Below are 57,671 nucleotides of genomic sequence, written 5' to 3' on the forward strand. Positions count from 1 at the left end.
AAGAATTGCCTCTTTGTTGATAGGTTTTGTCATGAAGGAATGTACAAAATCTAATTTCTTAACCTTTTTCACCTCTGCTGGATTGATTGTAGAGCTTACAACATTTAGCTTTGTATTCATAGCAGGCATATAAGGCTCAATAACTTCTAGAAATTCCCAACCATCCATTACAGGCATGTTTAGGTCTAATAGTATAACTTCTGGTACTTTAGGATTATCTTTTTTTAATTCTGATTGAAAATAATCAAATGCTAGCTTACCATTTTCAAAAATTAATAACTCTACTGGAATTTTATTTTTAGTAATAAGCATTTGGACAAGACTCACGTATAGCTTATCATCATCAATCACACAGGCGTTCTTAATCAAGTTGTTGTTCATTCTAGAATCTAATTGTAAAGCGACTTCCTTCTCCTAAAGTACTTTTTACAAAAATATCACCTTCTAATGACTCTACTTGGTTTTTTGCCAAAAATAAGCCTACTCCTCTCGCATCTTTATTTGTATGAAAAGTACGGTACATATTGAATATTTTATCGCCGTTTTTAATAAGGTCAATTCCGATACCATTATCTTCAAAAATCAAAAGCTCTTTATTCCCTTTGCGTTTAGAAGTAACATTAATTACGAGAGGTCTGGACGGCTCTCTATACCGAATGGAATTAGACAGTAAGTTGTTCAAAATACTACTTAAAAAGGATGGCACATAATTGATGCGTGGTAACCTAGCAAAATTATAGTTAATAGAACAATCTACTGAACTAACCAACTGTTCATTATCACTTATAACAGATTCAAAAACCTCTCTTATATCGACAATCTCTTTATTTCTATGCTGAGTATTTATAGTCACCACCTCATTAAGGTGCTCTAAAGTTTGATTTAAACTCGAAGAAATCTCTGTTAGGTAGCTTTTAAATACCGTGTTGCCTGAATCGTTTATTTCGTTTGAAAAAGCCTCTAGAGTAAGTTCAAGATTGCTACTGTGCGACCTTAAATTGTGAGAAATGATATGAGCAAAATGTATCAATCGATCATTTTGTGATTCAATTACTTGAGCTTTCTTTTCTAATTCTTTTCCTTGTTTGATAAAACGATCTATGCTTACGAACACACCTCTTATTCCTACTATCTCCTGACTCTCCTCATCCTTGACTAGCTTAGCAGAGATCCTTACCCAAAGTTTATTGCCATTATAATCTTGTAATTCTAAATCACTTTCAAAATTTGCACCGTTAATGAAGTTATAGAATCTATTAATGGTCTCACGAGGATGAACAAATAAGTTTAAAGATGATCTAGCTGTAAGCTTATAATTATCTGGAAGGTTGAGCACCTTTCTACCTATAGCATCCATGTAGCAAAGACCTGTTTGTACGTTATAGCTGTAGGAACCTGTTTGAGTTGTTCTAGCAGTTTCTTGTAAGAAAAAGTCTTTGTCCTGCAGTTGAAGCTGCAAGTTTTCTTTTGGGGTTATTTTCATCGTTTAGGGGAAAACGTTTACATATTAATAGTATTTATAGGGTAAATACTATTGTTTGTGAAAATAATAAATTACTTAGGACATTTAATAATAAAAACTGCAGAACTTTAACTTTTGATTAATTTAAAAAGAAACAACACCTTTTGTATGGATGAGAAAGTCTAATTTAACATCATGCTCATCATGTTCTATTATAAAAGATGTGGGTTCAAAAAAAGAAAGTCCAATTTTAATTACATCAGGTTTGCAATTACTTAAAAACCTATCGTAAAAGCCTTTTCCATAACCTAAACGATTGCCCAATCGATCTGCAGCAAGCAAAGGAACAAATACTACATCTATTTTAGATTCTTTGATCTCAATACTATGTTCATCTGGTTCTGGAATGCCGTACTCGTTTTCTTTAAGGATTGTTTGATCTGTAAGTAAATAATGAAACATGGAACCATCTTCAAAATTTGACTTAGAAACCACTATGTTTTTGTCTTTACCTTGCAATATGTGCAATACAAATTCTGTATTTACTTCATTCTTTTTCCTTATAGGTAAAAAGATATGATAGGTAGACTTATCCCAGATGTCTAATTTTAAAGAATGGTTTGCAATTTGATGACTAAAAGTCTCTATTTCTTCTTCAGTCAGAGTACTTCTCAGTTGTAAAAACTCTTTTCTAAGTACTGCCTTAGGCTTCATTTCTTGAGATATGGAAGATAGCGTCGCCTTGATATACCAGCGGACTATAATTGACATTAAGTACATAACCAGCGTGTGGAGATTTTACCTTGTATCGCAATTCACCATACGGATCTGTAATAGTAGCTATAAATTCGTTTTTTTCGACCTTTTTACCATAAGCAACTTTAGGGTGAAGTAAGCCAGAATATTTTGCTCTTACCCATTTAGAATCAGTAATGATTACAGACTCTTCAGTAATTTGAGGAACTTTTATTTGATCTGGTAACATCTTTAAATGATCTAAAACTCTAATAGCGCCATTTACGGCAGTAGCCACAACATTCTTATCACTTCTGTTAGACATTCCTCCTTCAAATAAAAGGTATGGTTTGCCTAGGTCTGAGCATGTCGCTCTAAAGGTTTTCTTGACATTTTTACCATGCATTAAGAAAGGAGCATTAAAGATTTTTGCAAGGTTCCACGATTCTATTTCTAACTGTGAGATTCTTATGTGAGGTGCATTGAATCGTTGTGCGCCACCAGTATGAAAATCTAAAACTAAATCTACATGCGGAAGTATTTCCTGAGAAATTTGATACGCAAACCTACTAGCCAGCGATCCAGATTTTACACCTGGAAATACTCTATTTAGATCTCTGCCATCAGGAAACTCTCTTGTCCCACTTAAAAAACCAAAAATATTTAAAACTGGAATAGCTATTATCGTTCCTATTTTAGGCTTATTTATTTTTTTAGATATGAGCTGTCTAACTACTTCAATACCATTTATTTCATCCCCATGAATTCCACCGGTAATTAAAACAACTGGACCAGCCTTTTTACTCCTAGAAATAATAACAGGCACCTCAACACTTGTAGACGTGTAGAGTTTAGCCATATTGAAATTGAGCTTATAGTTTTTGCCAGGCTCAATTATCGTATCAAATATTTTCAGCTTTCTAAGCATGAACTCCTTTTTCAATGTATTTGATAATTTCACCTGCGATATTTTTACCAGTTGCAGTTTCAATTCCTTCTAGACCTGGTGAACTGTTTACTTCTAGAACTAGCGGGCCTCGACTACTTTGCAATAAATCTACCCCACAAACTCCTAATCCTAAAGATTTTGCCGCACTCAGCGCAGTATCTTCCTCTCGTTTAGTAAGTACAATATTTTTTGCCGTACCACCACGATGCAGGTTAGATCTAAATTCTCCTTCCTGAGCTTGTCTCTTCATAGCTCCTACCACTTTATTACCTACGACAAAAGCTCTTAAGTCTGCACCACCGGCCTCTTTTATAAACTCTTGAATAATAACTCGCGTTTTCAGCTCATTATTTGCATCAATGATTACATCTGCCGCTTCAATAGTTTCTGCTAGATTAACACCTATACCTTGTGTTCCTTCAAGAACTTTTATTACTACTGGTGGCCCATCAACAAGTTTGCAAATGTCGTCAGTATGCTCTCCAAAATTTGTAAAAACGGTTTTAGGCATGTCTACACCGCTTCTAGATAGCAATTGCAAACTTTGCAATTTATCCCTACTTCTTACTAAGGCTGTAGAACTTACTGTTGTGAAACAACTCATCATTTCAAACTGTCGTACAATTGCAGTACCGTAAAAGGTAATACTGGAACCTATACGAGGGATAATAGCATCTGGAGTGACCAGTCGCTCACCGTGATAATAAACAGTAGGTTTTTGCTTTTCTAATTTTATATCACAATATAAAACATTAATTGCCTGAGCGGTATGCCCAGCTTTTTTTGCTTCCTCAAGAAGTCTTCGTGTACTGTATAAGCTAGTACTGCGCGATAATATATTAATTTTCATTTTGTGATTGTAAATAAGATACGTCTTGTAATTCTGGATCTACGATAAATTTAGAAGAAAGAAATTTGCGCCCTATAAGGACTGGATACTTCATTTTCTCGCGATTGTTTAAAGTTAAGGAGATTTTATATAGCTTGTTAAATAACCTTATATTTCCTTGAACTTCGTAGCGCATATCTACGCTTCCATTACTACTACGCACGCTTGTAATTTTGTATTCTTCAAAGCTTAGGCGTTTACCATGGTACTGTTCATGCTCTTCGTCTAGTAAAGTGGCAAATAAGACACCATCAGTTTCTTCAATATCTTTACAGTGTATACTACTCGTATAAGCACCTGTATCGATTTTAATATCTATGCCTTGAATTTCTAATTTAGGGAAATCTGCACGATCTGTGCGACCTATTAAAGTTTTATGACTTGTCAATTTTTAAATTTAAGATATGCAAAGATGCATCATTCTAGCACCTTGAACATGGTGTAAGTTATAAAATATAAAATGATTCTGGAATCTTGTACCGCTTTCGCGAAAGCGGAAACAAAAACATACTTCCTAACAATATTTCTTATAATTAAGAGTACAAATAAGTAAGCCGTTTCTTCTTTAAGGAAACGGCTCTTTTTTATCAGGTTAAGTTTCATACGACCGGATCGTATGGGAGAACAATTACTTCTTTTTAGAAGCAGAGTTCTTAGCTTTAGGCATTGCTGCTGCTGGCTTAGAAGAAGGCTTACCGAAATTTTTCGCGCCTTTTGCTGGTTTATTTGCCATGGTAAATGACTTTAAAATTATGTAGTAAATGTATTTTAGTTTTTGATCTCGCAATTACATTTTTAGTTAAATTTTCTTGGCATTTTAGTTAAAAATAACATGTGATTTTTCTACTTTTTTAATAATACTCTTTATAGAGTCTGTTTTGATAATTAAAGAATGCGTATATTTAAATCAACTAACAATCAAATGATTATGAAAAATATTCTCCATATTGCCACAGCCGAAATAGGTGTGAAAGAAAAGCCAGGAAAAGGTTCAAATCCACAAATTCTTAAATATGCAAAAGATGCAGGCTTTGATAATTATACTGAAGACGATACGGCCTGGTGTAGTTTATTTATGAATTGGGTAGCAAAAGAAGCATCTTTAGAAAGTACTGATAGTTTACTAGCGCGATCTTGGCTCAATGTAGGCAACACCAGCAACGATCCAGAACCTGGAGATGTAGTCGTATTTTGGCGCAACTCTCCTAACTCCTGGCAAGGCCATGTAGGGATTTATATGGGATTCTCCATAGATGGTGACCGTGTGTATGTTTTAGGAGGAAATCAAGGAAATCAGGTTTCCATAACGGCCTATTCTGCAAATCAAATCTTAGGGTTTAGACGTTTGCGTAAAAAAGAAACAACAACTTTTTCAAAAAAGAATATCAAACGTGGCGATTCAGGAAACGAAGTTGTTATGTTGCAGGATGCGCTTAAACAGATGGGATATGATTGTGGTACATCTGACGGTATTTTTGGACCTAAAACTGAATCTGCTTTAAAGCAATTTCAAAGCACCGATCGCAGTATGGAAATAAATGGTGTATTTGATAAAGCTACGAGAGAGCATTTAACCACACTTATAAATAGATAGTCCTATTATTAAATGGCATTAAATTATTAGAAGCGCTTGATCAAGGTCTTCTAATAGATCGTCTACGTCTTCTATTCCTACACTTAGTCGTATCAAAGCATCTACGATTCCCGCTTTTTCACGATCTTCTTTGGGGATACTTGCATGAGTCATAGTTGCAGGATGACCAGCTAGAGATTCTACACCACCTAGTGACTCCGCTAGAGTGAAGACTTTTAGGTTCTCAATCACCTGAATGGCACTTTCTATGGTACCAAGTTTAGTAGTAAATGAAACCATACCACCATAATCTCTCATTTGAGACTTTGCTATCAAATGATTGGGATGCTCTGTAAATCCAGGCCAGAATACATGATCTACTTTAGGATGCGTTTTTAAAAATTGAGCGACTGCTCTACCATTTTCACAATGACGCTGCATACGCACATGTAGGGTTTTGATACCTCGCAGCACTAGAAAACAATCTTGAGGTCCAGGAACAGCACCGCTTGCATTTTGTATAAAATACAATTTGTTAGCTAGAGATTTATCATTTACTACCAGACAGCCTTGTACAACATCACTGTGGCCGCCTAGATATTTTGTTGCACTGTGCATCACGATATCTGCTCCTAAGTCCAACGGATTCTGCAAATAAGGAGTGGCAAAAGTATTGTCTACAGCGAGAAGTAGGTTGTGATTTTGAGTGATCTTTGCTGCTGCTACAATGTCTATAATATTCATCATGGGGTTAGTAGGTGTTTCTATCCATACTAATTTTGTTTTCTCATTAATGTAATCGTTTATAGCAGCTACATTTTTCATTTCTACAAAATGAAACTTGATTCCGAAATTCTTAAAAATCTTATCAAACAACCTATAGCTACCACCATAAAGATCGCCTGTAGAAATCACCTCATCTCCAGGCTCCAGTAATTTTAAAATAGCATCAATTGCAGCAAGTCCAGAACTAAAGGAAATACCATAGTTACCGTTTTCAATACTCTCACATGCTTTCTCCAGAGCAGCTCTAGTAGGATTGCCACTACGAGCGTACTCAAAGTCTTGATGCGCTCCATGACTCGCCTGTTTAAAAGTAGTCGTTTGGTAAATAGGTGGCATGACTGCGTTGTAAGCGGGATCAATATTCTCTTGACCTCCATGAATGACCTTAGTATTAAATTTCATAGCTCCTTATTGAACTGGTAAAGCTAGTGAGCAAAGAATCACAAAACAAATCTGGTTTTACTAAGCCAATGAAAACTTCAAAATTATTCTCAAATAATACATCCTACAGCTATTTACACACACTTACCACCTAAACAATTCTCTAGCAAACTCAATAAACATTTTTAAGAAATAAATAACAATAAAATAAATAGTAAAATAATGAACAGCAACTATATTTACTATCGATAATTAAAAGTAATACTATGAGAAATTTATTAATGATTTTTGTAGCATCGTTATTTATAACGAGCTGCGCCGTTATAAGACCAGGAGAAGCTGGTGTTAAACAGAGGTTAGGTAAATTAGATAACGAAGTGGTTACACAAGGAACGATCGTTTTCAATCCTTTTACTACTAAAGTGATCAAAGAATCTATCCAAACTAACAACCTCAAATTAGCTTTGAGAATACCTAGTAAAGAAGGTCTAAGTGTAGATTCTGAAATATCGATTCTGTATCGACTTGAAGTAGAGAAGTTACCGACCGTTCTAGAAAACATAGGGCCTAATTATAAAGATGTGATGGCTGCGGTATTCAGGTCTGCCAGTTCAGATGTTTGTGCCCAGTTTTATGCCAAAGACATGCATTCTGGGAAACGAGCAGATATTGAAAAAGCCATTAAAGAAAAAATGGAAACAACGCTTACTCCGCAAGGTATTATCATAGAGGCTGTACTTATGAAAAGTATACAACTACCTCCAGGACTTTCACTTTCTATCGAACAAAAGCTACAAGCAGAGCAAGACGCTATGAGAATGGAGTTTATTCTTCAATCAGAACGACTTGAAGCAGATCGTAAGATTATAGAAGCAACAGGTTCTAGAGATGCACAAAAGATTTTAGCTCAAGGATTAACTCCTGAGATTTTAAAATTGCGCAGCATTGAAGCCTTTATTCAGTTGTCTAAATCTGCCAATAGCAAGGTGATTATCACTGATGGTAAAACACCATTTCTTATCAACGGTGAAAAAAATTAATATAGTTTAGTTTAGTTTGATTGGTCAAAGGGTTCATTTTTAATATGAGCCCTTTTTTTTGCTCCGTTTTTTCTCGACGAAGGTATAAATAAAGGTTTTCAAAGCTGTTTTTTCACCGCTTTCGCGAAAGCGATAAAAACAACCACAGTCTTGCGATCATTTCGTAATTTTGCCTGATGAAAAATACTTTTATTTACTTGGATAGCTGTAACACCTGTCAGCGCATAAAAGGAGAGCTGGAACTTCCTGATTCTTTTGATCTTCAAAATACTAAAGAAAGTCCTGTAACTGAAGAGCAACTAACATTTTTAAAAGATCAAGCTGGTTCTTATGAAGCTCTATTTAATAGACGTGCGCAGTTATATAGAGGACGCAATCTTCACGAAAAAGATTTAAAAGAAGAAGATTATAAAGAATTACTTCTTGATCATTATACATTTATAAAAAGACCTATTCTCGTTCATAATAATGTCGCTTACATAGGCAATTCTAAGAAAGTGGTTGCCGCTGCAAAAGAAGCTCTTACTTAGATGAGTAAAAGATCGATTGCGATAATTTGCGGCTTCTTTGTAGCGCTATTTTACGCCTATAATTTTACCGCCGCAAAAGAAGTAACACCAGAACATATAGGGCCATTTGGACTTACGTGGTATCGAGTTATAGTTACTTGTGCTATATTTTGGGTGATCTCACTTTTTGCAGGAAAAAAAGAAAAAGTTCCTCTCAGAGAATTTCCTTTAATCGCTCTTGCTGCATTTTGTGGTGTAGGATTTAATATGGTCACCTTTATGTGGGGTTTATCACTCACATCTCCCATAAGCGCATCGGTTCTCATGGTGAGCACACCTATAATCGTGCTGGTATTAAGTGCTATTTTCTTGAAAGAACGATTATTTGCAACGCGCATCATAGGAATTCTAGTGGGTTTTTCTGGAGCTGCATTACTCATTTTTCTATCAACAGGAAAAGGTGCAGAAGCTAGTAACCCTTTATTAGGTAATGCACTCATTTTTATAAATGCAGTATCTTATGCGTTCTACATTTTGCTTGCTAAAAAACTTACTGCCAAATACCATGTTTTTACCTTAATGAAGTGGCTGTACTTTTTTGGTGTGCTATTTATCACTCCTTTTGGAATCGTTCAAGGATTAGACTTTGAGTTTGCAAAAGCGAGCACAGAGACTTTATTGAATATAGGTTATGTCATACTGTTTGCTACATTCGGTACGTACATGCTCAATATTATTGCTATTAGGACTTTAAAACCAAGTGTGGTTGCCGTATTTGTTTACTTACAACCTTTACTCGCGACGCTTATCGCAGTAGGTTTAGGAAAAGATATGATTACCTGGCAAAAGGCCGTGGCAGGAATTTTAATTTTTACAGGCGTATTTTTAACTGGATTAAAACGAGATAAAAAGCAATTACCTTATAATAAAGACTAATCTGTAAGTTGTTTATGATTTTCATTTAGGTGCGCTGCCCATAATATAGAATGAACGAGATCATCAAAAACCTTAAACTTTACGGGAATAAAGAGTGATTCAAACTTTGCGTTACGACCTTTTATATGGCTATCTACCACAATTGCATAACCTTTTAACTTAAACGCAAAAGCAGTAAACTTTAACCAGTCCACAGGTTTCACATTATAACTATTCACTCTATTAGAAATGTAAACGATGTCACTTCCTTTTGTGTTGTAAAAACTTTCTACCTCTTGAATTATAGGCTTTGCAAGTTCCCAAGAGAAATCAACTCCTTCCTTGATTTCAGAAACGACAAATCCATCAAAAAAATAAAAGTTACCAAATGAATAGTTCAATTCTTTGAGCGTTTCATTGTAAAGAGAAGAGTTCTTTATTGTTAACATAGCATGCAAACGTAAAGAACTATAACAGTACAACCGAAAAAGACATTGAACTAACAGTTCATTTGGATCAAGTCACTATAAAATCAGATAAAACACTGATTATACATGAATTGTTTAAATTTAATTTAGTCGTCCTGGGGTACCTGACCGTGTGATCTCATGTCCTGCTTAGTCAATATTTTAAAGCCCTTGGACTGTGGGAAGTTCTTGATCTTCTCATGTAAATCTGGATGTAGCGCAGTGATTTTACGCTCTCTTAAATTCATCCATGCACCTGTCATCAAACCGCGAGCAACATTACGACCTTTGTAATCATAGAAGTTATGCCTGAAGCTAAACATGCTTCCATCTTCACTCATGCCAGTCACCTCGCAACTCACCGTAATTGGTTTTCCTTGATGAATTTCTTTAAAATAGTAAATGTTCTCATTAAAAATAACGGGACCAGTTTCATACTGAGCCATTTCTCTCTGTCCGAAGTCATTTTCAATTAAAAAAGCCATGCGCGTGTGACTCATAAAATTTTGATAGGCACTGTTTGCCATGTGTCTGTTGGCATCGAGATCACTCCACCTCACGTCAAATTCTTTCTTGTACATAATAACTATTCAATTTGTGCGCAAAGATATATGAGGCATATCGTTCAAAGAATTACTTGAGATATTTTTAATAAAAAAGTACTGGGTTAATTTTTATCTCGCTTTCGCGAAAGCGAGAAAGAAAACCATCTATTCCTGATTACTAGGTTTTAATTTTCTCATTGCCATCCATAGGTAATATGCCGTGATCACCGTAGAAAGAACATCTGCAATAGGGAAACTAAGCCATACTCCTAACTCTCCATAAAATCTAGGTAAAATAAGAACTAGTGGCAATAAGATAAACCCAGTACGTAGTAAAGTGAGCAATAGTGCAGGAATAGCTTTACCTATCGCTTGATAATAAGCAGAGCCTATTAATTGAATCGCAATAATAGGGACAGCGATAAAGACTAACTTTAAAGCAAAAGCCGTGTCTTCAATTACTTGCAGGTCGTCAGTAAAAACGTCTGCAATTTCTCTGGTAAAAAAGAAAAGACCTAAAAATATAACGACACCTAGACCGCAAGCATATTTGATTGAGGTAAATATCACTTCTCTTACACGGCTCCAGTTTTCTGCTCCATAATTGTAACCAGCAATAGGCAGAAATCCTTGTGTGATCCCTAAAACTGGGAAAAGAGCAAACATCATCATTCTACCTATGATACCAAAAACAGAAACACTGCTCTCGCCACCTAATTCAAAGAGTACATTATTCAATATCAAGTACAGTAAACTTGTAGTCGCTTGTCTTGCAAGAGTAACAAACCCTAACGCACCTATTTCACTAAGTATAATCCATTTAAAAATAAAGTGTCTCCAGCTACAAAGCAACTCACTTTTACCAGAAAGAAAAAACCACGCTACATAAGCTAAACACAGCCCATAACTTATAGTTGTCGCCCACGCAGCACCTTCCATTCCCATGTCCAGCCTATTGATCAAAATATAGTCCAGTAATAAATTCCCAACTGAAGGAATAAGCATGGCAACCATGGCGTGTGTAGGTGCTCCTTCAGCTCTTATCACATTGTTTCCCATCATACAAAGGGCAAGCATAGGTATTCCATAAAGGACGATACGATAATATATCTTGGCAGGTTCAAATATGTCTCCTTTTCCACCAAAGGCAGGAACTAGATCGTTTATAAATACAAGTCCTAAACCTACCATTACTGTTGTAATAAGAATGGTAAGCGATAGCATGTTTCCAAAAGTGGTTTTGGCCTTTTCATGATTATCTGCGCCCAGCGCTCTTGAGATAATACTAGATCCTCCTATACCTATTGCCATTCCTAAGGCAGCAATGAAAAAGGATACTGGTAAAACTACATTGATAGCCGCAATTGCTATAGACCCTATCCAATTACCTACAAAAATCGTGTCAATTAATATATTTAGTGACATCACAAGTATTCCTATAGAAGCCGGAACTGCTTGCTTGATCAGTAATTTAGAAATAGGCTCAATACCTAAGGCAATTGATTTATTTTTAGGAAGTGGAGCGGTTTTCATGAATGGTAAAGGTAGAGCAGATTATGAGACTATAATTTTAATGCGTTCATTTCTTTAAAATGAAAAAGGTCTTCACCCATGGAAGACCTTTTCTTAATATATTTAATAATTAGGCAGTTACTTCACTCATTGCCCATTCATCTATCCATCTAGAAAGTACTTTTACCCAATCTTCACGATCGTTTAAACATGGAATAACGTGAAATTCTTCTCCACCTACTTCGTGAAAAATTTCTTCACCTTCCATAGCGATTTCTTCTAATGTTTCTAGACAATCACTTACAAATGCTGGTGTTGCTATAGCCATTTTCTTAGTACCGCCTAGTCCCATTTTCTCTATGGTGCGATCTGTATATGGAGTCAACCATGGATCAAATCCTAATCGCGATTGAAAAGTAGTAGAATAGGTTCCTTCTTCCATTTCTAGATACTCACCTACTAATCTAGTTACTTCTTTACATTGATGGCTGTAACAAAACTCATGTGCTGGTGATGGTGTAGAACAGCATTTTCCATCCATCTTACAATGAGATTTTGTGATATCACTTTTTCTAATGTGCCTTTTAGGAACTCCATGGTATGAAAACAATAGATGTTCATAATCTTTACCTTCTAGAGATTCTCTAATTGATTCTGACAAGACGCGTATGTAATCAGGATGATTATAAAACGGTGGCATGTGAGTAAAGGACATGTGAGGATATTTTTCCTGACGTATCTCTTCAGCTAGTACTTGAATAGTCTCTGTAGTAGCCATTGCAAACTGTGGATACAAAGGAATTAATAAAACCTCATCAACACCTTTATCATGAAGTTCTTGCATTCCTTCTTCTATCGACATCGATCCATAACGCATCGCAAGAGCGATAGGTACGCTTGTAAAGGCATCAATCTTCTCCTGCAATCTTTCTGAAAGTACGATTAAAGGGCTTCCTTCATCCCACCAGATTTTACCGTAGGCTTCAGCACTTTTCTTTGGTCTTGTGTTTAATACAATTCCCTTAACTAAAATCGCTCTTAATATATAGGGCAAGTCTATCACTCGCTCATCCATTAAGAACTCATCTAGATACTTTTTTACATCTTTAGGATTGGGACTATCTGGAGATCCCAGATTCACCATTAATACGCCTTTTTTCATAGTTTGAGTTAACTATCACAAAAGTCGGTAATAAGATGAAGTTATTACTTAAATTGGATTTAAAATGTAAAATACAGCTATAAACGCGATTTATAATTTACTTGTATGTGTTATCATCCTACCTTAATTCCACCTGCTTTTATCATCCACATCCCATTCTTCATCGTCTTCCGTCTTTTTATCTTGATTAAAATTAAATTTACTCAAGTCTTTTTTTCTATAACGAGTCCAAATAAACAATGGCATGATCACAAAAAATATGAATAGTGTGGCAAGTCCAATTGCTTTGTGACCAGCAGCGGCATCGCCTTGATCAATAGTATAGAAACCATAAGCGATAGTAGCTAACGCTCCCAACAATAACAGTCCTAAAAATTTTAAAAAATCCATACCTTTAGTTTAACTAGCAAAAAACGTTCTACTGTTTTATGCTTTTTTATTCAAGACCACACTACTCGCTTGTGCGGTACACATTACGGTTAAATCTGCAATGTTTACATGTGGTGGTCGTGTAACAGCAAATAAAATAACATCTGCCACGTCTTGAGGCTGGAGCGCTTTGTATCCTTGATACACTTTCTCAGCTCTTTGCGTATCTCCTTTAAATCGTACCTCACTAAAACTAGTCTCGACTAATCCTGGATTTACTGCTCCTACACGTATACCATATGGGTTTAAATCCAGTCGCATCCCGGTAGTAATAGCATCTACAGCGTGTTTAGAACCACAATACACATTTCCATTAGGATAAACTTCCTTACCTGCGGTAGAACCTATATTGATCACATGGCCACTTTTACGTTCTCGCATTTGTGGAATAATCGCATGGCTCACATAAAGCAATCCTTTTACATTAATATCCATCATAGCATCCCAATCTTCAACGCTACCTTTATCGATAGGATCTAATCCATGAGCATTCCCAGCATTATTAATCAAAACATCAATTTCATGAAATGGAGCTTCTTTCAGACTACCTATTTTTTGTTTAACGAGATCTTGATCTCGCACATCAAAATCAAGAGTTTCCACTGGTACAACTTCCGATAGTTCTTGCTTTAGTTCTGCTAATTTTTCTGTGTTCCTACCACAAAGAACTAAGGCAAAATTATTTTGAGAAAGTAATCGCGCTGTTGCTAAACCTATTCCGCTGGTAGCGCCTGTAATCAATGCTGTTTTCATATCCATGCTTTCCACAAAAATAAGTAAAAGCGATTTGTAAAATGTTGGATTTATGTTACGCTTTCGCGAAAGCGGACTCGTTAACAATAGATAACATAAAAACGAGCATCTTTTAAGGATTTAAGGTGTCTTGGCTTTAAATTTGGTAGTTACAGAATCGCCATGAATTTTAACGGCATTTAAACAGTTCAATCCTTGTTGATTGGGCATTTTTGTAGAAGAACTATTTAAGAAAGTATAGGTATGGAGCAGCAAAGCACTCAAATAGATATTGCTAGTATTAATGAAAAGGTAGCGCAAGAAAGTCAGTTTGTAGATTTACTTGTAAATGAAATGAACAAAGTGATCGTAGGACAGCAATACATGGTAGAGCGTCTTCTCATTGGTTTATTAGGAAGAGGACACATATTGCTAGAAGGTGTTCCTGGACTAGCAAAAACACTTGCCATCACGACGCTTTCTAAAGCAGTAAGCGGCTCCTTTTCAAGAATCCAGTTTACACCAGATTTACTTCCTGCCGATGTTGTGGGAACACTTATCTACAACATGAAAGATGGGGAATTCAACATTAAGAAAGGACCTATTTTTGCCAACTTTGTCCTAGCAGATGAGATCAACCGTGCGCCTGCCAAAGTGCAAAGTGCGTTACTAGAAGCCATGCAAGAGAAGCAAGTAACTATAGGTGATGAAACCTTTAAATTACAAAAGCCATTCTTAGTAATGGCAACACAAAACCCTGTAGACCAAGAAGGAACTTACCCATTGCCAGAAGCGCAAATGGACCGTTTTATGTTAAAAACGGTAATCGATTACCCTACGATAGGTGACGAGCAGTTTATTATGCGAGCCAATCTTAAAAAAGAATTTGCTGCGGCAAACCCTGTAGTTTCTGTAGAGCAAATTTTACGTGCACAAGATGCGGTAGAAATTGTCTACATGGATGAGAAGATTGAGAAGTATATTCTAGATATCATTTTTGCAACTCGTTATCCAGAGAAATATAACCTAGCAGACTTAAAACCTTTGATTTCCTTCGGAGCATCGCCTCGTGGATCTATCAATCTTGCCAAAGCAGCAAAATGTTACGCATTTATCAAGCGACGTGGTTATGTAGTTCCTGAAGATGTGCGTGCCGTAGTACTAGATGTATTGCGTCACAGAATAGGTATTACCTATGAAGCCGAAGCAGAGAACTACACGACAGAAGATATCGTAAACAAAATCGTGAACACGATAGAGGTACCGTAAATATTTAACTTAATCAATAAATCAAATGTCAGTTCGAGCGATAGTCGAGAACGTTTTGATATCCAAATTTATCTTGATGCTTAAAAATGTGTTTCTTAGTGTAATGATGATGACCTGCTTTTTGTCCTTCGGACAGCAAAGCAACTTCAGCCTAGAAGCAAATTTCCCGTATACTTTTGGAGATAATTTTGTAGATGAAGGATATAATGGCGTGGCCGACTTAGGCCTTAAATACAGATTTGCAGAATATAACGCACTAGATTTAGGTGCTTCTCTCAATGTAGGTGCTTTTTTAAGAGATGACACTCGATTTGATAATAGCCCAGAAGCAAATGGTAATGCAGTGATTTTTCAGCCAAGGGTTTATGCTTCTTTCAAAGTAGCTGGATATCCACAGTGGCATCCCATGATAGGTTTGGGTTATTCCATATTTGCTTTTCATATAGAAGATCAAAATTTTGCTGGAGCAGATTTTCAAGAAAATAGCTCTGATGACGGAATCAACTTAAACCTCGCTATTGCCTATGATATTTATGACGAATTCTATGTACAACTGCAGTATGATTATGTAAGATTGAGCGCTAGAGACGTACGTAAAACGCCGTACAATCAAAATGTAAATATTTTAAAAGTAGGAATAGGCTATAGATTTTAATTGAAAAGAATATTAACAATCATATTGACGCATTAACAAATCAATAATTTAAACGTGAACACACAAGAACTCCTTAAAAAAGTACGTAAAATCGAGATCAAAACACGTCGTTTGAGCGATGCTGTTTTTGGTGGCGAGTATCATAGTGCTTTTAAAGGACGTGGAATGACGTTTAGTGAAGTGCGCCAGTATCAATTTGGTGATGATGTGCGTAACATAGACTGGAATGTTACCGCTCGCTATTCTGAGCCTTACATAAAAGTATTTGAAGAAGAGCGCGAGTTAACCTTAATGCTGGTGGCTGACATAAGTGGTTCTACTCTTTTTGGGACACAAGAACAACTCAAAAAAGAGATTATTACAGAGTTATGTGCCACGCTGGCATTCAGCGCCATGCAAAACAATGATAAAGTAGGATTGCTATTATTTTCTGATCAGGTAGAACTATTTATTCCGCCTAAAAAAGGGAAATTTCACATCCTTAGAATCATAAGAGAATTACTCGAGTTTAAACCACAAGGAAAAGGTACTGATGTCGCTGGAGCTTTGAAATTCCTTGCAGGTGTTTTAAAGAAAAAAGCCATCGTATTTGTGATGTCAGACTTTATGAGTACCGATTATAAAAAGACCTTGCAGATAGCTGGTCGCAAACACGATGTTACCGGTATAAGAGTCTACGATAAGCGTGAGACCGAAATGCCTAAAATGGGACTGGTTCAATTCTTAGATCAGGAAACTGGTAAATCACAGTTAATCAATACGAGTTCTAAATCTGTACGTACAAAATATGCTGCGTATCATAAAGAATGTGCTGCTTATTTTAAGGACGCTTTTACCAGATCAGATGCTGGTGCGATCGATCTAGAAACTCAAGAAAATTACACTAAAAAACTATTAGGATACTTTAAAGCAAGATGATAAAAAAACTCCTTTACATATCATTTCTATTATGCACTGTTTTATCTCATGCACAAGAGCCTACTGTTAAAGAAGTAGAAACTAAAGTAGATCGAGATCTTATAAAAATAGGTGAAGAGGTACAACTGGGCATAAGTGTCGAGGCTGAGTTAGGTGATCTCATCATTTTTCCAGAGCAACAAACTATGGGAGCGATGGAAGTCATCAATAGTTATCCAGTAGACAGCTTGAAAATAGCCGATAAAATACGACTATTCAAAAAATATGGCATCACACAATTTGACTCTGGTGATTACTGGGTGCCACGTCTGGAAATCCTTAAAAACGCAAGAAGATTACAGTCCGACTCCATTCTAGTAAGCGTGCGAGAAGTAGTTGTGGATACTACTAAACAAGGTATGTTCCCGATTAAAGATTCGGTAGAAATTGAAGATCGTTCAAGAGGTTCTTACGCTTGGATGTGGTGGTTATTGCTTTTAATTCCTGTGGCGATTGCTGTTGTTTTGCTTTCGCGAAAGCGGGAACAAAAAACCTATGAAGAAACTTTACAGCCATATGAATGGACGCAATACCGCTTGCAAAAATTAGACGACAGCGGTTATCTAGAGAACCGTAACTGGAAAGAATATTATACAGAGTTAACCTACATTATTAGAAGGTATATTGATTCTAAAGTTTATGGTCACACCTTAGAAAGCACGACAGGTCAATTGATCAAAGAATTGAAAATTACCATGACTGAAAAAGGCATGCATATTACCGATAAAACACAATCTAGACTAGAGGAAATACTTCAAAAAGCAGATTTAGTAAAATTTGCGAGCGCAAGTGGTGATGCGATAAGCGCCAAAGAAGACAGAAATAGAACTAGAGAAATTATTGATAATATTCATAGAGTACTGCCGCCACCTACCGAGGAGGAATTAATGCAAGATGCGAAATACCGCAGACAGCAAGAAATAAAAAAGCGTACTCAAAAAATTGCTTTGGGAATAGGCGCTGGAGTCGTTGCCCTATTTATAGGTATAGGAATATGGAGCTATGTTGCAGGGTTTGAAAATGTAAAAGATCAAGTTCTAGGTAATGAGTTAAGAGAGTTTACAGAGCAAACCTGGTTAACTAGTGAATATGGAATGCCACCTGTACAACTCAACTCGCCAGATATACTTGTGCGTCAGGACACGACCGTTTTAAGTGATCAATTCTCTGTAATTGCAGCAAGCGTGGATCAGTTCTCTTCGGGCGATCTCACTGATGATTTTTATATAGGAGTAATCACATTTACACTTAAAGAAGAACCTACTGACGAGCAAAAACAATTATCACCAGAAATGGTTCATAACAATATGATTAAGGTTTTTGAAGAAATGGGTGCTAGCGATATCCTTATGTTAGACAATGAAATAGAAATGAATGGTCTCAAGGGTGTTTCTCTAGAAGGAACTTATAATCTAGATGGAGAGATTTACGAATACGAAGTTCTAAAAATGCTTAATCGTATAGGAATTGACCAAATCATTATCAGTAATAAAAAAGATGATGAGGAAGATCCAGAACGTGAATTTGGAAGAATACTAAGAGAAAAAGTGAGGAGTTCGATTGTATTTCCATCCTTCGAAGATGGTAAAAAGAAACAAAAGTAATGATGGACTGGTTCACAAATATAGAGTTTGCTTCTCCAGAAATGTTTTGGTTGTTTCTGGGGTTACCACTGGTAATTGCTTTTTACGTTTGGACATTTAATAGACAAAATGCCGCTGTAAAAGTTTCTTCTAGCAAAGGATTTCAATCCAGTAATTCCATTTTTGGGAAATTAAGGCCTTTACTTTTTGTATTAAGGTTGCTTGCTTTATCATTGATTATTGTTGCTCTAGCAAGACCTCAAACTACTGATGTTACCACAAAAACTAAAACGACTAATGGAATAGACATCGTTCTTGCAGTAGATGTAAGTGCCAGTATGCTTGCCAGAGATCTTAAACCAGATCGTCTAGAAGCGACTAAAGAAGTTGCCGCAGATTTTATCAATGGAAGACCTAACGACCGTATAGGAGTCGTGGTTTATGCAGGAGAAAGTTATACCAAAACACCTATCACAACAGATAAAACTATTTCTTTAAAAGCGATTAAAGACATCAAGTTTGACGGTGTTCTTGAAAACGGAACAGCCATAGGAATGGGACTTGCAACAGCAGTAAACCGCTTGAAAGAAAGTGAAGCATTGAGTAAAGTCATTATTTTAATGACTGATGGAGTAAATAACAGCGGTTTTCTAGATCCTAAAATCGCTAGCGAGCTGGCAATAGAATTTGACATCAAAGTATATACTATAGGAATAGGAACTAATGGTAATGCGCCATCTCCTTTTAGAGCAAGAGCTGATGGGACCTTTGAAATGAGAATGGCTCCAGTAGAGATCGATGAAGAATTGATGAAACAAATCGCCGCAGACACTGGTGGAAAATATTTTAGAGCCACAAACAACCAGAAGTTAAAAGAAATCTATGCCGAAATTGATAAACTAGAAAAAACAGAAATTGAACAATTTGAATTCTATAATGTAGAAGAGAAATATCGTGATCTGGTGTTACTAGCGCTTATTCTCATAGGTTTAGAACTATTACTGAGATATACAGTGTTTAAAACGGTTGCCTGATGAACTCGAATTAGAACTCGAAAATGAAAATGAAAATGAAAGTTCCTTCCCTTGAGGGAAGGCTAGGTTGGGTGTTTGCGATGAAGAAACGATGAAATTTGGAGCTGTCAATCAATCTTGGAACACAAAATAGAAAGAAACAGCTGCCTCCATTTACAATTGGAGATAGCAGAAATTAAAATAAAACAACTAAGTACTACATGTACCTACTAGAAGAAAAAATATATTTCTGGCTTTTGTGCCTTATTCCAGTTTTGGTAGTTCTTTTTATAGGACTCTCCTACTGGCGTTACCGCGCACAAAAAAAGTATGCTAATAAAGAAATGCTGGATCATTTGATTCCTAATCGATCTTGGTTCAAGCCTATATTAAAGTTGGTAACCGTTTGCGTAGGCATTATTTTTCTAGTTCTAGCATTAGTAAATTTAAAAGCAGGTGAAAAGATTGAAACTGTAAATCGTGAAGGTGTAGATATTGTGTTTGCAGTAGACGTTTCAAAATCCATGCTGGCGGAAGATATTGCGCCTAACCGTCTAGAGAAATCACAACGATTAGTGACAGAAATTATTAATAATCTAGCAAGTGATCGTATAGGTTTAATTGCCTACGCGGGTAGCGCAGTACCACAACTTCCTATTACCACTGATTACGGTAGCGCAAGATTATTTCTTCAATCCTTGAATACCGACTTGGTTTCTAGCCAAGGAACTGCTATAAATGAAGCCATACAGTTAGCAGAAAGTTATTATAGTGAAGATACGGAAGCTGCAAAAATCTTAGTCATTATAAGTGATGGAGAAGACCATGAAGGAGAAAGTGTTGCCGTTGCAGAAGCCGCTGCAGAGAAAGGAATTCGTATTATTACCATAGGAGTAGGTACTGAAAAAGGTGCTACTATTCCTATCAAGCGAGATGGTATAATAAGAGAATTTAAAAAAGATCGAGATGGAAAAACCGTCATGACTAAGTTGAATCCAGAGACTTTAAAAGAAATTGCAGAGGCTGGTAATGGCGCATACATCGATGGCACAGTTACTGCAACTGTTATAGAACAGCTCAAAGAAGAGCTAGCAGGAATCGATAAAGTAGCCTTTGACTCTCAACAATATGCCGATTTTGAATCACAATTCCAGTGGTTTCTAGGTTTCGGACTATTCTTTTTATTCTTAGACCTATTTTACCTAGAAAGAAAAACAGGCTGGCTGCAAAAGTTAAATCTATTTAATGAGTAAGATGATGAAGAAAAGTTTTTTATTAGTACTGATGGTATTGGGAAGTTACGCTTTCGCGAAAGCGCAACAAGAACCAACTACAAATCAAGAATACGAGAACGCCATTGCAAAGGCTCAAGAATATGCTGAGGAAGGAAATTTTAATCTTGCTGAGGCAGCTTACAAAAAAGCAAAAGCTGTAAATCCTAAAAGTACAGATGCTTCCTATAATCTTGGAAACTTGTATTATGAGAACACAAAAAAGTACAACGCCTCAAATAATTACATCGCAGCAGCAGAAGCTGCAACAACTAAGCAAGAAAAACATAGAATCTATCACAACCAAGGCAACTTATTACTTGAAAATAAAGAATATAAAAAAGCAGTAGAAGCTTATAAAAATGCCTTGAGAAACGACCCTACTGACGAAGAAACTCGTTACAATCTAGCCCTAGCTAAAAAAGAAGAAGAAAAACAAGGCGGTGGCGGTGGTGGTGGCGGCGATGATAAAGACAAGAAAGACGACAGCAAGAGCGAGGACGAAGAGAATAAGGAAGGTGAACAAGATGAGAAGTCCGACGGCAAGGACAAAGGTAAAGACAACGAGAAAGAAGGTGATGATAAGAAAGGTGACGGAGAAGGCGATAAAGATAAAGACGGAAAGCCACAAGATGGAAAGGACGGCAAAGGCGATCCTAAAGAACAAGACCAAAAAGCACCTCAACAACGCGTAGAAGGTAAAATGACACCGCAACAAATCAGTCAGATTCTTGAAGCTATGAATAATGAAGAGCAAAAGATAAGAGACAAAGTAAATGCTAAAAAGGCAAAAGGTGCTGCCAAAAAATCTGAAAAAGACTGGTAATGAAACAACTTATTTACATTTTCTTTTTTCTAATAAGCAGTTTAGGAGTTGCTCAAGTGAGCTTCACTGCCACTTCGAACAAAAACAGAATTGACGTTAAAGACACTTTGCGATTGGAATTTAAAATTAATCAATATGGCCACGATTTTAAACCTCCAAATCTTGAAAAGTTTCAAATAATAAATGGTCCTAATAAATTATTTTCACAAAAATGGATAAATGGTGAAGAGAAAGTAGGTTTTACATATGAATACTACGTTAAGCCTATTTCAAAAGGAAGAATCGTAATTGAAAGTGCAACAATTAAGTATCTTGAAGAAATATATGAAACTAAAAGTATTAAAATTAGAGTTTCAGACGTAACAGATCTTTACCCTACTGATTTTGCTAGCAGGCTAGAAACTATTAAACTAGTCGCCGATGTTACTAGTACAAACGTTTACCTTAATGAACCTATTGTTTTAGAGTATAAAATGTACATACATGATAGTTTAAGTATTTATAAAGATAACATAATTAGTGAGCCGAAGTTTCCTGATTTTATTGTGGAGAAACTTACTTTTGACAAGAAAATTAAAGATGATACATGCAATGAAAAAAAATGTAGAAGTTTAATTATTGGTAGAGTTGTGATATATCCCAAAAAAGAAGGAGAATTAATAATCGAGCCATTAAAATTTGATCTTGGCATAAATTTTAAATTGACAAAAATTGATTCTTTAAAAATGTCGGAATATGGTTATGTTCAAAAAATTGTGTCATCTGATTCGATTACCATTGTTGTTAATTCAATTCCAGTAAATGGTAAACCAGATGGATTTTATAACGCTATAGGTAATTTTAATCTAGAGTCGGAGATAAGCAAATCAACAGTTGGCTTAAATGATGAATTTGTAGTTAACATTAAATTAAAAGGCACAGGAAATTTAAACCAAATATTATTGCCAGAGTTACCTATACCGAGTGGTTTAAAATTGATCCGTAAAGAAAGTAATAATGAAGTTATGAAAAATCACATTTTTGATAAGTATATCATTAGTTCCAGTATAAAAGGTGAGTTTGAAATACCTTCTATCAAATTTTCATATTTTGATCCAGTACAAAAGAAATATTTTAATCTAGCTACTGAAAAAAAAGTAATTTTAGTTGATTGATGCATTTTAATTAGAAAACAACTAGAACAAATCTAAACTTACAGGATGAAAGGTTTTATCTTTTTTTGCTTATTAATTATATCAAGTTGGAATGCAATCGCTCAAGTGGACTTTACCGCTACTGCGAGTCGTACTAGAATTGCGGTAAATGAAAGACTACGTATAGAGTTTAAAATGAATGTTGATGGCGATAATTTCACGCCTCCTAACTTTGTAGGTTTTCAAGTGGTTGCTGGACCTAGTCAGGCTGTTTCTCAAAATTGGGTTAATGGTCAGAGCAGCATGACTAAATCATACACCTATATTCTTAAACCTACTAAAACTGGTAAAGTTACTATTGCACAAGCGGTCATGACCTATGATGGTAATGAATACAAAACAATACCGCAAGTCATTAATGTAACTGGCGCCGTAGAACAACCTAAAGATGTAGATGATAACTCCATAAGAGTAGATGATAGTATTCATCTAGTGGCAGAAGTATCAAATTCTAATCCTTATTTAAATGAGGCAATAAGAGTTGTCTATAAAATATATGTGGCAAATCAAACAGGTGTTACTGGCTGGAACGAGCTGGATAGTCCTAAATATCGAGACTTCTGGTCTCAAAATATTGATAATAGAAATCAGCAAGTAAAAAACGGAACTTACAATGGTGAGCCTTACCGTTATCTGGTTTTGAGAGAAGCAATACTATATCCGCAGAAGACTGGTAAATTAGAAATTGAGCCGTTAACGCTGGATGTGCAAGTTCAAATTCCTACTAATAAAAGAGACTTTTTTGGTAGGCCTTACATGACTACTACGAGCAAAACGGTAAGCGCAGGAAAACGAGAAATAGTCGTAAAGAATTTACCAGCTGTAGGAAGACCAGCAAGTTTTACAGGAGCTGTAGGCGATTTTGATTTTAAAGTAGAAACTGATCGTGCACAATTAGATGCTGGTGAAAGCTTAACGGCCAGCATAACAGCATCAGGATCTGGGAATTTAAAACTTATGGAATTACCTAAACTTAAAGCACCTCAAAGCCTAGAAGTTTATAATCCAGAACGCAACAATAAGGTAAGCACAAACATCAACGGAATGAGAGGTAGTATTACAGATAGTTATACTATAGTGCCACAATTTGGCGGTAAGTATGTCATTCCTCCAGTAGAATTCTCCTATTTTGATCCTAAGAAAGAACAATACGTCACAAAAAACAGTGGTGAAATGTTACTCATGGTAGAAGGTGACGCACCTACAACTGCAAATGCTACTACTACCACTAGCACAAACAATGGAGATAGAAACATCATCCAGAACAATGCACAATTTGCATTTATAAAAACGAGCACCCAATTAATTGATCAAGAAAAAACCTATTTCTTTAACTCCACAACCTATTGGTCCATCCTCGGCGGATCATTTTTATTGTTACCACTAGTATTGCTCTTTAGAAAGCAACAAGAAAAACGCAGTGCAGACGTGATAGGAAATCGTGTAAGAACCGCAAACAAACTAAGTAAAAAATACCTCAGCACAGCAAAGAAAAATATAGGAAATCACGAGCTGTTTTATGTTTCTCTAGAAAAGTCTTTGCACAATTACTTAAGATCAAAACTTCGTATTCAAACGGCAGACATGTCTAAAGATAAAGTAGAACTCCTATTAGCTGAGCGCGGCGCGCAAGATGAAACTAGAAAAGATTTTGTGGAACTGCTTGCGAGTTGTGAATTTGCTCGTTATACACCATCTTCTAACGCGACAATGAAAGAAGATTATGAAAAAGCTGGACGAGTGCTTAACGATATAGATAAACAATTAAAGAAGTAAGATGAAGAAGGTATTTACCATATTAATTGTACTCTTTGTTTATTTAAGTAACGCACAAGAGTCTTTTGAGGCAGCCGCTTTCGCGAAAGCGAATCAAGCATACACATCAGAAAATTATGATCTAGCCATTGCAGGATACGAGCAAATTCTTAAAACGGGAAAACACAGTGCAGAGGTTTATTTCAATTTAGGAAACGCCTATTACAAAATCAACGCGATAGGTCCTGCTATCTATAACTTTGAAAAAGCCCTGCAATTAGATCCTGAGAATACTGATGTACTCAATAATCTCAAATTTGCAAACCAAATGAAAATTGACGCCATCGAGGATAATGAAGTAGCAAATCTGGAGTCTAACTTACTCGATATTATTCAAAACTTAAGCGTTGATGAGTGGGCTTATTTTAGCATTCTCATTGTTTTATTTACTATTCTAATGGGAATTCTATATTTCTATGCGCAAACTGCTGGAAAGAAACGCTTGTTTTTTATACTTAGTATTTTAGGTGTTTTAATGGCTATTACAAGCATTACTGCTGCTTTTTATGCTAAAAATAGTATGAACGATCAGCAATATGCTATCATTTTTACAGAAGAGTTCACGACAAAGGAAGAACCCAAAGAAACTGCTACGTCTAGTTTTACGCTTCATGAAGGTACCAAAGTTGAGGTCATGGAAGAATTTAATAGTTGGGCACTTATCCAACTTACTAACGGTAATAAGGCCTGGATTCCTTTAGATAAGATTAAAAAGTTATAGTTCTATTGTTTAATCGCTCAAGGCGAAAGCAAATGATCAACTGACTACATTCTTTTTGATCACGCATACATTTAATGAGAATCAATTGTCGCAAAACTGCAGATGCTATTTCATAATTGATTTTGCATTAAATAATCATCATTCAAAGACAGTATCATTACCAGATTCTTAATAAGTACGGTCTAAAAATGGTATATTTGAAATTCAAATCAACTTTATGGATCAGACCAAAAAAATTGCCGTAATAGGTGGTGGAAGCTGGGCGACAGCCATTGTAAAAATGCTAACTGAAAACCTTGATACGGTCTACTGGTATATGCGCAGTGATTATGCTATAGAACATATAAAAAGAAACGATCACAACCCTAGTTACCTTAGCTCTGTAGAGTTTAAACCTCAACAATTACATCTATCTAGCGATATTAATGAGATAGTTAACCTAGCAGATCTTTGCATATTTGCGATACCTAGTGCTTTTGTCTACACTGAATTAAAAGAACTAACGGTTGACTTAAAAGATAAAATCATCTTTAGTGCCATTAAAGGAATTGTTCCAGAAACAGGTAAGATCGTTGGAGAGCATTTTCATGATGAATATGATCTTGATTTTAACAATATAGGAGTTCTCACTGGACCTTGTCATGCCGAAGAAGTTGCTTTAGAGAGATTATCTTATTTAACTATCGCTTGTGCTGACGAGGAAAAAGCAAAATTTCTAGCCGATAGAGTAAGTAGTGATTACATCAATTGTAAAATAAGTGACGACATCATCGGGACAGAATATGCTGCAATGTTGAAAAACATTTACGCAATTGCCGCAGGTATTGCTCACGGTTTAGGATACGGAGATAACTTCCAAAGTGTGTTAATGAGCAACGCGATAAGAGAAATGAAGCGTTTCATTAAAAAAGTACACAAAATGAAGCGTAATATTAATGACAGCGCTTACTTAGGAGATTTACTAGTAACTGGTTATTCCGGCTTCTCACGTAATAGAATGTTTGGTAACATGTTAGGTAAAGGATACACCGTAAGAAGTGCCCAGATGGAAATGAGCATGGTTGCTGAAGGTTACTACGCCACAAAAAGCGCTTTTAAAATTAATGAAGAAAAAGGAGCTAAAACTCCTATTTTAGATGCGGTTTATAGCATCTTATACGATAATAAAAATCCTAAAAAGGTATTTAAAAAACTAGCTGAAAAGCTGGACTAAAACTTAAAAATAGATATGTCAAATATTGCAAGCAGCTTCGGGATGGATCAGGCTTTAAAACAACTAGGTATCAAAGATGTAAATCACGGTACTTCAACAGGTAATCACCATTTTGGTAGTGGAGAAGAAATTGCTTCTTACTCACCAGTAGATGGTCAACTAATAGGTAAAGTAACAACCACTACCCAAGCAGACTATGATCAGGTAATGGAAAAAGCTCAAGCAGCTTTTATAGAATGGAGAACTATGCCTGCTCCACAGCGAGGAGAAATCGTAAGACAATTTGGTAACAAATTAAGAGACCTTAAAGAGCCTCTCGGGAAACTCGTTTCTTATGAGATGGGTAAGTCCTACCAAGAAGGTTTAGGAGAAGTCCAAGAAATGATTGACATCTGTGATTTTGCAGTAGGTTTATCTAGACAGCTTAACGGACAGGTAATTCCATCTGAACGTCCAGGACATGTCATGAGAGAACAATGGCACCCTATAGGAGTTGTTGGGATTATATCAGCATTTAATTTCCCTGTGGCTGTTTGGGCTTGGAATACAGCGTTGGCTTGGATTTGTGGAGATGTATGTGTATGGAAAGGATCTGAAAAAGCACCTTTATGTACTGTTGCATGTCAAAACATTATAGCAGCAATTTTAAAAGAAAATAATTTACCAGAAGGTATTTCAAGTATCATTAATGGAGACTACAAAGTAGGTGAAATGATGACTACAGACTCTAGAATTCCATTAGTATCTGCTACAGGATCTACTAGAATGGGAAGAATAGTAGGTGCAACAGTTGCACAACGTTTTGGAAAATCATTACTAGAGTTAGGAGGAAATAACGCGATTATTATTACACCTACTGCAGACTTAAAAGTGGTTGTTCCTGGTGCTGTTTTTGGTGCTGTAGGAACTTGTGGACAGCGCTGTACATCAACTAGAAGATTGATTATACACGAATCTGTTTATGATAAGGTACGTGATGCCATTGTAGGTGCTTATGGTCAGTTGACTATAGGAAATCCACTAGATGAAAAAAATCATATAGGTCCATTAATAGATAAAGATTCAGTAAACACCTATCTAGCAGCTATTGAAAAAGCAAAAGCTGAAGGTGGAAATGTACTTGTGGATGGCGGTGTTCTTGACGGTGAAGGATATGAAAGCGGTTGCTACGTAAAACCAGCTATTATTGAGGCAGAGAATCATTTTGAAATCGTACAGCACGAAACTTTCGCACCTATTTTATATTTAATGAAATACTCTGGCGATGTAGAAAATGCTATCGAAAAACAAAATGGCGTAGCACAAGGGTTGTCAAGTGCAATTATGACTAATGAGATGAAGGAAGCGGAGAAATTTTTATCATTTGCAGGATCAGATTGTGGGATTGCAAATGTAAATATAGGAACTAGTGGTGCTGAGATAGGTGGTGCTTTCGGTGGTGAAAAGGAAACCGGTGGTGGACGTGAGTCTGGATCTGATGCTTGGAAAGTATATATGAGAAGACAAACGAACACCGTAAACTACTCTGACGAATTACCACTTGCACAAGGAATTAAGTTTGATTTGTAAAAAAGGTTTGATGAAATCTATTTACATATTAATTCTCTGTAATCTGTTTACATTTAGTGCTCTTTCACAAGAGCATGTAATTTCATCTGGAACGAGTACCACCTCAACTTCTGGTAGCATATCATTCTCTGTAGGTATTATTTCTTACAAGGAAGCTACTGGAAGTGGAGGAAGCTCTTCTTCTGGATCTCAAATAGCATTTGAGGTATTATCTATACTTTCTTTAACTGATGAGGCAAAAATTACACTTTATCCAAATCCTTCCAATGGAGTTGTTCAGGTTGAAGCTTCAAACTTGGAAAACTTAACCTATGAATTGATCGATTTGTCAGGTAGATTTATTCAAAAAGGATCTATTGACTCTTTAGGCAGTACTATAGATCTTACTGGATTTGATTCTAGTATTTATATGATCCTAGTACGTCAAAAAGAAAAACACCTCAAAACCTTTAAAGTCATCAAACAGTAAATCATGAAAAAACTATTAATAATCTGTGCAGCTATACTATGCTTTCAATCAGTTACTGCTCAAGCTCCAGAATTGATGAGTTATCAAGCTGTCATTAGAAATGCTAGTGACGCTATTCTACAGAATACCCAAGTAGGTGTGAGAATTAGTATTTTGCAAGGTTCAGTAACAGGGACATCCGTTTATACAGAAACTCATACAGCTACAACTAATAATAACGGATTAGTTACCTTAGAAATAGGAAACGGCGCAACAACCGATGATTTTTCTACCGTAGATTGGGCAACTGGTACTTATTATATAAAATCAGATACCGATCCAAATGGTGGTACCAACTACTCCATAAGCGGCACGAGTCAGTTATTAAGCGTCCCATATGCGTTATATGCAAAAAATTCGGGAAGTTCTTCGAGTGGATCTAGCAGTAGTAGTTCTAACGGTGAGAAAGGAAACATAGGAGTTCTTGCATCTAACAATGCTTATGCTTACGATGCCGAAACAGAAACATGGTTTACTAGAAGTATCAACTCTACGGCAATTTCTTTAATAGAATCGCAAGGAAATATAGGTGTACTTGCGTCTAACAATGCGTTTGCATGGAATGACGATACAAATACCTGGTATACGAGGTCTATTAATTCTACCTCTATCGATATCAAAGGTGCTAATGGAAACTTTGGTGTTTTAAGCTCTAATAATGCTTTTGCTTTTAATAAAGAGACCAATACTTGGTACAGCCAATCTATTAATTCTACTGCGATTTCAATAATTGTGACAAAAGATGGAAATGTAGGAGTATTAAGTTCCAATAACGCTTATGCATGGAATAAGGAAACAAATACTTGGTACAGTCGCTCTATTAATGGTACAGCAGTTTCTATAATTGATTCTAATGGTAATATAGGAGTTTTAGCATCTAATAATGCTTATGCATGGAATAAAGAAACAAACACATGGACCTCTAGAGGTATCAATAGTACTGCTATAGATATCATAGGAAATTCTCAATAGAAATTAAGAATAATTAAAGAATACCATGAAACCGCTTTAGAAATAAGGCGGTTTTTTATTGATCCTCTTAATATCACTAGATTGGGTATTAATACCCATTGTTTCCATTTGTTATTTTGTTTAACTTCAAAACATATTAATGAATTTACCTTTATACAAATGATCTTGACAGAACCACAGAACCACAGAACCACAGAACCACAGAACCACAGAACCACAGAACCACAGCAATTTAATTGGTCAAAGTCCTATCTAATAATACTTTTTGCAGGTATTTTTATTTTTAACAGTTGTGAAAGAGACGTAATAGCTACCCATTCACATTCGGTAACAGAAGATCAAGAAAAATTTACTGAAGTTACTTTTAATAAATTTAAGTCTGAAATATCTGAAAATAATTTAAAGGATTTAGCTATTAGCAAGCAATCTAATACAAGTCAACTAGCTAATTATCAAATGGTAAATAAGACTACAACTACTGATTATGTTACCAACATAGATTCTACTAAAGTTGTTATGGCCACAGTAAATGATGTAACCTCATTTACATTTGCTACTCAAACTATTAATTCTAGTGAAATAATAAATTACGTTGTGGCACAGGATGAAGACTTTAGAATAGTAGAATTTTATTTGACTTATAAGAGCGATGGAAAAGGTTATATGATTGATCCAGCTACAGGTAACGATATTCTAGGCGGTTCTCTATGGTGTCCTTTAACTAACACAATAGAGGTTTGTGCAGACTGTGGTGCTACCACATGTGATTTTGATGTTTATGGTTCTGTCATTTTAGAAACTTCTACTATTTATGAATTATGTGCCAGTGGCGCAACTGGTGGATACAATCCTCCACCTGGCGATGGAACAGCTAACGGCGATGGAGAAGGAAGTGGTGGCGCGGCAAGTGGTACAGAGTTAGACGAGGATATTATTACACTACCAGTAGTAGAAGAATTAGCACCAGTTTCTACAAACACTCAGGCACTTTTCAATTCTTTGAATGATACTACATCTAGTAATTATAATCTTGATTTATATCATTTTATCCAGAATCCACAACAAAATCAGTTAAGGGACAACATTAATATTTATCTTAGATCAGAATACAATTCACAAGAGGCTCAAGGATTTTCCATTCAGGCTATCATTGCGAGTAAAGAAGGTGGTGAGGTAGATTTTGAAAACAAATCCATTTATGGTGAAACTGTTCCTGATTGTTTGAAGGATATAATAAACAGTTTCAAGCCTTCTCAAAATGGATATACATTAGACTTTACAAATCTCGATCAATCACTACTAGATGCTTTAAATCTACCAGGAGACATTTTGTCCTCATTTGATAATGATGAAGGATATGCCGTTAAAATCGTGGTTGAACCAAATCTAGTAAATGATGATGGTGATCCATTAAATGCAACTACTGGCCAAGCTTCTTTAGGTAATATGTCAATAATAACTTTTAATGCTAACTATCTAAATCGCGCAACTGACCTTGCAATAGCTAGAACCGCGATTCATGAATTAGTACATGCCTATTTACAGTATATAATTCAGCATGTACCCAATAGTGAATTAGGTGAATCATTAGACGTTTTAATTTTGCAATCAAATTTAGGTGTTTTAAATGGTGATCCTCAACATGTTTTAATGGCGGAGCAATTTGTTAATGCGATGGCATTATCTTTGGGTAATGATGATGGGTTTCAGCATGCTGCTATTGAATATCAAAGACTAGCATGGTCTGGTGGGATGTTTGCTAGTAATGCTTATGCTCAATTAGATCCATTAGAACAACCTAAAATAATTTCAAGAAACTTTGTTGAAGAGGGAATATCTATGCCCAATACTGATTTTCCTTTATTAGGAACTAAAACCTGTTTGTAATGAAGTATATTATCTTATTCTTTATGGTTATGAATTTAAATTCATGTCAAAGTCAAAAAATAAGTCCTTATGAAGAAAGGGTTTATGATTTTTTAAATGAAGTTTATAAATCAGAAAATAGAGATCTAAAAACAAGTGAAGTAGGATACATAGATAGCTTTAATCACCTTGATAAATCTACAGAAGATTTAAATGATGATTTATTAAAAACATTATTAAATAGAGCTACAAGTTATAACCAGCTTAAAATTCCAGATAGTGTATTAAATTATAAAAATTGGAAGGTTTTAAAATGTCTTACAACAACCGAAAAATTTGATCAAAATAAAATATTAACATCCAAACTTCGTTTTGTTGATTCAAAAACAAACCATGATGATATTAAAATAATATACATCAAGGGAATTTTATTCTACGGAAATTATGTAATTATAATAACTAATCATGGAGGAACAATTCCAATTGCTAGATTATACAAGAAAGAAGGACAAAACTATCAATTTATCACAATTACTAGTTATCCACCACTAGGAGATGAGTGATTGAAGTGTTATAGAGCAGTATATTAAGGCGGTGGCATTACCTTTAGCTAATCATGATGATTTTACAACTACAGATCTTGGAGATGGTACTCATGGGATATCTCGCTTAACTCGTCAATTTTCAACTGATCAATAATGAAAAATTAACTTCTAATATTATTTCTAGTTATCAGTTTTACAGCTTGTAGCTTTTTTAATAATCAATCAGTGTTTTTCAATGTAAAAAACTCAAGTTCTCAGCCTATTGAGGAAATTATAATTACTAATGGCATGGACTCATTGAGATTAGATAAGCTAGAAGCGTATACCAATAAAAGGGTAGATTTGAAATGGGTCAAAATGAATTCTAATTAATAAAGTCATGATCAAACCATTTTATATATTATTCGCTTTGTTACTCATAGGCTGCGCAGACAAAAAATCTAGCCCTACTCAAATCTTAGAAAACTTTACAATCGATAATTTTATTGATCAAAAACCCATATCACAAGTCTTAATAGAATATACAACACTAACTGAAGATGATTTATCAACAAGCGATACAGATATTTTATTCGAGTATTGTAATTATGTCAATCAAAGTCATCATGAAGATTTAAAAAAATATGATGATAATTTTGAAATAATTCCTTACAACAGCAAATCTGCTACAATTAAAGTCTCTTTAAAGGAAAATGAAAAAGGTTATTTCTTAAATGTTAATGGTGAACCGTTGACTTTCTATGTATTAAATACTGATAACAAAATAGTTTCTTATTACCTAGACCCATTTGAAACCAAAGGCAATTCAAAACCTGCAAAGCCAGCTTATTTAAAGGATATTTTAAAACTAAAGAAAGAGAATTAAAACTTTGTGCTCTCATTTAAAAGATAAAAACACTTCTTTGAGGAGAAAACATTATCAAACCGCTTTAGTAATAAGGCGGTTTTTTTGTATAAATAATTATTACACTCATTCAAAGGTGCGGACTTAAGTCCGCACCTTTGAATATATATTTATTTCTCCAAAATCAACTCCAGTACCTTTAAATAATCCTCTTGATTGTTTACAAAATCAAGGTCCGTGACATCGATGACTTTTACCTTCAACTCTTGTTGTGATCTTATAAAATCAGCATAGCCTTGCTGTATTTGAGAGAGGTAACTGGCCTCAATATTCTTCTCATAATCGCGACCACGTTTTTTGATGTTTTCTAACAATCGGTCTTCGGTCTGGTAGAGGTAGACGTATAAATCTGGCTTGACCAGTTCTTTATACATCATATTAAACAGTCGCTTGTATAAAGAAAACTCTTCCTTATTTAAGGTGATTTCACTAAATATCAATGATTTGATCACATAATAATCGGCAACGGTAAATTCTTTAAAAAGATCTTGCTGCGCGACATCATCACTTAGCTGCTGGTAACGATCGGCAAGAAAAGACATTTCTAGCGGGAAAGAATACCGCTCTTTATCTTCATAGAAAAGCGGCAAAAAAGGATTGTCTGCAAAACGTTCCAGCACTTGTTTGGCATTAAAATCTTCAGATAATTTATGAGTGAGACTCGTCTTACCACTTCCTATATTTCCCTCAACAGCAATAAAATTGAGGTTTTGGATGGGATACCGCTTTCGCGAAAGCGGAATTTCAAAATCCATCATTCTCTCTAACGGCTCTAAGTTGCTAGAAAGTTCTACCATGCTTTTACCTAAAACTGGATGAACAATTTTATAAGCAATATCTACGAGTGGTTGCATCACAAAATTGCGTTCCTGCATTCTAGGATGCGGAATTTGTAGGTGACTTGTGTCAATAATTTCATCATTAAATAAAACGATATCTAAATCAATCACTCGATCTTCATACGTGTCACCTGTGCGAGGTTTACGACCCATTTCTCGCTCAATTTCTTGAAGAACCGTGATCGTTTCCTGTGCAGTTTTATGACTATGTATCAGAATACAAGTGTTTAAGAAATCACCACCTGTAAATCCAGCAGCAGGAACTTCATAAACACCAGCAGTTTTAATCACAAGACCTAGTCGCTGCTCGATATGACGAGATGCGTCTAGTAAATGCTGCTTTCTATCGCCCAGATTACTACCTAAAGCAATGAATATCTTATGGTTATGATTTAATGAGATGCTCTTAATTTTTGCAGCAAATTAAGGAATAATGACCAACTCTTAAACTACTTTTACTACTTATTATGAAGACACTTACAGGTTCTAAATTACGTCTAGCAAATCGCATTTATTTAGTGCTTGCAGCATTATTTATATGCTCGCTGGTAGTTTCTAACTTAATTTTCCAGAAGTTTTTTTACTGGAACCCTTTTGGATGGTTCAACTTTGAAATTTCAGTAGGTTTGTTACCTTATCCTATTACTTTTTTAGTTACCGATTTAGTAAGTGAGATTTACGGCCGTCGTAAGGCAAATGATCTCGTACTTGCAGGAATCTTTGCATCGGTATTTAGTCTCGGAATTGTAGCCGTGGCAAATGTTACTCCAGCCATAGACGCCAGTCCTATTCAGGATGCGTTGTTTACTAAGGTTTTTGGCGCAACAACCATTGCCGTTATTGCTAGTATGAGTGCTTACTTATTTGCACAGTTTATAGACATACAGATTTATCATTTTTGGAAAAGACTGACTAATGGTAAGATGCTCTGGTTGCGCAACAACTTCAGTACTATATTTTCACAGTTTGTTGATACTTTATGTGTTTTATTATTGTTATGTTTCAACAACATCATACCGTGGGAAAATTTTAAATCGCTATTAATAGCAGGGTTTTTGTTTAAGATGCTCGTGGCTTTGATAGATACACCATTACTTTATGCAGGCGTTTATCTCTTCAGGCGCCTGTTTGGATTAGAAGTAGGAGAAGAAATTGAAATAGATTAGAAAAATACAATGAAAAAAATATTCAAGATATTAGGAATTACCGTGCTGGCTGTTATCATTTTGATCGTGGCGGCACCTTTTTTCTTTAAAGATCAAATTGCACAGATCATTAAAGATAAACTCAACGCCTCGATGGATGCCCAAATAGATTTTGCTGAGGTGGATTTAAGCCTTTTTAGAGCCTTTCCAGATGCACGATTGAGTATCGATGGCGTTTCGATAATTAATAAAGAGCCCTTTGCTGGCGATACACTTTTTTACGGGAAAGAGGTAAAACTGGATTTACCCATTGGCGATCTTTTTAACGATGCTAGTGAGCCTATTCATGTCAACGAACTTATCGTTAACAGTGCGGTAGCTAGATTTACGGTAAATGAAAAAGGTGATTCCAGTTGGGATATTGCAAAGGAGTCCGCTTCCGCGAAAGCGAGTCCAGAACAAACCCCTGAAACTAGCACTGGCTTCTCCTTCGATTTGAAACACTACGAGATCAATGATTCTGAACTTACTTATAAAGATAAGAGCACTGAAATTACTTTTGCCCTATCAGAAATAAATCACTCTGGTAACGGAGATTTTTCTTTAGGAGAAAGTACACTAGAAACTTACACAGAAGCACTAGTCTTCTATACCATGGATGATATCAATTACTTATCTGGACAGCAGGTAAAACTGGATGCAGCAATTCTCATGGATCTTGAAAATCAAAAATATACGTTTCAAGAAAACAAGGCTTTTGTAAATGATCTGGAATTGAAGTTAGATGGTTTTGTACAGTTAGAAGAAACCTACACGATGGTAGATCTTACCTTTGACACACCATCGTCAGATTTCAAAAATTTCTTTACCGTTATTCCTGAGACGTATCGCAAGAATCTAGAAGGCATCACAACTACTGGAGATTTTACAGTAAACGGAATGATCAAAGGAGAAGTAGATGATACTCGCATTCCTAAAATGGATATAAAAATAAGTTCTAAAAATGCTTCTTTCAAATATCCTGATTTACCTAAAACGGTAACTAATATCAATATCGATGCACAACTTAAAAATGATACTGGTAATGTAGATGACACTTATTTTAATGTGGCTCAAACTTCATTTAACATCGGTAGTGATAGACTAAGTGGTAATGCGATGATCACAAATCTAACTTCCAACATGAATGTGGATTTAAATGCCAAAGGAAATTTAGATTTTCAAAACCTCGCACAAGCCTTTCCACTACCAGAAGGAATGAAACTCGATGGGAAATTAGCTTTAGACATTGCTACTAAATTTGATATGGAAAGTATCGAAAAAGAGAGGTACGAACGTATCAATGCCAAAGGAACAGCTAGTTTAACAGAGTTTCAATATGAAGGTGATGCGCTTACAAAGCCATTAGTTATTAATAGTGCCAAAATAGACATGAATACTTCTAGAATTAAACTAGCAGACTTTGATGCAAAAACTGGAAATACAGATTTGAAAGCCAGCGGTACGATAAATAACTTAATAGGGTTCTTGCTTCAAGACCAAGACCTTAAAGGAACTTTTAATGTAAGATCAAACACATTAGATGCAGCAGACTTTATGACTGCTACAGAGATTGCACCTGCTCAAAAGGCAAATGAAACAACACAAAAATCTACTGGCGCAACTACTGAAGAAGCTATCAAAATTCCAGCTTTCCTAGATGCCAATTTAGATTTTCAAGCAACTAATGTTTTGTACGATGGATTACAACTTAAAAATGTAAGTGGTGTCGCGCTTGTAAGGGACGAGACTTTAACCCTTAATAATATTACAACAGATATTTTTAATGGTAACATAGGCGTGAACGGTTCTGTTTCTACAAAAGGTGCTACGCCAGTATTCAATATGGCGCTAGACATGAAAAATCTAGACATTGCACAGTCTTTTGAAGGTTTTGACATGTTCAGCTCGTTTGTACCAATTTTAAAAACATTGCAAGGTAAAATAAACACAGATATTACACTTTCTGGCTCACTAGACAATGATCTATCACCTATTTTGAGCACTCTGGCTGGTGACGCTATCGCACAATTACTTACTAAGGATGTAAACGCTACAAATAATCCCTTATTAGGTAAACTAGACGAGAAATTAAACTTCATAGACCTTGATAAATTTGATGTTTCTGATATCACCACACGTCTCAACTTTAAAGATGGAGCCGTTCAAGTAGCACCATTTGACTTTAACATCAAAGGAATTAAAGCAACTGCTAGCGGAAAACACAGCCTTACCAATGAAATGGATTATACACTAGCGCTTGATGTTCCTGCTAAATATCTAGGGAAAGAAGGAGCCAGCTTACTTTCTAAACTTACCTCAGAAGAAGTGGACAAAATCAATGTTCCTTTACCTATAAAGTTTTCTGGATCTTTTTTGAGTCCTAAAATTGATTTAAACCTTGATCTTGCGGTTAAGAATTTAACTAACCAAATTATAGAGATTCAAAAAGCAAAATTAAAAGACAAAGGAGAAGATGCCTTGAATAATGCGGTAAACGATATTATAAAAGGCGACAATCCTTTAGGTGGTATCAAAGACATCATTAAAGGAAATGGTAATTCAAAAGATTCTACTATTGCAAAACCTAAAGATACCACTGGTATTAAAAGTCCTAAGGACAAAGTAGAAGACGCGGTTAAAGACGGTGCTGGTAATCTGATTAAAGATCTTTTTGGCAGGAAAAAGAAAAAGACAGATACTACTAAGACAAAGTAGGTTTTTTTACAATACTCACGCAACTTATTTATAATTGGTGCATCTTTATATTGTAAACTTATGATTTAATCATTTTATGAAACTAATACTTTCAACTCTCCTAATTATGCTCATGGCTATTATTGTAGATGCTCAAGTGAACTATTTAGTTTTGGAGAACGCTGAACTCAACGAAACGCACATTTTAGAAGATAACCAGAATGTTAGAGTAGTCACTGAAGATGGCAAAAGGTATAATGGAAGAATGCTCATAATTGATGAAAAGACCATTAAAATAAAAGGTGATTTGATACCATTAGAGCATATTTGGAAAATTAAAAAACACAGCAGGTTGGTTTCGGTCCTTTTTGGAATAGTGATAGTATACGTTTCGTTGGTGACAATAGGAGCAGGAATTCTTATAGCTACCTATGGAGGTGAAGTTGCGTTAGGCACAGGAGTCGGTTTAATTGGAGGATTTGGAATGTATGGAGGTATAAATGGCGTCAACTTATCCAAAGCCTATAAATCAGATCGTGGATGGACTTTTAGTGTTGGCACAGCTGCAGCAGTTCCTGTTTTAGGTGGTTAAGCTTGTTTGTTTAGTTGTACATTTCATCTTCTTGCCGTTTTAGCTTTACACCTTTTCACTCAAATATTTCCAGTACCTTTTAGGAACATGTTGCAAATGCAACTTCATGTTTTTACGAGACTTGATATTGGTACTTTTGAAGTATTGATTCCATAAATCTTTGTAGTTGTTCTCGCTTTCGCGAAAGCTACCAGAAACTACTACTTCTTCACCTTTTTCAGAAACTGTAGTGTTTAAAATGCCTCGCTGGCTTTTAGGTTTATCAAATTCAATTTGCACTTCTTGAACTGAGTTGAGATCATAACTAATTCCAAAATCACGTTTGAGATCATAAATCACCCATTTCTGGTCGGCATAGCGGTTTTTAAAATGATTAGCTATAAGTGGCAATACATTAAAATCAGGTTCCACATTTGCATAATAGATTTCTTCATCGATCATATGAAATCTCACGAAAGCCTCCATACGGTGTTTCTCACGACCTACCATTTTTGCTGCCTGTGTAATCTTTAAAACAGTTGTATTTCCATAATCACCACTTGGTGCTTTTTGATTTTCGAAGGTGATTTTTAAGTATTCGTAGATGGTATTCTCTATTCCGATGATCTCACTCAAAAACGCTCTGTAAATTTGTCTAGAATCATTCTTACTACATAATGAGGTAAATCGTTTCCATACACGTTCTGCCTTTTCTGCATCGGTAATAACATCCATCGTACCACCAAAAAGATCTTTCTGTTCCTGCGATGCTTTTGCGATAATAGGCAGTTTTACTTTATGATCGTAAATAATGAAAATAGCAGTCATTAATCCATTAAAACTACCATCGTATAACAGAGTAAGTGTCATGAAAAGAGGCTTAATTGATTACTAAAGTTCTTATGGTATTTGCTGGTAGAATTGATCATGATCAGGTCCTTAATTTTTGAACTAGTCAGATCTCGAGATTCAAACTCTCTAGAATCGCACGTAATAAAATATTTAGATCGATTCATAGAAATACCTATGGCTTTTAAATGTTCCCAATTCAGTTTTCTATAACGTCTAGCACTTAAAATCTTTCCTACAGACTTCATTCCTATCCCAGGTACGCGAGCCAGCATGCGCTTATCGGCCCGATTAATATCTATAGGAAATTGATCTAGATTGCGCAGCGCCCATGAAAGTTTTGGGTCTATATCCATATCTAGATTTTGATGCGTATCATTAAGAATCTCTCTCACGTCAAAACCATAAAAACGCAGCAACCAGTCCGTTTGATACAGTCTATTTTCTCGCATCATAGGTACTTCTGTTCCTATGGCTGGCAAACGTGAATCCTCTGCCACAGGAATATAACCAGAATAATACACGCGCTTCATAGAAAACTTGTTGTAAAAAAAGTTTGCACTATACATAATATCACGATCACTTTCTCCGGTAGCGCCAACGATCATTTGGGTACTTTGACCTGCCGGTGCATAAATAGGCGTGCTTTTAATCAGCTTCTTTTCTGACTTATAAATCTGAATCGACTTTTGCACTGCTTTCATAGGCTGGATAAAGTCTTTGTGATCTTTATCTGGCGCGAGTAGTTTTAATCCAGCTTTTGTAGGAATCTCGATATTCACTGATAAACGGTCTGCATAGAGTCCAGCTTCTTGCATTAATTCATCGCTTGCTCCAGGAATAGATTTCAAGTGGATATATCCATTAAAATTCTCTTCTTCACGTAGTTTTTTGGCTACTCGTATCAAACGTTCCATAGTGGCGTCTGGACTTTTAAAAATTCCAGAACTAAGAAACAAGCCTTCTATATAATTACGCCTATAAAAATTAATCGTCAGGTCTACTACCTCTTGAACTGTAAATGCCGCACGTTTGATATCGTTAGACTTCCTAGTCACACAATACGCACAGTCAAAGATGCAAACGTTAGTCAGCAAGATTTTAAGCAGTGACACACAACGACCATCTTCTGTATAAGAATGACATATTCCCATACCGCTAGAGTCGCCTAGACCTTTATTCTTATTCGTTCTTTTACTACCACTGCTGCTACAACTTACATCATATTTTGCAGCATCAGCCAGTATTTCTAATTTCTCTTTTATTCTCTCGTAGTTCATATTCATCATCCGCGCAGGCGGATGTCTCATTAAATTAAGCACCTACACCAGATGCAAATCACTTTCCTTGTCATGCCGCTGCATAGTGGCATCGGCTAGTTTTATCTTAGAGCTTATTAACCTGGCTTACTCGATTTTCTTCCTCCACCAGGTTGATGAATCGCTCCAGTTTCAAGCGATAATTCTGGGTTGCGTCTACCATTTCCATTTCCCATACGCCGATCTCGCAAACTGGCTTGTTTATCGAGTCGCTGCATCGTTTGTGGATTCTCCTCTGCATAGCGAGGATCTTGAATGTAATCTGCTTTTTTCATGTCTTGTACCTCTATTGAATAGAAATCAAATTCTTCTACTACCTTTCCATAAATCATGTAAATACCGCTTCCGCGAAAAGTAATTTTTGCAGCCACCGGTGGAAACATAACCGTATCAAAAAACTCACCTCGATGGTCTAGAAATGTGCCGAATTGCATGCGCTTTCCTTTGGCGGTATTGGTAGTTTTGATATTCACCACATAACCATAAATCAAAATCATCTTATTATTATAATCCATCATTTCTTTACGACCTAGCTGGTTCTTAGGCGGCTCTGTCAATAAATCAAAATGAGAACATAATGGAAAGCCTAATAATTCAAATTGCTCAAAAGCCAGTTCTTCCTTTGTTGTAGCGAGTTTTGGGATTTCTACATGTCTGTGATTTGGTACAAAAAGTTTGCTTTGCAATACTTTTTTAGGTGTTTTATCCAGCTTATAATGCGCTTGCCACAACAGCTCATACCGATCGGTATTTGTGAATCTGAAGGCGTCAATTCGTATCAAAATAGAAAGCTGCTCGATACTAATAAGTACACGATTAATAAAATCTTCTAATGATAAAAACCACCCATTTCTATCACGCTCTTCTACAATCCTGAGAATGGTACGACGCTCTAATTCTTTTAAATAACTCAGTGCGATATAAATAGTTTTACCCTTTATAATGCAGGCAAGATCACTGTTATTAATACATGGCGCTTCTATAATACCACCACACATTCTAGCCTCATGAACATATAATTCTGGTTTATAAAAACCACCGCCATTGTTAAGTGTTGCGGTCATGTATTCTAGCGGGAAATATCGTTTTAAATACAAACTCTGGTAACTTTCTACGGCGTAGGATGCAGAGTGACCTTTCGCGAAAGCGTAACCAGCAAAACTTTTGATCTGGTTCCATATTTCTCTAGATTCTGCTGGGTCATAACCTTCTTTTAAACAGTTATTAAAATAATTATCCTCTACTTTTTGAAACTCTTCTCGAGAACGGTACTTACCACTCATCCCACGACGCAATACATCTGCCTCGCCAAGATCCAGTTTTGCATAATTATGAGCGACCTTGATCACATCTTCTTGATACACCATGATACCATAGGTTTCTGGCATAATACTTTGCATGATAGGATGTGCCTCTTTGCGCTTTTCTGGATAGCGCGTGCGTAGAATAAACTCGCGCATCATCCCACTTTGTGCGACACCAGGACGTATTACCGAGCTGGCAGCAACCAGGCCTATATAGTCGTCTGTTGCAAGTTTACTAAGCAACATTCTCATAGCTGGCGACTCGATATAAAAACAACCGATGCACTTTGCTTGTGAGATCATTTTATTGATGCTCTCATCTTTCATGAACTTTTTCACGTCGTTATGAACGTCCATAATCTGTGCATCTGGTTGATTGTGTTTTACAATCTCTATCGCATCACGTATTTTTCCTAGACCACGCTGCGCGAGAATGTCAAATTTGTGAATTCCAGCGTCCTCAGCAATATGCATGTCAAATTGTACCGTACGGTAACCTTTAGGCGGCAAACTGGTAGCACTGTAGCAATGAATAGGCTTATCGGTAATGAGAATCCCGCCAGCGTGAATACTGGTATAATTAGGCATTCCATGAATGAGGTTGCTGTATTTAAGTACCAGATCATGCATTTGATCTTTTTCATGCGCTCGCAACTGACCGCTGGTGAGTTTATCAATTTCTTCTTTAGGAAGTCCAAACACCTTTCCTAACTCACGCATCACAGCACGCACTTGAAACGTATTGTAAGTAGCGAGTAACGCTACATTATCAAATCGGTCAAATATAAACCTAGTAATATCTTCCCGATCATCCCAAGAGAAATCAATATCAAAATCTGGCGGACTCGTTCTATAATCATTGATAAACCGCTCAAAATATAAATCCAGATCAATAGGATCTACTTCTGTAATACGCAGTAGATAAGCAAGAATACTATTTGCTCCACTACCACGACCTACATAAAAATAACCTTGCTCACGAGCGTAAGCACAAATTTGCCAATTGATCAAAAAGTAAGCAACAAATCCTTTTTTCTGGACGATTCCTAACTCCTTTTCTATACGCGCATAGACGTCTTTTTTATCCTCAACTTCTGCATAGCGATGCTCGACTCCTTCATAGGCAAGTCTTTTAAGCTCTTTAAAATCGGCAGCCTCATCTGTAGTAAATACACGCTGATTTTCATTGAGTTGTGCATTCTCAAAATTAAAATTAATCGAACATTGCTCAAGTAATTTATTAGTATTCTCAATAATATGAGGATAGGCTTCAAAAGCTTTTTCTAATTGATCCACTGGAATCATTTGATGCTCCATTTTACCTTGTTGCTCTTCTGGCAACTGACTTAAAAGAATATTGAGATCGATACAACGCAACAAACGGTGTGCATTAAAATCACGCTTGTTTCTAAAAGTGGTAGTCTGAAGAACGACTAGTTTACCCTCCATTTTTACATACTCGGTAAAAGGAAGCTTGCGCAAACTTGTTAGAGAAATTCCTATGTATTCGCTTTCGCGAAAGCGAGATACCTCCAACTCTTTAATACGTTCTAATGGATAGATCACAAATGCGTTCTCAAATGCAGGCGCACGATCTGGTAATGGTATTTTATTTTCTAAGTAGTGCGATAAAAACTCATTCAGCTCTTGAAAACCTTTGTTGTTTTTTGCAATTCCTACATACAATTGTTGATGCTCATTTCTGAAATCTATACCTATGACGCCATGTAGCTTATGCTTTGTGCAAAGTCTTATAAAGTTGAGACAAGCGCTGGTATTATTAATATCGGTAAGTACGATGGTGTTCAACCCATTTTGTTGCGCTAGCAAAAGCAGCTCCTTCTCATCATAAGTGCCGTAGCGCAAAGAATAATATGTATGATTGTTTAAATACAAATGTGTTTGTGAGTTTGTGAGTTTGTGAGTTTGTGAGTTTGTGAGTTTGTGAGTTTGTGAGTTTGTGAGTTTGTGAGTTTGTGAGTTTGTGAGTTTGTGAGTTTGTGAGTTTGTGAGTTTGTGAGTTTGTGAGTTTGTGAGTTTGTGAGTTTGTGAGTTTTCCAATTTATTGTTGCGGACTTTGTCCGCAACAATAAATTGTCATTTGACATGCTGTTTCCATTCGCTATTTTTTAAATTTTACCTCATACCTCATGCCTAAAATCACTGTTTGCGATGCGCTAGCACGACAGGTGGCAAACCGTTAAAAGGATTATGCATTCTACCTATGGTTTTTGCTTCCATTCCGGCTGCTCTAACGACGGTTCTATCTCCATACTTCTCTCTTATTTTATCTAATGCATTATATAAATTTATGGCTTGCTCGCTATCGTCAAAAAGGTTGATCTGGTAATTACCACTAACAATATGTGAAAACCTGATTCCTATCAATCGTATCAATAATCTGCGTTGAAAAAGTTTGTCAAATAACTCCAGAATACGCGGAATCAAAATATGATCTGCACTGCAGTAAGGAATGCGCATTTGCTTGCTGTAGGTATTAAAATCTGAGTAACGTATTTTTACATTAATACATGCAGTAAGTTTATCACCACGTCTCAATTGATACGCAAGATTTTCAGTCATTGCAATGAGAATAGACTTTAACTTTTTTATATCTATGGTGTCTTTATCAAAAGTTCGCTCAGTAGATATAGACTTGCGTTCATTAAAAGCCACGACAGGACGATTATCTACACCTTGCGCACGCTGCCATATCAAAGAGCCGTTTTTACCTAAAACGTTTATCATCATTTCTTGCGGCATTTCTTGAACGGTATGAATTTTTTTAATTCCTAGATGCCTTAAAGTTTGATAGGTCTTATCACCTACTTGCGGAATCTTCTTGATAGAAAGTGGTGCGAGAAAACTTTTTTCAGTCCCATAATCGATAAGTAATTGATTATTAGGCTTTGCCTCGCCAGTAGCAATTTTAGAAACTACTTTATTAATAGAAAGGCCGAAGGAAATAGGAAGTCCTGTTTCTTTGATAATCTTGTTGCGCATCTCTGTAGCAAACTTATAGCAGCCATAAAAGCGGTCCATTCCTGTAAGATCTGCATAGAACTCGTCGATACTAGATTTTTCAAATAATGGAGTTTGCTCTTTAATGATCTCAGTTACCTCATCAGAATGTTTTGAATAGGTTCCTGCGTTTCCACGTATTACAACCGCTTCTGGACATAACTGACGGGCCAATTTCATAGACATGCCGCTATGCACACCATAACCACGCGTCTCATAACTACAAGCCGCTACGACACCACGGTCACTAGTTCCACCTACAAGAAGTGGTCTAGCTTTAAGTCGTGAGTCGATCTTCCTTTCTACAGAAACGTAGAAAGTATCGAGGTCCAGGTGCATGATGTGTTTATCGTTCATAATATTTTCCTGTGTAGGCAGGAATCTGTTTTATAGAATTAAAATCCTTTTAATTTTATCTGTCATTCCGCTGTAGAGCAGAATCGGTTTGTTTTATCTCGATCTTAATTACAATCTCGATAGATGTTGTATTTTTTATTTCAAATCGTTTTTGACACTTCGATAAACTCAGCGCATCGCTATCGCTCAAACTAACACTGGTTTGTCATTCCGCTGCAGAGCGGAATCGGTCTGTTATTTCTCGAGATCATGTAGATTCTTGATCAATTATGGTTTATGACTAAAACCTGTGAGGTTGCCCACAAGCTTTTTACTCTACTTCCTAACTTTTACAATGGGCGAAACCTCACAGGTTAAAACTGCCGCTTTCAAACCCATCTTCATCGGGCTGAGATTGACAATTTGTATTTTAATGATCTGTAATACTATTTTAAAACAAGTGGTCAAAAAACCTCACAAGATTATTCTTGTGAGGTTTAAGGCTAACTCGCTTTATATTTTATGTATTCCTAAGAGTTAATCTGCCATGTTTTTGATGACTAGATCGTTTACTGTAGGTTCCATAAAGCTTACAAAGCCTTCTTTTTCAATTTCGTTTTTAAAGTGTATGCCGTTTTGCTGTAATACTTCATGAAGTGTGTGATATACTTTATGAATCAGATCTTCGGTTTCGGCCACTTTATCTGACCATGATTTTACTTTATGAACCACTTTCATAGTAGCTTTTTTACTGTTTTGACGAGTGATTACCAGCTGTTCTACTCGTTGTGCTAGTTCTGTTTTAATAAGTTCTATGTTCATATCTTGATACATTTTAAAATAAAACAAATTGATCTCCTTCTACCAGACGCTCTTCTCTAATCACATATTCATCTTCCTCGGCAAACTTGAGTCTTTCATAAAGACAGCGATCATAATCTTTGAATAGTTTATCACCAGTAGGTTTTAAAAGCTCTAATCCGTTTGCCTCTGGCTTTTTGATTTTTTGAGAGATAGGATACGCATTGAATCCTTTAGAGTCAAAAGGCTGCATCATTCTAGTGAGCTCTTGTACAGAAATATCTGGATTGAGCCATTTTTCTTCATCTGCTCTACTCAATACTACAGGTGCTCTGTGGTGTTCAATTCTTTCTGTCAATCTATTTGCGGCACTAGTAATAATAGCTACTGTATGATGTAATTCTCCTGTTAATGGATGCTGCCAGGTATCGTGAATTCCAGCAAGAGCAAAAGGACCACGATCACGATTAGGATAAACGAGGTAAGGCTTGTTGAGCTTTTCTTGCTTTGGACCTTCTATAAAGGCGTCTACAAGAACAAGACAACGTTGCGATTTAATCGCATGACGAAACATAGGTTTATTAAAAATACCCATTGCTCCTTTATATGTAGTACTATTTTCTGGATTCAAACTTCCTTCACTACGTGCATTAATCATATACGTCTGTTTGTGTGCCCAGTGAGGTGTATAACCCAAAATAAACATTTGTATATGATTAGGTTGTGCACTCGTGATGACTGGTATTTTATTACCAGCACTGATATTCACGTTTTCTTGAAGTACGGCACCTTTCGCGAAAGCGGCATTAAAACGCTTTTCTAACTCTACCGCTGGTGTAATTATCGTTGCTCTTCCACACATAATTATTAGTTTTATGGAATATTTCCAAGAACTATTCCGTTTCACATGTCAAATATATGGAAATATTCCAATATTATGGAAATATTCCAGTGTTAAAATTGGAATTATTCCTAAAACCTTTATATTTGTTTTATGGCACAAGAGATTTCAACAGAGGCAAAGCGGTTCAAACAGGTACGAGAGGACTTGGGAAAAACACAAAGTGAGTTTGCAGACTTGCTCGATGCAGGTAGCACAACGGCAGATATTGAACGAGGTAAAAAGAAAATTACCGGCAAGATCGTGACGGAATTATTGCGACAGTTTAATGTGAATCCTTTATGGTTGTACGGGAATAGTTATAATAAGTATCTAGAAACAAGTACCAGTACAGCGCCTAAAATTATTACCATGGACACTAATGATCGTGAAAATATGATCATGGTTCCTATAAAAGCCAGCGCTGGATATGCGAGCAATGTACAAGATACCGATTGGTATAACGAGTTGCCCGCCTTTAATATACCGTTGCCACAATATAAAGAAGGTAGTTACAGAGCTTTTCAAGTAAAAGGTGATAGTATGTTACCTGTCTTGCAGCCTCAAGAATGGGTTATGGGAAAAGCTGTAGAAAGTGTGCGCATGGCAAATGATAATCGCATTCATGTTGTAGTTACTGCAGAGAGTGTTCTCGTTAAAAAATTACGCAAATCAGAATCTCCAGAAGCGATAAATTTAATTTCGCTCAATCGAGAGTATCCTGTAATTGAGCAGCCAGTTGTCGAAATCAAAGAATTGTGGGAAGTGAATTCTAAATTAAGCTTTGACCTTGATGTTCATGAAGGAGAAGAAGCAATGATTTCTCTTAAGCAAGGATTAGATAGTTTACGTCAGGAAATCCAGAGCATAAAAAAAGGAACTTCTTAAGAGGTTCCTTTTTTTTATAAGTACTGGTAACGATCAATCAGGGTCGTTTTCTGTTGGGTTTGTATCATAAGTAGATTCATTGCTGTTATCGTTGGGTACATCATCACGCAACTCTTGCACTTCTACTTCTTTTTCTTCATCTCTACAGCTCATTAAAACAGGAGATACTAAGAATAAAGCTATCGCTATATAAAATACTTTTTTCATCTTATAAAGTTTATGGTTAGACCTAAAGATAAAGACTCCTAGCGATTTGAAACCTTAGATTTATCTTAATTTTTATTAAAAAAGTTAATTATTTTTCCGCTTTCGCGAAAGCGGAATATCTTAGAACAAAACACCATACATGAGCTTCTATAAACTTTATGATTTCTTAAGAGACTTGCAAAAAAACAACAACAAAGAATGGATGGACGAGAACCGAAAGCGTTATCATGAAGTGCGCGATTGGTACATCGACTGGTTGAATCAGCTGGATATTGAATTAGGAAAAGTTGATCCAGATTATATATCTACTGATGGTAGAAAAGCGATCAATCGGATCAATAATAATTTGATGTTTCATCCAGAGAAGCCGATTTATAAGGATCATTTTGGCGCTGGAATGGATCTCAACGAAAATGGTAAACAAGGCGATTTTTATATTCATTTAGGAACAGAAGAATCCTTCATCGCTGGCGGATTCTACAAACCTAAAAAGGAATTACTCGACTCTATACGCGATGCGATCGATTACAATGGAGAGGAATATAAAAAGATCCTCAATAAAAAATCCTTTAAAGAAACCTTTGACGTAATCGATGATGGCGATTCCTTAAAAACGGCTCCTAAGGGCTATTCTCAAGATCACAAACATATAGAGTTGTTGCGCATGAAAACATTTGCCGTGCAACATGATGTAACGCAAAAAGAAGTAACACAAGAAGATTTTATGCAACGTTGTGTAGATGTTTATAAAGAAATGATTCCTTTCAGAGCTTATTTAAATAAAGCGGTTACGGTATAGATTAATCCCTATAATAAACCTTAAATTCTGCGCCCATTCCATAATCGTTATTTCCTGATCGTACTAGTTTGCTATTAGGATTGTAGCTCAAATCAAATAATTGCCAAGTCTTATTATTGAAGAAAATACGTCGTACCCAAGTGTTTTTACCTTCTATTTCTGCAGTAAATGGTAGTAAAGGTCGGTAAGTGGTAGATACTTTCTCCACGCCAGATCTGGTTTTTATTTCTCGGTATTTTTTGGCTTTGATCAACTTTCCCTGAGGATCTGTATAACCGAGAACTTGTATGGAAGCAAAGATTCCATTTTGTGGAATGTTGATTTTAAGTTCTTCTATATCTAGTTCATAGGTTTCTTCACTCGTTTGATCAATAATAAATGTTTTTGAAGGATAGAGCGATCTGCGTTCTGGACTGCCATCTTCTTGTACATCATAAAATGAAACTCTAAACATAGTAGAAAACTTACGTAGTTTTCCCTTTCTGCTTTTCTGACTTTCTTCGAGAACTACAGGTAATTTCAATTGTGTAATTTGTGTAGGTTCACCATCGTAACGATCAAATCTTACAGCTATCTCACTTTCTACCGTTGGTAGCCAGCAATCAAAATAATTATCGTGACCTATTTCTTTTTTCTTTCTGTTTTTATATTTCCCTGTGAGTTCAGCAGTTAAAATAACGGTATCTAATTCGTCTGCTTCTTGAGATAGAAATACTTCTGGCTTCAAATCAGAAACCGCAACGCCTAAATCTGCATAACCGATGCTGGAAAAAAATAAAGAATCTACATCTTGATACAATTTCTTTGAAAACCGAAAACTTCCTTCATCGTCTGCAAAAGTTCCTTTACCGTTACCAAAACTTATAGTCGCAAAGGCAATTGCTTCTTTAGTTTCTGTATCTTTTATGGTAATGTCTTGACTTTTTCCTAATTGAACATTAAAAAGTAGTAGACTAATCCAGAATAAGTTCTTCATTAATTGATTTTAAATATGTTACAATCTCGCGTGTTGCGCCGGTATTGCTATTGATCCAGTGACCACAAATCATTCCAGTTTTATCTCTAAAGTGATCATCTTCAAATAATTTGTTTGTGATGGATTCAAATTCAGCAGGATTTTTCACTGAAAATAATCCACCAAGATCTTCTAGCTTACTGGCTTCAGGAAATTTTGAGTAATTCTTGCCTATAATAACAGGAACGCCGTAAGTTGCTGCTTCTAAAATATTGTGCAAGCCTTTTGTTCCCATTGCGCCACCTACATAAGCAAAATCTGCATAGCTGTAGGCTTTAGTTAATAGACCTATTGTGTCGATGACTAAAGTTGATTTTTTTGTAAAAGCTGTTGAAGTGTTTTCTTTTAAATCACTCCATTTTACCATCTCATACTGAAGTGATTTAGAAAGGCTCTCAATAGCTTGATCGTGCACTTCATGTGGAGCAATAATGACCTTATACTTGTTTGTTTTGTCATTTTCTTTCAACCAGTTTTTCATGATAGAAATATCTTCTGCCCAGGAACTTCCTATTACAAGACATTTTTTTTCGTTTACAAATTCGTCTAATAAACTCACCGAATTATCTCTTTCTATGAGTTGACTGGCACGATCAAATCTGGTATCGCCACTGACGCTTGCATTAGTAAAACCTAATTTTTTAAGATTGGTTAATGAAGATTCATTTTGAAGAAAAAAGTGGTCAAAAGACTCTAGCGCTTGCACCATCCACTTGCCATACCATTTGTTAAAAGACATTTTATCTCTAAAAACACCGCTCACTAGAATGGTTTTACAATCTATTTCCTTGAGCGCATTAAGATAATTAGGCCAGAACTCGTACTTCACCATAATAGCTAGCGAAGGTTCTACCGTTGCTATAAATTTATTGACATTACTTACGGCATCTATCGGTAGATAGCAAACTACATCTGCTAGAGGAGTATTTTTTTTGTTTTCATAACCGCTAGGTGAGAAAAAAGTAAGTACCACTTGATATTCATCCCGATTAATTTTTTCTAGAACTGGCACTACTTGTTCAAACTCGCCCAGACTTGCTGCGTGCACCCATATTTTAGGCATGGAAGATTTCACTTTCTGGTCCAGAATATCCCAAGTACGTTCTCGACCTTGTGCTCCGAGTTTCAGCTTTTTATTAAAAGCTCCAGCTAGTGGTAGGCACGCTTTCGCGAAAGCGATAAAAACATCATACAACTTCTCCAAATCAATCTATTTTGATCAAAAATACTATAAATATAAAGGTTATGGGATTCCTATCAATAATGCTTATTTTTACACGTATACAAGGCATTCTAGCCGAGTAGAAAACAATTCAAGCAAATGCGTAAAATACAGATGGTTGACCTTCAAGGTCAGTACGAAGGAATAAAGGATCGAGTAAATACTGGTCTTCAAGAAGTAATAGAATCGGCAGCTTTTATAAATGGACCTGAAGTTCATGCTTTTCAAAAAGAGCTGGAAGATTATCTAGGTGTAAAACATGTGATCCCATGTGCCAATGGAACTGATGCGCTTCAAATCGCAATGATGGGACTAGGTTTACAACCTTGTGACGAAGTCATTACTGCCGACTTTACTTTTGCCGCAACCGTGGAAGTGATTGCGCTTTTGAATTTGACACCAGTTCTTGTAGATGTAAATCCTTATAACTTCAACATAGATACTGAAGCTATTAAAAAGGCGATTACACCTAAAACTAAGGCGATTGTACCGGTTCATTTATTTGGCCAGACGGCAAATATGGACGAGATCATGGCCATTGCTAAAGAGCATGATCTTTATGTGATAGAAGACAATGCACAAGGAATAGGTTCTAATTATATGCATAGCGACGGTTCTAAGTCTAAAACTGGAACGATAGGAAACGTAGGAACCACTTCTTTTTTTCCTTCTAAGAATTTAGGAGCTTATGGAGATGGTGGCGCGATTTTTACAAATGACGATGAGCTGGCACATATTATACGTGGTGTGGTAAATCACGGTATGTACGAGCGTTACCACCACGATGTAGTAGGTGTCAATTCTAGACTGGACGCTATGCAAGCCGTAGTGTTGAGAGCAAAATTACCTCATCTTAACGACTATAATAATGCACGTAGAGATGCAGCGCGCAAATACACCGCTGCTTTTGCACAGGAGGAAAAGATCATCACACCTATAGTTTGTGACAATTGTGACTGTCACGTATTTCATCAATATACGTTAGTGATTAAAGATGCAGATCGTGACGGACTGGTAAAACACTTGCAAACAAATAACATTCCTTGTGGTGTGTATTACCCAATACCACTACACAAACAAAAGGCCTATCTAGACGATCGCTATAAAGAAGAGAACTTTGCTGTGACTAATCAGCTGGTAAAAGAATGTATTTCTTTACCTATGCATACCGAGCTCGATGACGAGCAAATTAAATTTATTACCGATTGTGTCAAGGAGTTTTTGAATAGTTAAGCTATGAGCAATCGCCATTTGACGGTTATTATTATAAGAATTGCAGGGATTTTTCTTTTTACAAAGATTTTTGATCATTTTGCTGTTTACTTCTTCTCCATTTTTTCAGCATCTATGATGAATTTATTTAGGGAAACGATAAATAACCCAATTGAAAGGATTTACGCTTCAAATATATTTCTATTAATAATAAATATTTTTGTATCTCTATTTTTGATCCTAAAGGCAGAATGGGTAGCTGGAAAACTAGTTAGAAATGAGCAGTCTATATCAATTGGTATCAATGCAAAATCGCTTACAAAAGTGATTCTTTTAACTACGAGTGTCATATGGTTAGCGCGAGCTATTTATCTTTTCCCTCATGCGGTAAATTATTTTATATCTATTTATGAAAGATATACTGATATTAAAAACGCTCAGCCCTATGATTTCGAGATAATGTCTTATATATTAAAAATTTCATTAGGGTTATTTCTAATCTTGAGAATCGATAGAATCACGAATTGGATTGCAAAAAAAGGCAACTTGTAAGTAGGTCTCATAATTGATAATACAACCACTATGAAAGCAAATTTGAATATTCTTTTAGTAGTGGTTTTTTTGTGTTCCGCTTTTGTACCGCAACAAGTGCGGCATAAACTTCCCGTTGGGAAAGCGCAATTAAAACCAAACACCTGCTATTTTATAAATGCTGAAAATGGCTTAAATCTTAGAGAAGGACCAAGTGTGAATCATAAGATTATTGATAAATTCACCTATGGTGCTCAAGTGAAGGTTATTGAAAATGTTCCATCTGTTGGGAAGACTTTTGTAATGGATGATGGTAAAAAAGTATACGGAAGTTGGGTGCGTGTAGAACCTACTTTTAATTATAATTACTATAGTAAAACAAAACTATATCTTTTTGATGCGTATTTGAGCAAGCACCTGACTACAATTCCATCGCAAAGTCTTCATAATTTTGTAGAGCTTTATGATAGCGCCGCTCATGATGATTATACACCTAAGACTGGTGTTTCTTCAAGAAGAGAAATGGATCGTGGTTGTGATGTACGTTATGAATACAATCCAGCAGCAAAGGAAGCACTCAAAGATATTATTCAGTTTGAGGTAGTGAATAAAGAAGATTATATCCATCAAAAAATTATAGGTAATTATGAGATTGACACTACATGGCAGCCCAAAAAATTTAAGTTAGAAAACGAATACCGACCTGTAGAATGGGAACAATATTATTTACCTCTCAATAAAGGTAAGGATTCTGTTTTGATAAAAGACCATTTAGGAGAATGGGCTTCAAAAACAGAATATTTCGGTCAGATAGATGAGTTAGACAGTTATTTGATTTCTGGTTTTGTAGAAGATGCAGAGGTCATTCTGGTAAATCGTACTACAGGCAAAAAGTCTGTTTTATCAAGTGGATTTCCTTCTATTTCTCCTAATGGCGAATACTTGATTGCCGAATATCATAATGGTTTTGATAATACTACCTATTTCAGTTTAGGAGAATTTGATGAAGAAGCAATGCCACAAGGTTATTTCATCAGTTTTTCCAGTTGGATTACTGCTGGCGATTTCTTTTGGATTGCAGAGAATGAATTCATTATGGGCGTTTTACCTATGGATAGTATCTTTAGAAACCCTGCCTCCAGTAGTATGTCTAAAGCTATATACTTGAAAGGAACGATTCAGTTTTAAATTGTTTCTTCTATTTTGTCAAGTGGTTTGGAATATCTCTGCTGCCGTGGAGGATTCTAGTGATTATGATGAGATCATCATTTTGTATATGGTAGAATATCATATGCGATTGATACGGAAAAGCATATAGGTTTTTTGCAATATGCTTTCGTAATGTTCCCATATTATGATGCCGTTCGATAGATTTGAAAACGTCCTCCATCTCCATTAAATATAGAATAGTTCTTTCCAGCCCAAATTCTTGAATGGAAAATTCATAGATTTCATTAATATCCCACTGGGCAACTTCTGAAACAATGTAACCCATTTACGCACTAGCTTTTTCAGATAGTTTGCGCTCTAAAAATTCTTTCATTGAAAATTCCGTGGCAGGCGCATCAATCCCCTTTTGAATTTCAGCTTTTAACCAAGCTAATTTTCTATCATATTCTTCAGAATGTGCACGCAACGCTTCCCTCACTACCTCACTAGCATTTTTATAATCGCCAGATTTTACTAAGTCTTTGATGTATTTTTCTTGCTTTTCTGTAAAGGAAATGTTCATAATACGTTCATTTATGTCCAAATATAACATAAATGGACATTTTTAAAATTATTGAATGTGATAAAACTGTCTTAACTTGTGAGTTCAAATTATAATTATGAAACTGCAATTTACATTATTACTTGTTTTAAGTCTCGCTTTCGCGAAAGCGCAAACCACATACATACACGCAGGTCACCTTCTAGATACCGAAAAAGGAAAATGGATGGAACAAATGACCGTTACCATTGAGAACGGAGAAGTTCAAAGTGTAGAAAATGGATATAGAACTATTCCATCTGATGCAGATTATTATGACCTAAAAGATAAATGGGTCATGCCAGGTTTTACGGATATGCACGTTCACATGGAAACAGAATACAATCCGCATGCTTATGTGCAAAAATATGTGGATGATCCAGCAGATGTTGCTTATGATTCTGTAAAATATGCTGAGATCACATTGCTATCTGGTTTTACCACCGTTAGAGATTTGGGCGGTAGCGGAATTAATATTTCGCTACGCGATGCTATTAACAAAGGAAAAGTACCTGGCCCAAGAATTTTCACAGCTGGAAAGTCCATCGCAACAACCGGCGGTCATGCCGATCCTACAAATGGTTCTAATCAAAAATTAATGGGCGATCCAGGACCAAGAGAAGGCGTGGCAAATAGCCCAGCAGAAGGAAGAGAAGCCGTAAGACATCGTTATAAAAATGGTGCAGACTGTATTAAAATCACCGCGACTGGTGGCGTACTGAGTGTTGCAAAAAATGGGAGCAATCCGCAATTTACTGTTGCAGAGATTAAAGCGATTACAGAAACAGCAAATGATTATGGTTTTCATGTGGCAGCACATGCTCATGGAGATGAAGGAATGTACCGTGCTGTAGAAGGTGGCGTTAATACCATTGAACATGGTACTTATATGAGTGAACGTACTATGGAATTAATGATAAAGAAAAATTGCTATCTCGTTCCTACGATCACCGCAGGAAAAGAAGTAGCACAAAAAGCCGAAGTTGAAGGGTTTTACCCAGAAATTGTAGTTCCTAAAGCGAGAACTGTAGGACCGCAAATCCAAGGAACATTTGCAAGAGCTTATAAAAAAGGAGTACCTATTGTTTTTGGAACTGACGCAGGTGTTTTTGCTCACGGGCAGAATGCAAAAGAATTTGGTTTTATGAACGAAGCTGGAATGCCAGTTATGGAAACCTTGCAAAGTGCCACCATCACACCAGCAAAAATCTTAAAACTAGAAAATAAAATAGGTCAAGTAAAAAAAGGCTTTTATGCAGATATTATTGCTGTATCAGAGAATCCAGAAAAGAATGTGACTGTTCTAGAAAAAATGGATTTTGTTATGAAGGATGGAGTGGTTTATAAGAGGTGATATCTCAGCCTTAAAAGGTCAGTTTCTTCACGGTAAATCTTAACGAATCATTTATTAGAAATCTATCGTTTAGAAGCAGAGTTTTAATAAACGAAAGACTAAAAACTTCCACCCTTTAGGGTTGGGGAAAGAAGTTTTGGAGTTAATATTTACAATTTTTATTAGCTAAGGAAGTTTTAAAAACCACAAAAGCCGAAACCTTTACCCCAACCCTAAAGGGTGAGGTTTCTATATCTTCAATAATATGAAAAAAGAAGAAATCGATTATCTGAAAATTGAAGGGATGTTTGCTGGAGCAACTGCTGAAGTTAGAAAATTTGCGATACAACTACGAGCAAATACTACCGAGTCTGAAAATAAACTATGGGATTATTTAAAGACAAAACCAAATGGTTTAAAATTCAGGAGGCAGCATCCTTTTAACTTATATATACTTGATTTTTATTGTCATAAATTAAGGTTAGCAATAGAAATTGACGGCGGCTATCACTTTACAAGACTACAACAAGAAAAGGATAGAGATAGAACTCTAGAAATTTCAAAGTATAAAGTTGACGTAATCCGATTCACAGATATTGAAGTTATAGATGATTATCCAAATGTCATCGATAAGATCGACTCCGTTATAAAGGAAAGGCTGAAAACTTCCAACCTTTAAGGTTGGTGAAAGAGTTTTTGGGATTGACATTTGCAATTTTTACTTGTTTAGAAAGTTTTGGAATCTAAAAAAACCGAACCTTTTTCCCCAACCGTAAAGAGTGAGTTTTCCGCAAAAAATCATATTATAAACAAAAAGAGCTGTTTTCGAATGAAAACAGCTCTTTTTTTTATGAATTACCTTATCTATATGGCGATGCGATTTACTAGAGCTTATAGCTTAAAATTACTTTTTTAACAACAGTATTTTTACCGTTGCTTACATTCAATAGATAGAGACCGTTTGTTAAGCTAGATAGATTATCTATAGTAACTACACCATTTGAAATGCTGTCAAACTCTCTAGCAATTACTTTTTGACCTAAAGTATTAAATAGTGTTACTTCTACCTTTCCTTCAGTAACTATTCCTAAATAGATATTAAGTAAATCACCATTTACAGGATTAGGGAATATGCTAACTGCGTCGTTAAATGAAAGTTCTTCATTTCCTAAAGTACTCATCTGGAATTCTATCTGGAATCTAGAAGGATTAATACTTTGTGCATTATTCAAATCTACTGTAAAATTATATGCGGTAGAACTATTTTGTACAAGCTCTGTGATGTTTCCTGTAAGATTATCTTTTAAATAAACAGTAAACCCTGGCAATACGTCTAAGGTTGCGTTAATAGTATAGGCTGTGGTTAAGTAATTAGTGACACTCAATCCTATTACTTCATTTACTGTAGGTAATGTTCTACTATCAACTGATAGCAACTCACCTGTAGTCTTTGCAATTGACATGTTCACATTTAATCCATCAAGCTTTACCGCATCATTGACATCAATATTTAAATTGTGAGAGTTATCGAAGTCTATATAAAGACCATCACTCTCTGATAGGCCATTATTAAAACGGCTGGTTTGATATAATTTCAGTCGTAGAGCCTGTGTCAATGGTGTGGTGTTAAAAACTCCTCCGTTGTTATTTCCAGACACTTTATTTGCCTCATTTATAGTAACTGATGAAGATCCCGCAGCGTCTGCCAAGAAAACTGCTTGTCCTGCATCAAGTACATTAGTTGCAACACCTGCAGTTCCCATTCCCGTAGTCATATTGATTGTAGAATATCCGCCTCTTGTTCCTAGGTTAGGATCCCAGTAATACATAAATGAAGTAGTTCCTGTTGCTGTGCCTACCATAGAGACTTTAGACTGGAATGGATTTGCAAGAGCAAAGAATTGACCTGCGGCAATTCCAGGTGTAACTGTCATGGATCCTGTTCTT

At 35.9% G+C, this 57,671-nt stretch carries 58 protein-coding genes (2 of these 58 only partly in view); 31 read left to right on the forward strand and 27 right to left on the reverse strand.

The features are described 5' to 3' along the window. The 7 genes from DDD_RS05280 to DDD_RS17830 all read right to left on the reverse strand — a co-directional run. Positions 1–381, reverse strand: the 5' portion of a protein-coding gene (locus DDD_RS05280) for a response regulator (protein WP_015361744.1). The gene continues 21 nt to the left of window position 1, outside the view; the window shows 381 of its 402 coding nt (coding positions 1–381); it begins with the start codon at positions 379–381; its stop codon lies off the left edge, out of view. 1 nt (position 382) lies between these two features. Next, positions 383–1,483: a sensor histidine kinase gene (locus tag DDD_RS05285; protein ID WP_015361745.1), complete on the reverse strand. Its 1,101-nt coding sequence runs from the start codon at positions 1,481–1,483 to the stop codon at positions 383–385. 123 nt (positions 1,484–1,606) lie between these two features. Continuing rightward, positions 1,607–2,176, reverse strand: coding sequence for a 5-formyltetrahydrofolate cyclo-ligase (locus DDD_RS05290; protein ID WP_015361746.1), 570 nt, complete (start codon positions 2,174–2,176; stop codon positions 1,607–1,609). After that, positions 2,166–3,125, reverse strand: a complete 960-nt coding sequence (locus tag DDD_RS05295) for a succinylglutamate desuccinylase/aspartoacylase family protein (protein WP_041566951.1) — start codon at positions 3,123–3,125, stop codon at positions 2,166–2,168. The genes DDD_RS05290 and DDD_RS05295 overlap by 11 nt, the downstream gene beginning before the upstream one ends. Next, entirely contained in the window at positions 3,118–3,996 is an 879-nt protein-coding gene (gene rimK, locus DDD_RS05300; protein ID WP_015361748.1) for a 30S ribosomal protein S6--L-glutamate ligase, read from the reverse strand. The genes DDD_RS05295 and rimK overlap by 8 nt, the downstream gene beginning before the upstream one ends. Beyond that, entirely contained in the window at positions 3,986–4,423 is a 438-nt protein-coding gene (locus DDD_RS05305; RefSeq protein ID WP_015361749.1) for an ATP-dependent zinc protease family protein, read from the reverse strand. The genes rimK and DDD_RS05305 overlap by 11 nt, the downstream gene beginning before the upstream one ends. A gap of 29 nt (positions 4,424–4,452) precedes the next feature. Then, positions 4,453–4,638, reverse strand: coding sequence for a hypothetical protein (locus DDD_RS17830; protein WP_015361750.1), 186 nt, complete (start codon positions 4,636–4,638; stop codon positions 4,453–4,455). A gap of 325 nt (positions 4,639–4,963) precedes the next feature. Here DDD_RS17830 and DDD_RS05310 point away from each other — a divergent pair, with 325 nt between their 5' ends. Further along, positions 4,964–5,629 carry a C40 family peptidase gene (locus tag DDD_RS05310; protein WP_111474677.1) on the forward strand — a complete coding sequence of 222 codons (666 nt, stop codon included), beginning with the start codon at positions 4,964–4,966 and terminating at the stop codon, positions 5,627–5,629. Positions 5,630–5,647: 18 nt separating this feature from the next. Here DDD_RS05310 and DDD_RS05315 read toward each other — a convergent pair whose 3' ends face one another. Next, the gene (locus DDD_RS05315; protein WP_015361753.1) at positions 5,648–6,796 is read right to left on the reverse strand and encodes a trans-sulfuration enzyme family protein; all 1,149 of its coding nucleotides are present in this window, start codon (positions 6,794–6,796) and stop codon (positions 5,648–5,650) included. Positions 6,797–7,041: 245 nt separating this feature from the next. On the opposite strand from DDD_RS05315, the gene DDD_RS05320 reads away from it, so the two are divergent. From DDD_RS05320 to DDD_RS05330, 3 genes are all read left to right on the forward strand, one after another. Further along, complete coding sequence (locus tag DDD_RS05320; RefSeq protein WP_015361754.1) at positions 7,042–7,815, forward strand: prohibitin family protein; 774 nt, start codon at positions 7,042–7,044, stop codon at positions 7,813–7,815. Positions 7,816–7,991: 176 nt separating this feature from the next. Then, complete coding sequence (locus DDD_RS05325) at positions 7,992–8,345, forward strand: arsenate reductase family protein (RefSeq protein WP_041566953.1); 354 nt, start codon at positions 7,992–7,994, stop codon at positions 8,343–8,345. Further along, positions 8,346–9,260, forward strand: a complete 915-nt coding sequence (locus tag DDD_RS05330) for a DMT family transporter (RefSeq protein ID WP_015361756.1) — start codon at positions 8,346–8,348, stop codon at positions 9,258–9,260. Here DDD_RS05330 and DDD_RS05335 read toward each other — a convergent pair. The 6 genes from DDD_RS05335 to DDD_RS05360 form a co-directional block, all read right to left on the reverse strand. After that, a complete protein-coding gene (locus DDD_RS05335) occupies positions 9,257–9,688 on the reverse strand; it encodes a hypothetical protein (protein ID WP_015361757.1) in 432 nt (143 codons plus the stop codon). The genes DDD_RS05330 and DDD_RS05335 overlap by 4 nt on opposite strands. Positions 9,689–9,813: 125 nt before the next feature. Beyond that, complete coding sequence (locus tag DDD_RS05340; RefSeq protein WP_015361758.1) at positions 9,814–10,287, reverse strand: acyl-CoA thioesterase; 474 nt, start codon at positions 10,285–10,287, stop codon at positions 9,814–9,816. Positions 10,288–10,416: 129 nt separating this feature from the next. Beyond that, positions 10,417–11,784: an MATE family efflux transporter gene (locus tag DDD_RS05345; RefSeq protein WP_015361759.1), complete on the reverse strand. Its 1,368-nt coding sequence runs from the start codon at positions 11,782–11,784 to the stop codon at positions 10,417–10,419. Positions 11,785–11,893: 109 nt separating this feature from the next. Further along, a complete protein-coding gene (gene hemH / locus DDD_RS05350) occupies positions 11,894–12,925 on the reverse strand; it encodes a ferrochelatase (protein WP_041566954.1) in 1,032 nt (343 codons plus the stop codon). A 123-nt stretch (positions 12,926–13,048) separates the two neighbouring features. Beyond that, the gene (locus tag DDD_RS05355; RefSeq protein WP_015361761.1) at positions 13,049–13,315 is read right to left on the reverse strand and encodes a hypothetical protein; all 267 of its coding nucleotides are present in this window, start codon (positions 13,313–13,315) and stop codon (positions 13,049–13,051) included. 36 nt (positions 13,316–13,351) lie between these two features. Further along, on the reverse strand, positions 13,352–14,107 hold the full coding sequence (locus DDD_RS05360) for an SDR family NAD(P)-dependent oxidoreductase (protein WP_041567341.1): 756 nt from the start codon (positions 14,105–14,107) through the stop codon (positions 13,352–13,354). Between the two features lie 243 nt (positions 14,108–14,350). On the opposite strand from DDD_RS05360, the gene DDD_RS05365 reads away from it, so the two are divergent. From DDD_RS05365 to DDD_RS05445, 17 genes are all read left to right on the forward strand, one after another. Next, positions 14,351–15,355 carry an AAA family ATPase gene (locus tag DDD_RS05365; protein ID WP_015361763.1) on the forward strand — a complete coding sequence of 335 codons (1,005 nt, stop codon included), beginning with the start codon at positions 14,351–14,353 and terminating at the stop codon, positions 15,353–15,355. 76 nt (positions 15,356–15,431) lie between these two features. Continuing rightward, the gene (locus DDD_RS05370) at positions 15,432–16,010 is read left to right on the forward strand and encodes an outer membrane protein (RefSeq protein WP_015361764.1); all 579 of its coding nucleotides are present in this window, start codon (positions 15,432–15,434) and stop codon (positions 16,008–16,010) included. A 54-nt stretch (positions 16,011–16,064) separates the two neighbouring features. Further along, positions 16,065–16,928 (forward strand): DUF58 domain-containing protein, encoded by an 864-nt coding sequence (locus DDD_RS05375; RefSeq protein ID WP_015361765.1) that lies wholly within the window; start codon positions 16,065–16,067, stop codon positions 16,926–16,928. Further along, complete coding sequence (locus DDD_RS05380; protein WP_015361766.1) at positions 16,925–18,571, forward strand: hypothetical protein; 1,647 nt, start codon at positions 16,925–16,927, stop codon at positions 18,569–18,571. The genes DDD_RS05375 and DDD_RS05380 overlap by 4 nt, the downstream gene beginning before the upstream one ends. Then, entirely contained in the window at positions 18,571–19,584 is a 1,014-nt protein-coding gene (locus DDD_RS05385; RefSeq protein ID WP_015361767.1) for a vWA domain-containing protein, read from the forward strand. The genes DDD_RS05380 and DDD_RS05385 overlap by 1 nt, the downstream gene beginning before the upstream one ends. A 200-nt stretch (positions 19,585–19,784) precedes the next feature. Continuing rightward, positions 19,785–20,816 carry a VWA domain-containing protein gene (locus DDD_RS05390; protein ID WP_015361768.1) on the forward strand — a complete coding sequence of 344 codons (1,032 nt, stop codon included), beginning with the start codon at positions 19,785–19,787 and terminating at the stop codon, positions 20,814–20,816. Further along, positions 20,809–21,660: a tetratricopeptide repeat protein gene (locus DDD_RS05395; RefSeq protein WP_015361769.1), complete on the forward strand. Its 852-nt coding sequence runs from the start codon at positions 20,809–20,811 to the stop codon at positions 21,658–21,660. Before DDD_RS05390 ends, DDD_RS05395 begins: the two co-directional genes overlap by 8 nt. Beyond that, entirely contained in the window at positions 21,660–22,814 is a 1,155-nt protein-coding gene (locus DDD_RS05400; RefSeq protein ID WP_015361770.1) for a BatD family protein, read from the forward strand. Before DDD_RS05395 ends, DDD_RS05400 begins: the two co-directional genes overlap by 1 nt. A gap of 45 nt (positions 22,815–22,859) precedes the next feature. After that, positions 22,860–24,629: a BatD family protein gene (locus DDD_RS05405; RefSeq protein ID WP_015361771.1), complete on the forward strand. Its 1,770-nt coding sequence runs from the start codon at positions 22,860–22,862 to the stop codon at positions 24,627–24,629. 1 nt (position 24,630) lies between these two features. After that, on the forward strand, positions 24,631–25,389 hold the full coding sequence (locus tag DDD_RS05410) for a tetratricopeptide repeat protein (protein WP_015361772.1): 759 nt from the start codon (positions 24,631–24,633) through the stop codon (positions 25,387–25,389). A gap of 217 nt (positions 25,390–25,606) precedes the next feature. Next, complete coding sequence (locus DDD_RS05415; RefSeq protein WP_015361773.1) at positions 25,607–26,602, forward strand: NAD(P)H-dependent glycerol-3-phosphate dehydrogenase; 996 nt, start codon at positions 25,607–25,609, stop codon at positions 26,600–26,602. Positions 26,603–26,617: 15 nt separating this feature from the next. Further along, positions 26,618–28,171: an L-piperidine-6-carboxylate dehydrogenase gene (amaB, locus tag DDD_RS05420; RefSeq protein ID WP_015361774.1), complete on the forward strand. Its 1,554-nt coding sequence runs from the start codon at positions 26,618–26,620 to the stop codon at positions 28,169–28,171. A gap of 10 nt (positions 28,172–28,181) precedes the next feature. Beyond that, entirely contained in the window at positions 28,182–28,640 is a 459-nt protein-coding gene (locus tag DDD_RS05425) for a T9SS type A sorting domain-containing protein (RefSeq protein ID WP_015361775.1), read from the forward strand. A 3-nt stretch (positions 28,641–28,643) separates the two neighbouring features. Continuing rightward, on the forward strand, positions 28,644–29,651 hold the full coding sequence (locus DDD_RS17235; protein WP_015361776.1) for a hypothetical protein: 1,008 nt from the start codon (positions 28,644–28,646) through the stop codon (positions 29,649–29,651). Between the two features lie 159 nt (positions 29,652–29,810). Continuing rightward, the gene (locus DDD_RS05435) at positions 29,811–31,538 is read left to right on the forward strand and encodes a hypothetical protein (RefSeq protein WP_041566957.1); all 1,728 of its coding nucleotides are present in this window, start codon (positions 29,811–29,813) and stop codon (positions 31,536–31,538) included. Beyond that, positions 31,538–32,080 carry a hypothetical protein gene (locus DDD_RS05440; RefSeq protein ID WP_015361778.1) on the forward strand — a complete coding sequence of 181 codons (543 nt, stop codon included), beginning with the start codon at positions 31,538–31,540 and terminating at the stop codon, positions 32,078–32,080. Before DDD_RS05435 ends, DDD_RS05440 begins: the two co-directional genes overlap by 1 nt. 361 nt (positions 32,081–32,441) lie before the next feature. Further along, complete coding sequence (locus DDD_RS05445; protein WP_015361780.1) at positions 32,442–32,927, forward strand: hypothetical protein; 486 nt, start codon at positions 32,442–32,444, stop codon at positions 32,925–32,927. 149 nt (positions 32,928–33,076) lie between these two features. On the opposite strand, the gene folK is transcribed toward DDD_RS05445, so the two are convergent. Further along, entirely contained in the window at positions 33,077–34,207 is a 1,131-nt protein-coding gene (folK, locus tag DDD_RS05450; RefSeq protein ID WP_041566958.1) for a 2-amino-4-hydroxy-6-hydroxymethyldihydropteridine diphosphokinase, read from the reverse strand. Between the two features lie 65 nt (positions 34,208–34,272). On the opposite strand from folK, the gene DDD_RS05455 reads away from it, so the two are divergent. The 3 genes from DDD_RS05455 to DDD_RS05465 all read left to right on the forward strand — a co-directional run bounded on the left by DDD_RS05455 (position 34,273) and on the right by DDD_RS05465 (position 38,278). Then, positions 34,273–34,971, forward strand: a complete 699-nt coding sequence (locus DDD_RS05455; RefSeq protein WP_015361782.1) for a queuosine precursor transporter — start codon at positions 34,273–34,275, stop codon at positions 34,969–34,971. Between the two features lie 9 nt (positions 34,972–34,980). Continuing rightward, positions 34,981–37,707: an AsmA-like C-terminal region-containing protein gene (locus tag DDD_RS05460; RefSeq protein ID WP_015361783.1), complete on the forward strand. Its 2,727-nt coding sequence runs from the start codon at positions 34,981–34,983 to the stop codon at positions 37,705–37,707. A 106-nt stretch (positions 37,708–37,813) separates the two neighbouring features. Continuing rightward, a complete protein-coding gene (locus tag DDD_RS05465) occupies positions 37,814–38,278 on the forward strand; it encodes a hypothetical protein (RefSeq protein WP_015361784.1) in 465 nt (154 codons plus the stop codon). A 45-nt stretch (positions 38,279–38,323) separates the two neighbouring features. Here the strand turns inward: DDD_RS05465 and DDD_RS05470 are convergent, their stop codons facing one another. From DDD_RS05470 to DDD_RS05495, 6 genes are all read right to left on the reverse strand, one after another. Continuing rightward, complete coding sequence (locus tag DDD_RS05470) at positions 38,324–39,127, reverse strand: TIGR03915 family putative DNA repair protein (protein WP_015361785.1); 804 nt, start codon at positions 39,125–39,127, stop codon at positions 38,324–38,326. Continuing rightward, positions 39,124–40,386, reverse strand: a complete 1,263-nt coding sequence (locus DDD_RS05475; protein ID WP_041567343.1) for a putative DNA modification/repair radical SAM protein — start codon at positions 40,384–40,386, stop codon at positions 39,124–39,126. The genes DDD_RS05470 and DDD_RS05475 overlap by 4 nt, the downstream gene beginning before the upstream one ends. 116 nt (positions 40,387–40,502) lie before the next feature. After that, positions 40,503–43,625, reverse strand: a complete 3,123-nt coding sequence (locus tag DDD_RS05480) for a DNA polymerase III subunit alpha (RefSeq protein WP_041566959.1) — start codon at positions 43,623–43,625, stop codon at positions 40,503–40,505. A 264-nt stretch (positions 43,626–43,889) separates the two neighbouring features. Further along, positions 43,890–45,107: a DNA polymerase IV gene (gene dinB, locus DDD_RS05485; RefSeq protein ID WP_015361788.1), complete on the reverse strand. Its 1,218-nt coding sequence runs from the start codon at positions 45,105–45,107 to the stop codon at positions 43,890–43,892. Between the two features lie 516 nt (positions 45,108–45,623). Beyond that, complete coding sequence (locus DDD_RS05490; RefSeq protein ID WP_015361789.1) at positions 45,624–45,908, reverse strand: hypothetical protein; 285 nt, start codon at positions 45,906–45,908, stop codon at positions 45,624–45,626. Between the two features lie 13 nt (positions 45,909–45,921). Then, the gene (locus DDD_RS05495) at positions 45,922–46,749 is read right to left on the reverse strand and encodes an SOS response-associated peptidase (RefSeq protein WP_015361790.1); all 828 of its coding nucleotides are present in this window, start codon (positions 46,747–46,749) and stop codon (positions 45,922–45,924) included. 132 nt (positions 46,750–46,881) lie between these two features. Here DDD_RS05495 and DDD_RS05500 point away from each other — a divergent pair, with 132 nt between their 5' ends. Further along, positions 46,882–47,655, forward strand: coding sequence for a LexA family transcriptional regulator (locus tag DDD_RS05500; RefSeq protein WP_015361791.1), 774 nt, complete (start codon positions 46,882–46,884; stop codon positions 47,653–47,655). Positions 47,656–47,688: 33 nt separating this feature from the next. On the opposite strand, the gene DDD_RS17945 is transcribed toward DDD_RS05500, so the two are convergent. Continuing rightward, positions 47,689–47,862, reverse strand: a complete 174-nt coding sequence (locus tag DDD_RS17945; RefSeq protein ID WP_015361792.1) for a hypothetical protein — start codon at positions 47,860–47,862, stop codon at positions 47,689–47,691. A gap of 139 nt (positions 47,863–48,001) precedes the next feature. On the opposite strand from DDD_RS17945, the gene DDD_RS05505 reads away from it, so the two are divergent. Further along, positions 48,002–48,661, forward strand: a complete 660-nt coding sequence (locus DDD_RS05505) for a DUF2461 domain-containing protein (protein WP_015361793.1) — start codon at positions 48,002–48,004, stop codon at positions 48,659–48,661. Position 48,662: 1 nt separating this feature from the next. Here DDD_RS05505 and DDD_RS05510 read toward each other — a convergent pair whose 3' ends face one another. Beyond that, a complete protein-coding gene (locus DDD_RS05510) occupies positions 48,663–49,637 on the reverse strand; it encodes a peptidase associated/transthyretin-like domain-containing protein (protein WP_015361794.1) in 975 nt (324 codons plus the stop codon). Next, complete coding sequence (locus tag DDD_RS05515) at positions 49,615–50,880, reverse strand: 3-deoxy-D-manno-octulosonic acid transferase (protein ID WP_015361795.1); 1,266 nt, start codon at positions 50,878–50,880, stop codon at positions 49,615–49,617. Before DDD_RS05515 ends, DDD_RS05510 begins: the two co-directional genes overlap by 23 nt. 117 nt (positions 50,881–50,997) lie before the next feature. On the opposite strand from DDD_RS05515, the gene DDD_RS05520 reads away from it, so the two are divergent. From DDD_RS05520 to DDD_RS05530, 3 genes are read left to right on the forward strand one after another with little or no spacing between them, the layout of a single operon-like run. Beyond that, on the forward strand, positions 50,998–52,131 hold the full coding sequence (locus DDD_RS05520; protein ID WP_041566961.1) for a DegT/DnrJ/EryC1/StrS family aminotransferase: 1,134 nt from the start codon (positions 50,998–51,000) through the stop codon (positions 52,129–52,131). 3 nt (positions 52,132–52,134) lie between these two features. After that, positions 52,135–52,662, forward strand: a complete 528-nt coding sequence (locus DDD_RS05525) for a hypothetical protein (RefSeq protein WP_015361797.1) — start codon at positions 52,135–52,137, stop codon at positions 52,660–52,662. 30 nt (positions 52,663–52,692) lie between these two features. After that, a complete protein-coding gene (locus tag DDD_RS05530; protein WP_015361798.1) occupies positions 52,693–53,829 on the forward strand; it encodes an SH3 domain-containing protein in 1,137 nt (378 codons plus the stop codon). Between the two features lie 10 nt (positions 53,830–53,839). On the opposite strand, the gene DDD_RS18400 is transcribed toward DDD_RS05530, so the two are convergent. Next, entirely contained in the window at positions 53,840–54,136 is a 297-nt protein-coding gene (locus tag DDD_RS18400; protein ID WP_041566962.1) for a type II toxin-antitoxin system RelE/ParE family toxin, read from the reverse strand. Continuing rightward, positions 54,137–54,373, reverse strand: coding sequence for a type II toxin-antitoxin system ParD family antitoxin (locus DDD_RS05540; protein WP_015361799.1), 237 nt, complete (start codon positions 54,371–54,373; stop codon positions 54,137–54,139). It abuts the gene before it with no gap. Between the two features lie 97 nt (positions 54,374–54,470). Between DDD_RS05540 and DDD_RS05545 the strand changes: the two genes are divergently transcribed. Further along, on the forward strand, positions 54,471–55,745 hold the full coding sequence (locus DDD_RS05545; protein WP_015361800.1) for a metal-dependent hydrolase family protein: 1,275 nt from the start codon (positions 54,471–54,473) through the stop codon (positions 55,743–55,745). A gap of 244 nt (positions 55,746–55,989) precedes the next feature. Continuing rightward, positions 55,990–56,403, forward strand: a complete 414-nt coding sequence (locus DDD_RS05550; RefSeq protein ID WP_015361801.1) for an endonuclease domain-containing protein — start codon at positions 55,990–55,992, stop codon at positions 56,401–56,403. 205 nt (positions 56,404–56,608) lie between these two features. On the opposite strand, the gene DDD_RS05555 is transcribed toward DDD_RS05550, so the two are convergent. Continuing rightward, a protein-coding gene (locus DDD_RS05555; RefSeq protein ID WP_015361802.1) for a T9SS type A sorting domain-containing protein crosses the window boundary here: on the reverse strand, positions 56,609–57,671 show its 3' portion. Its footprint extends 3,197 nt past the window's final position; only the last 1,063 of its 4,260 coding nucleotides appear in the window; its start codon lies beyond the right edge, outside the window; the stop codon is at positions 56,609–56,611.

The sequence above is a fragment of the Nonlabens dokdonensis DSW-6 genome (assembly GCF_000332115.1).
In the GTDB taxonomy this organism is placed as follows: domain Bacteria; phylum Bacteroidota; class Bacteroidia; order Flavobacteriales; family Flavobacteriaceae; genus Nonlabens; species Nonlabens dokdonensis.

Bases quoted from the DNA above. Each gene is read 5' to 3' on its own strand.
- DDD_RS05510 (WP_015361794.1), bottom strand. From the start codon at position 49,637: ATGAAGAACTTATTCTGGATTAGTCTACTACTTTTTAATGTTCAATTA.
- hemH (WP_041566954.1), bottom strand. From the start codon at position 12,925: ATGAAAAAAGGCGTATTAATGGTGAATCTGGGATCTCCAGATAGTCCC.
- DDD_RS05390 (WP_015361768.1), top strand. From the start codon at position 19,785: ATGTACCTACTAGAAGAAAAAATATATTTCTGGCTTTTGTGCCTTATT.
- DDD_RS05340 (WP_015361758.1), bottom strand. From the start codon at position 10,287: ATGTACAAGAAAGAATTTGACGTGAGGTGGAGTGATCTCGATGCCAAC.
- DDD_RS05415 (WP_015361773.1), top strand. From the start codon at position 25,607: ATGGATCAGACCAAAAAAATTGCCGTAATAGGTGGTGGAAGCTGGGCG.
- DDD_RS05285 (WP_015361745.1), bottom strand. From the start codon at position 1,483: ATGAAAATAACCCCAAAAGAAAACTTGCAGCTTCAACTGCAGGACAAA.
- DDD_RS05405 (WP_015361771.1), top strand. From the start codon at position 22,860: ATGAAAGGTTTTATCTTTTTTTGCTTATTAATTATATCAAGTTGGAAT.
- DDD_RS05495 (WP_015361790.1), bottom strand. From the start codon at position 46,749: ATGTGTGGAAGAGCAACGATAATTACACCAGCGGTAGAGTTAGAAAAG.
- DDD_RS05295 (WP_041566951.1), bottom strand. From the start codon at position 3,125: ATGCTTAGAAAGCTGAAAATATTTGATACGATAATTGAGCCTGGCAAA.
- DDD_RS05525 (WP_015361797.1), top strand. From the start codon at position 52,135: ATGAGCAATCGCCATTTGACGGTTATTATTATAAGAATTGCAGGGATT.
- DDD_RS05455 (WP_015361782.1), top strand. From the start codon at position 34,273: ATGAAGACACTTACAGGTTCTAAATTACGTCTAGCAAATCGCATTTAT.
- DDD_RS05380 (WP_015361766.1), top strand. From the start codon at position 16,925: ATGATAAAAAAACTCCTTTACATATCATTTCTATTATGCACTGTTTTA.
- DDD_RS17830 (WP_015361750.1), bottom strand. From the start codon at position 4,638: ATGAAACTTAACCTGATAAAAAAGAGCCGTTTCCTTAAAGAAGAAACG.
- DDD_RS05330 (WP_015361756.1), top strand. From the start codon at position 8,346: ATGAGTAAAAGATCGATTGCGATAATTTGCGGCTTCTTTGTAGCGCTA.
- dinB (WP_015361788.1), bottom strand. From the start codon at position 45,107: ATGAACGATAAACACATCATGCACCTGGACCTCGATACTTTCTACGTT.
- DDD_RS05500 (WP_015361791.1), top strand. From the start codon at position 46,882: ATGGCACAAGAGATTTCAACAGAGGCAAAGCGGTTCAAACAGGTACGA.
- DDD_RS05460 (WP_015361783.1), top strand. From the start codon at position 34,981: ATGAAAAAAATATTCAAGATATTAGGAATTACCGTGCTGGCTGTTATC.
- DDD_RS05505 (WP_015361793.1), top strand. From the start codon at position 48,002: ATGAGCTTCTATAAACTTTATGATTTCTTAAGAGACTTGCAAAAAAAC.
- DDD_RS05395 (WP_015361769.1), top strand. From the start codon at position 20,809: ATGAGTAAGATGATGAAGAAAAGTTTTTTATTAGTACTGATGGTATTG.
- DDD_RS05410 (WP_015361772.1), top strand. From the start codon at position 24,631: ATGAAGAAGGTATTTACCATATTAATTGTACTCTTTGTTTATTTAAGT.
- rimK (WP_015361748.1), bottom strand. From the start codon at position 3,996: ATGAAAATTAATATATTATCGCGCAGTACTAGCTTATACAGTACACGA.
- DDD_RS05530 (WP_015361798.1), top strand. From the start codon at position 52,693: ATGAAAGCAAATTTGAATATTCTTTTAGTAGTGGTTTTTTTGTGTTCC.
- DDD_RS05540 (WP_015361799.1), bottom strand. From the start codon at position 54,373: ATGAACATTTCCTTTACAGAAAAGCAAGAAAAATACATCAAAGACTTA.
- DDD_RS05355 (WP_015361761.1), bottom strand. From the start codon at position 13,315: ATGGATTTTTTAAAATTTTTAGGACTGTTATTGTTGGGAGCGTTAGCT.
- DDD_RS05465 (WP_015361784.1), top strand. From the start codon at position 37,814: ATGCTCATGGCTATTATTGTAGATGCTCAAGTGAACTATTTAGTTTTG.
- DDD_RS18400 (WP_041566962.1), bottom strand. From the start codon at position 54,136: ATGGGTTACATTGTTTCAGAAGTTGCCCAGTGGGATATTAATGAAATC.
- DDD_RS05550 (WP_015361801.1), top strand. From the start codon at position 55,990: ATGAAAAAAGAAGAAATCGATTATCTGAAAATTGAAGGGATGTTTGCT.
- DDD_RS05370 (WP_015361764.1), top strand. From the start codon at position 15,432: ATGCTTAAAAATGTGTTTCTTAGTGTAATGATGATGACCTGCTTTTTG.
- DDD_RS05475 (WP_041567343.1), bottom strand. From the start codon at position 40,386: ATGAACTACGAGAGAATAAAAGAGAAATTAGAAATACTGGCTGATGCT.
- DDD_RS05365 (WP_015361763.1), top strand. From the start codon at position 14,351: ATGGAGCAGCAAAGCACTCAAATAGATATTGCTAGTATTAATGAAAAG.
- DDD_RS05310 (WP_111474677.1), top strand. From the start codon at position 4,964: ATGAAAAATATTCTCCATATTGCCACAGCCGAAATAGGTGTGAAAGAA.
- DDD_RS05440 (WP_015361778.1), top strand. From the start codon at position 31,538: ATGAAGTATATTATCTTATTCTTTATGGTTATGAATTTAAATTCATGT.
- DDD_RS05335 (WP_015361757.1), bottom strand. From the start codon at position 9,688: ATGTTAACAATAAAGAACTCTTCTCTTTACAATGAAACGCTCAAAGAA.
- DDD_RS05520 (WP_041566961.1), top strand. From the start codon at position 50,998: ATGCGTAAAATACAGATGGTTGACCTTCAAGGTCAGTACGAAGGAATA.
- DDD_RS05385 (WP_015361767.1), top strand. From the start codon at position 18,571: ATGATGGACTGGTTCACAAATATAGAGTTTGCTTCTCCAGAAATGTTT.
- DDD_RS05490 (WP_015361789.1), bottom strand. From the start codon at position 45,908: ATGAACATAGAACTTATTAAAACAGAACTAGCACAACGAGTAGAACAG.
- DDD_RS05290 (WP_015361746.1), bottom strand. From the start codon at position 2,176: ATGAAGCCTAAGGCAGTACTTAGAAAAGAGTTTTTACAACTGAGAAGT.
- DDD_RS05470 (WP_015361785.1), bottom strand. From the start codon at position 39,127: ATGACACTTACTCTGTTATACGATGGTAGTTTTAATGGATTAATGACT.
- DDD_RS05425 (WP_015361775.1), top strand. From the start codon at position 28,182: ATGAAATCTATTTACATATTAATTCTCTGTAATCTGTTTACATTTAGT.
- DDD_RS05445 (WP_015361780.1), top strand. From the start codon at position 32,442: ATGATCAAACCATTTTATATATTATTCGCTTTGTTACTCATAGGCTGC.
- DDD_RS05345 (WP_015361759.1), bottom strand. From the start codon at position 11,784: ATGAAAACCGCTCCACTTCCTAAAAATAAATCAATTGCCTTAGGTATT.
- DDD_RS05325 (WP_041566953.1), top strand. From the start codon at position 7,992: ATGAAAAATACTTTTATTTACTTGGATAGCTGTAACACCTGTCAGCGC.
- DDD_RS05315 (WP_015361753.1), bottom strand. From the start codon at position 6,796: ATGAAATTTAATACTAAGGTCATTCATGGAGGTCAAGAGAATATTGAT.
- DDD_RS05360 (WP_041567341.1), bottom strand. From the start codon at position 14,107: ATGAAAACAGCATTGATTACAGGCGCTACCAGCGGAATAGGTTTAGCA.
- DDD_RS05400 (WP_015361770.1), top strand. From the start codon at position 21,660: ATGAAACAACTTATTTACATTTTCTTTTTTCTAATAAGCAGTTTAGGA.
- DDD_RS05320 (WP_015361754.1), top strand. From the start codon at position 7,042: ATGAGAAATTTATTAATGATTTTTGTAGCATCGTTATTTATAACGAGC.
- DDD_RS17235 (WP_015361776.1), top strand. From the start codon at position 28,644: ATGAAAAAACTATTAATAATCTGTGCAGCTATACTATGCTTTCAATCA.
- DDD_RS05435 (WP_041566957.1), top strand. From the start codon at position 29,811: ATGATCTTGACAGAACCACAGAACCACAGAACCACAGAACCACAGAAC.
- DDD_RS05545 (WP_015361800.1), top strand. From the start codon at position 54,471: ATGAAACTGCAATTTACATTATTACTTGTTTTAAGTCTCGCTTTCGCG.
- DDD_RS17945 (WP_015361792.1), bottom strand. From the start codon at position 47,862: ATGAAAAAAGTATTTTATATAGCGATAGCTTTATTCTTAGTATCTCCT.
- amaB (WP_015361774.1), top strand. From the start codon at position 26,618: ATGTCAAATATTGCAAGCAGCTTCGGGATGGATCAGGCTTTAAAACAA.